At 66.5% G+C, this 57,671-nt stretch carries 45 protein-coding genes and 1 pseudogene (2 of these 46 running past the window's edge); 16 read left to right on the top strand and 30 right to left on the bottom strand.

Features of this window, described 5'->3' with window-relative positions:
• Together ACW7G2_RS10395 and ACW7G2_RS10390 are read left to right on the top strand one after the other, a co-directional pair.
• Positions 1 to 562, top strand: the 3' end of a protein-coding gene (locus tag ACW7G2_RS10395; protein WP_456975601.1) for a SulP family inorganic anion transporter. It extends 902 nt beyond the left edge of the window; 562 of the gene's 1,464 nt are visible here — the last part of the coding sequence; its start codon lies beyond the left edge, outside the window; the stop codon is at positions 560 to 562.
• Positions 563 to 584: 22 nt separating this feature from the next.
• Positions 585 to 1,472 (top strand): universal stress protein, encoded by an 888-nt coding sequence (locus tag ACW7G2_RS10390; protein WP_456975449.1) that lies wholly within the window; start codon positions 585 to 587, stop codon positions 1,470 to 1,472.
• A gap of 31 nt (positions 1,473 to 1,503) precedes the next feature.
• On the opposite strand, the gene ACW7G2_RS10385 is transcribed toward ACW7G2_RS10390, so the two are convergent.
• From ACW7G2_RS10385 to ACW7G2_RS10350, 8 genes are all read right to left on the bottom strand, one after another.
• Positions 1,504 to 2,718: a serine hydrolase domain-containing protein gene (locus tag ACW7G2_RS10385; RefSeq protein WP_456975447.1), complete on the bottom strand. Its 1,215-nt coding sequence runs from the start codon at positions 2,716 to 2,718 to the stop codon at positions 1,504 to 1,506.
• 34 nt (positions 2,719 to 2,752) lie between these two features.
• Positions 2,753 to 3,424: a hypothetical protein gene (locus tag ACW7G2_RS10380; protein ID WP_456975445.1), complete on the bottom strand. Its 672-nt coding sequence runs from the start codon at positions 3,422 to 3,424 to the stop codon at positions 2,753 to 2,755.
• A gap of 36 nt (positions 3,425 to 3,460) precedes the next feature.
• Positions 3,461 to 6,571, bottom strand: a complete 3,111-nt coding sequence (locus ACW7G2_RS10375) for a type III restriction-modification system endonuclease (RefSeq protein WP_456975443.1) — start codon at positions 6,569 to 6,571, stop codon at positions 3,461 to 3,463.
• A 177-nt stretch (positions 6,572 to 6,748) separates the two neighbouring features.
• Positions 6,749 to 7,864: a Fic family protein gene (locus ACW7G2_RS10370; protein ID WP_456975441.1), complete on the bottom strand. Its 1,116-nt coding sequence runs from the start codon at positions 7,862 to 7,864 to the stop codon at positions 6,749 to 6,751.
• A gap of 17 nt (positions 7,865 to 7,881) precedes the next feature.
• On the bottom strand, positions 7,882 to 9,777 hold the full coding sequence (locus ACW7G2_RS10365) for a site-specific DNA-methyltransferase (RefSeq protein ID WP_456975439.1): 1,896 nt from the start codon (positions 9,775 to 9,777) through the stop codon (positions 7,882 to 7,884).
• A gap of 33 nt (positions 9,778 to 9,810) precedes the next feature.
• Positions 9,811 to 10,143 carry a hypothetical protein gene (locus ACW7G2_RS10360; RefSeq protein ID WP_456975437.1) on the bottom strand — a complete coding sequence of 111 codons (333 nt, stop codon included), beginning with the start codon at positions 10,141 to 10,143 and terminating at the stop codon, positions 9,811 to 9,813.
• 97 nt (positions 10,144 to 10,240) lie between these two features.
• Positions 10,241 to 10,918, bottom strand: a complete 678-nt coding sequence (locus ACW7G2_RS10355) for a DUF4391 domain-containing protein (protein ID WP_456975435.1) — start codon at positions 10,916 to 10,918, stop codon at positions 10,241 to 10,243.
• A 4-nt stretch (positions 10,919 to 10,922) separates the two neighbouring features.
• Positions 10,923 to 14,240 (bottom strand): helicase-related protein, encoded by a 3,318-nt coding sequence (locus ACW7G2_RS10350; RefSeq protein ID WP_456975433.1) that lies wholly within the window; start codon positions 14,238 to 14,240, stop codon positions 10,923 to 10,925.
• A gap of 137 nt (positions 14,241 to 14,377) precedes the next feature.
• Here ACW7G2_RS10350 and ACW7G2_RS10345 point away from each other — a divergent pair, with 137 nt between their 5' ends.
• A complete protein-coding gene (locus ACW7G2_RS10345; RefSeq protein WP_456975431.1) occupies positions 14,378 to 15,742 on the top strand; it encodes an MATE family efflux transporter in 1,365 nt (454 codons plus the stop codon).
• A 6-nt stretch (positions 15,743 to 15,748) separates the two neighbouring features.
• Here the strand turns inward: ACW7G2_RS10345 and ACW7G2_RS10340 are convergent, their stop codons facing one another.
• The 4 genes from ACW7G2_RS10340 to ACW7G2_RS10325 form a co-directional block, all read right to left on the bottom strand.
• On the bottom strand, positions 15,749 to 16,189 hold the full coding sequence (locus ACW7G2_RS10340) for a hypothetical protein (protein ID WP_456975429.1): 441 nt from the start codon (positions 16,187 to 16,189) through the stop codon (positions 15,749 to 15,751).
• 16 nt (positions 16,190 to 16,205) lie between these two features.
• The gene (locus ACW7G2_RS10335; protein ID WP_456975427.1) at positions 16,206 to 17,249 is read right to left on the bottom strand and encodes an NAD(P)-dependent alcohol dehydrogenase; all 1,044 of its coding nucleotides are present in this window, start codon (positions 17,247 to 17,249) and stop codon (positions 16,206 to 16,208) included.
• Positions 17,250 to 17,319: 70 nt separating this feature from the next.
• The gene (locus ACW7G2_RS10330) at positions 17,320 to 19,965 is read right to left on the bottom strand and encodes an AAA family ATPase (protein ID WP_456975425.1); all 2,646 of its coding nucleotides are present in this window, start codon (positions 19,963 to 19,965) and stop codon (positions 17,320 to 17,322) included.
• Entirely contained in the window at positions 19,962 to 21,110 is a 1,149-nt protein-coding gene (locus ACW7G2_RS10325; protein ID WP_456975423.1) for a metallophosphoesterase family protein, read from the bottom strand. The genes ACW7G2_RS10330 and ACW7G2_RS10325 overlap by 4 nt, the downstream gene beginning before the upstream one ends.
• Positions 21,111 to 21,204: 94 nt before the next feature.
• Here ACW7G2_RS10325 and frmR point away from each other — a divergent pair, with 94 nt between their 5' ends.
• From frmR to fghA, 3 genes are all read left to right on the top strand, one after another.
• A complete protein-coding gene (gene frmR / locus ACW7G2_RS10320) occupies positions 21,205 to 21,480 on the top strand; it encodes a formaldehyde-responsive transcriptional repressor FrmR (RefSeq protein WP_343258689.1) in 276 nt (91 codons plus the stop codon).
• Positions 21,481 to 21,538: 58 nt separating this feature from the next.
• Positions 21,539 to 22,648: an S-(hydroxymethyl)glutathione dehydrogenase/class III alcohol dehydrogenase gene (locus tag ACW7G2_RS10315; RefSeq protein ID WP_456975421.1), complete on the top strand. Its 1,110-nt coding sequence runs from the start codon at positions 21,539 to 21,541 to the stop codon at positions 22,646 to 22,648.
• 208 nt (positions 22,649 to 22,856) lie between these two features.
• Entirely contained in the window at positions 22,857 to 23,702 is an 846-nt protein-coding gene (gene fghA, locus ACW7G2_RS10310) for an S-formylglutathione hydrolase (protein WP_456975419.1), read from the top strand.
• 192 nt (positions 23,703 to 23,894) lie between these two features.
• Here the strand turns inward: fghA and ACW7G2_RS10305 are convergent, their stop codons facing one another.
• The 5 genes from ACW7G2_RS10305 to ACW7G2_RS10285 form a co-directional block, all read right to left on the bottom strand.
• Positions 23,895 to 24,590 carry a Dph6-related ATP pyrophosphatase gene (locus ACW7G2_RS10305; protein ID WP_456975417.1) on the bottom strand — a complete coding sequence of 232 codons (696 nt, stop codon included), beginning with the start codon at positions 24,588 to 24,590 and terminating at the stop codon, positions 23,895 to 23,897.
• Positions 24,591 to 24,602: 12 nt separating this feature from the next.
• On the bottom strand, positions 24,603 to 24,935 hold the full coding sequence (locus tag ACW7G2_RS10300) for a hypothetical protein (protein WP_456975415.1): 333 nt from the start codon (positions 24,933 to 24,935) through the stop codon (positions 24,603 to 24,605).
• A 66-nt stretch (positions 24,936 to 25,001) separates the two neighbouring features.
• Positions 25,002 to 25,160 carry a hypothetical protein gene (locus tag ACW7G2_RS10295; RefSeq protein WP_456975413.1) on the bottom strand — a complete coding sequence of 53 codons (159 nt, stop codon included), beginning with the start codon at positions 25,158 to 25,160 and terminating at the stop codon, positions 25,002 to 25,004.
• Positions 25,161 to 25,254: 94 nt separating this feature from the next.
• Positions 25,255 to 26,562 (bottom strand): amidohydrolase family protein, encoded by a 1,308-nt coding sequence (locus ACW7G2_RS10290; protein WP_456975411.1) that lies wholly within the window; start codon positions 26,560 to 26,562, stop codon positions 25,255 to 25,257.
• Positions 26,559 to 27,971, bottom strand: a complete 1,413-nt coding sequence (locus ACW7G2_RS10285; RefSeq protein ID WP_456975409.1) for an amidohydrolase — start codon at positions 27,969 to 27,971, stop codon at positions 26,559 to 26,561. The genes ACW7G2_RS10290 and ACW7G2_RS10285 overlap by 4 nt, the downstream gene beginning before the upstream one ends.
• Before the next feature lie 96 nt (positions 27,972 to 28,067).
• Between ACW7G2_RS10285 and ACW7G2_RS10280 the strand changes: the two genes are divergently transcribed.
• The 3 genes from ACW7G2_RS10280 to ACW7G2_RS10270 are packed head-to-tail and all read left to right on the top strand — an operon-like array spanning position 28,068 to position 30,012.
• Positions 28,068 to 28,838 (top strand): AMP nucleosidase, encoded by a 771-nt coding sequence (locus ACW7G2_RS10280; protein ID WP_456975407.1) that lies wholly within the window; start codon positions 28,068 to 28,070, stop codon positions 28,836 to 28,838.
• Between the two features lie 34 nt (positions 28,839 to 28,872).
• A complete protein-coding gene (locus tag ACW7G2_RS10275; RefSeq protein WP_456975405.1) occupies positions 28,873 to 29,442 on the top strand; it encodes a DUF411 domain-containing protein in 570 nt (189 codons plus the stop codon).
• 33 nt (positions 29,443 to 29,475) lie between these two features.
• Complete coding sequence (locus ACW7G2_RS10270) at positions 29,476 to 30,012, top strand: DUF924 family protein (RefSeq protein ID WP_456975403.1); 537 nt, start codon at positions 29,476 to 29,478, stop codon at positions 30,010 to 30,012.
• 180 nt (positions 30,013 to 30,192) lie between these two features.
• Here ACW7G2_RS10270 and grxD read toward each other — a convergent pair whose 3' ends face one another.
• Complete coding sequence (grxD, locus tag ACW7G2_RS10265; protein ID WP_456975401.1) at positions 30,193 to 31,125, bottom strand: Grx4 family monothiol glutaredoxin; 933 nt, start codon at positions 31,123 to 31,125, stop codon at positions 30,193 to 30,195.
• 57 nt (positions 31,126 to 31,182) lie between these two features.
• Here grxD and ACW7G2_RS10260 point away from each other — a divergent pair.
• Positions 31,183 to 31,926, top strand: a pseudogene (locus tag ACW7G2_RS10260) (polysaccharide deacetylase family protein); the annotation flags it as partial.
• A 120-nt stretch (positions 31,927 to 32,046) separates the two neighbouring features.
• Here the strand turns inward: ACW7G2_RS10260 and ACW7G2_RS10255 are convergent.
• The 3 genes from ACW7G2_RS10255 to ACW7G2_RS10245 form a co-directional block, all read right to left on the bottom strand.
• A complete protein-coding gene (locus ACW7G2_RS10255) occupies positions 32,047 to 32,808 on the bottom strand; it encodes a hypothetical protein (RefSeq protein WP_456975399.1) in 762 nt (253 codons plus the stop codon).
• 97 nt (positions 32,809 to 32,905) lie between these two features.
• Complete coding sequence (locus ACW7G2_RS10250; RefSeq protein WP_456975397.1) at positions 32,906 to 33,670, bottom strand: methyltransferase domain-containing protein; 765 nt, start codon at positions 33,668 to 33,670, stop codon at positions 32,906 to 32,908.
• Positions 33,671 to 33,716: 46 nt separating this feature from the next.
• Positions 33,717 to 34,391, bottom strand: a complete 675-nt coding sequence (locus ACW7G2_RS10245; protein ID WP_456975395.1) for an SGNH/GDSL hydrolase family protein — start codon at positions 34,389 to 34,391, stop codon at positions 33,717 to 33,719.
• Positions 34,392 to 34,502: 111 nt separating this feature from the next.
• Between ACW7G2_RS10245 and rsgA the strand changes: the two genes are divergently transcribed.
• Positions 34,503 to 35,582: a ribosome small subunit-dependent GTPase A gene (gene rsgA, locus ACW7G2_RS10240; protein ID WP_456975393.1), complete on the top strand. Its 1,080-nt coding sequence runs from the start codon at positions 34,503 to 34,505 to the stop codon at positions 35,580 to 35,582.
• A gap of 21 nt (positions 35,583 to 35,603) precedes the next feature.
• On the opposite strand, the gene ACW7G2_RS10235 is transcribed toward rsgA, so the two are convergent.
• From ACW7G2_RS10235 to ACW7G2_RS10225, 3 genes are read right to left on the bottom strand one after another with little or no spacing between them, the layout of a single operon-like run.
• On the bottom strand, positions 35,604 to 36,524 hold the full coding sequence (locus tag ACW7G2_RS10235; RefSeq protein WP_456975391.1) for a LysR family transcriptional regulator: 921 nt from the start codon (positions 36,522 to 36,524) through the stop codon (positions 35,604 to 35,606).
• A 23-nt stretch (positions 36,525 to 36,547) separates the two neighbouring features.
• Complete coding sequence (locus ACW7G2_RS10230) at positions 36,548 to 37,795, bottom strand: FAD-dependent oxidoreductase (RefSeq protein WP_456975389.1); 1,248 nt, start codon at positions 37,793 to 37,795, stop codon at positions 36,548 to 36,550.
• A complete protein-coding gene (locus ACW7G2_RS10225; protein ID WP_456975387.1) occupies positions 37,770 to 39,530 on the bottom strand; it encodes a gamma-glutamyltransferase family protein in 1,761 nt (586 codons plus the stop codon). Before ACW7G2_RS10225 ends, ACW7G2_RS10230 begins: the two co-directional genes overlap by 26 nt.
• Positions 39,531 to 39,758: 228 nt before the next feature.
• Between ACW7G2_RS10225 and ggt the strand changes: the two genes are divergently transcribed.
• From ggt to ACW7G2_RS10210, 3 genes are all read left to right on the top strand, one after another.
• Positions 39,759 to 41,489, top strand: a complete 1,731-nt coding sequence (gene ggt / locus ACW7G2_RS10220; RefSeq protein ID WP_456975385.1) for a gamma-glutamyltransferase — start codon at positions 39,759 to 39,761, stop codon at positions 41,487 to 41,489.
• A gap of 85 nt (positions 41,490 to 41,574) precedes the next feature.
• Positions 41,575 to 44,688, top strand: coding sequence for a TonB-dependent receptor plug domain-containing protein (locus tag ACW7G2_RS10215; protein ID WP_456975383.1), 3,114 nt, complete (start codon positions 41,575 to 41,577; stop codon positions 44,686 to 44,688).
• Positions 44,689 to 44,789: 101 nt separating this feature from the next.
• Positions 44,790 to 45,914, top strand: coding sequence for a serine hydrolase domain-containing protein (locus tag ACW7G2_RS10210; protein ID WP_456975381.1), 1,125 nt, complete (start codon positions 44,790 to 44,792; stop codon positions 45,912 to 45,914).
• On the opposite strand, the gene gltS is transcribed toward ACW7G2_RS10210, so the two are convergent.
• Positions 45,898 to 47,091, bottom strand: a complete 1,194-nt coding sequence (gene gltS / locus ACW7G2_RS10205) for a sodium/glutamate symporter (protein ID WP_456975379.1) — start codon at positions 47,089 to 47,091, stop codon at positions 45,898 to 45,900. The genes ACW7G2_RS10210 and gltS overlap by 17 nt on opposite strands.
• 39 nt (positions 47,092 to 47,130) lie before the next feature.
• Entirely contained in the window at positions 47,131 to 48,768 is a 1,638-nt protein-coding gene (locus tag ACW7G2_RS10200; protein WP_456975377.1) for an N-acyl-D-amino-acid deacylase family protein, read from the bottom strand.
• A gap of 204 nt (positions 48,769 to 48,972) precedes the next feature.
• Here ACW7G2_RS10200 and ACW7G2_RS10195 point away from each other — a divergent pair, with 204 nt between their 5' ends.
• The gene (locus ACW7G2_RS10195) at positions 48,973 to 51,279 is read left to right on the top strand and encodes an NADP-dependent malic enzyme (RefSeq protein WP_456975375.1); all 2,307 of its coding nucleotides are present in this window, start codon (positions 48,973 to 48,975) and stop codon (positions 51,277 to 51,279) included.
• A 28-nt stretch (positions 51,280 to 51,307) separates the two neighbouring features.
• On the opposite strand, the gene ACW7G2_RS10190 is transcribed toward ACW7G2_RS10195, so the two are convergent.
• Genes ACW7G2_RS10190 through ACW7G2_RS10180 form a run of 3 tightly spaced genes read right to left on the bottom strand, consistent with a single transcriptional unit; the run spans position 51,308 to position 53,940 of the window.
• A complete protein-coding gene (locus tag ACW7G2_RS10190) occupies positions 51,308 to 51,685 on the bottom strand; it encodes a response regulator (RefSeq protein ID WP_456975373.1) in 378 nt (125 codons plus the stop codon).
• Positions 51,686 to 51,697: 12 nt separating this feature from the next.
• Positions 51,698 to 52,138 carry a response regulator gene (locus ACW7G2_RS10185; protein WP_456975371.1) on the bottom strand — a complete coding sequence of 147 codons (441 nt, stop codon included), beginning with the start codon at positions 52,136 to 52,138 and terminating at the stop codon, positions 51,698 to 51,700.
• A complete protein-coding gene (locus tag ACW7G2_RS10180) occupies positions 52,135 to 53,940 on the bottom strand; it encodes a sensor histidine kinase (RefSeq protein WP_456975369.1) in 1,806 nt (601 codons plus the stop codon). Before ACW7G2_RS10180 ends, ACW7G2_RS10185 begins: the two co-directional genes overlap by 4 nt.
• 219 nt (positions 53,941 to 54,159) lie before the next feature.
• On the opposite strand from ACW7G2_RS10180, the gene aceE reads away from it, so the two are divergent.
• Positions 54,160 to 56,850 carry a pyruvate dehydrogenase (acetyl-transferring), homodimeric type gene (gene aceE / locus ACW7G2_RS10175; RefSeq protein ID WP_456975367.1) on the top strand — a complete coding sequence of 897 codons (2,691 nt, stop codon included), beginning with the start codon at positions 54,160 to 54,162 and terminating at the stop codon, positions 56,848 to 56,850.
• A 49-nt stretch (positions 56,851 to 56,899) separates the two neighbouring features.
• Here the strand turns inward: aceE and ACW7G2_RS10170 are convergent, their stop codons facing one another.
• Positions 56,900 to 57,671 carry the 3' portion of a universal stress protein gene (locus ACW7G2_RS10170; RefSeq protein WP_456975365.1) on the bottom strand. 83 nt of this gene lie beyond the right edge of the window, so the window shows 772 of its 855 coding nt (coding positions 84-855); its start codon lies beyond the right edge, outside the window; its stop codon occupies positions 56,900 to 56,902.

Below are 57,671 nucleotides of genomic sequence, written 5' to 3'. Positions count from 1 at the left end.
GGTGTTCGCCGGGCCGTGGGTGGAGCGGATCCCGATGGCGGCGCTGGTGGCGGTGATGATCATGGTCTCGATCGGCACCTTCAGCTGGAGCTCGATCCGCAACCTGCGCACCTATCCGGCGACATCGAGCATCGTGATGATCGGCACCGTGCTGGTGACGGTGTTCACCAGCGACCTGGCCAAGGGCGTGCTGACCGGGGTGCTGCTGTCGGCGCTGTTCTTCGCGCGCAAGGTCGGCCGGGTGCTGCATATTGATTCCGAGCCTGGCGCGGACGGGCTGAGCCGGCGCTACACGGTGACCGGGCAGGTGTTCTTCGCTTCATCCGACAGCTTCGTGGCGGGTTTTGATTTCAAGGAAACCCTGGAGAGCGTGGTAATCGACGTGGGCAGTGCGCACTTCTGGGACCTGAGCGCGGTGGGCGCGCTGGACAAGGTGGTGATCAAGTTCCGCCGCGAAGGCGCGCAGGTGGAAATCATCGGCATGGACACGGCCAGCACTACCCTGGTCGACCGGCTGGGCGTGCATGACAAGCCGGATGCCGAGCGGCTGATGGGCGCGTGAGAGCAGGCATGAAGGAGCACACATGAGCGATTCCACACAGACAGTGCAACAAGCCGATGGCCACGTGCTGGCGGCGGTGGACAGTTCCATCTACACCGAAAGCGTCGGCCACTACGCTGCCTGGGCGGCCAAGCGCCTGTCGGCGCCGCTGGAGTACCTGCACGTACTGGACCGGCATCCGGAAACGGCGCCCAAGCTCGATCACAGCGGCAGCCTCGACCTCGGGGTGAAGAGCAAGCTGCTGGAAGAGCTGGCCGAGATGGACGAGACGCGCAGCCGCCTGGCCCAGCAGGGCGGGCGCCTGCTGATGCGCCAGCTGGATGCGCTGGCCCGCGAAGGACACGGGCTTGAGGCGATCACCACCCTGCGCAACGGTTCGCTGGTGGATACGCTGACCGGGCTGGAAGACCGCGTGCGCCTGTTCGTGATCGGCAAGCGCGGCGAGCATGCCGATTTCGCCAAGGGCCACCTGGGCAGCCAGCTGGAGCGGGTGGTGCGCGCGGTCCATCGTCCGCTGCTGGTGGCCTCGCGCAGCTTTGCGGAGATCGGACGGGTGCTGATCGCGTTCGACAACAGCCCCACCGCGCGCAAGGGCGTGGAGATGGTGGCGGGCAGCCCGCTGTGCGCGGGGCTGATGATCGACGTGGTGACGGTGGGCGCGGACAGCGACGCCAACCGCAGCGCCCAGGCCTGGGCACTGGAGCGGCTGGCGCAGGCCGGCCTGCAGGCGACCGGGCGGATCCTGCCGGGCGATCCGGACGAGGTCATCACGGCGACTGTGGAGCAGGACGGGATCGACCTGCTGGTGATGGGCGCCTACGGTCACTCGCGCATCCGCCAGTTGCTGGTGGGCAGCACCACCACCACGCTGCTGCGTACCTGCCGGATTCCGGTGCTGCTGCTGCGCTGAGCCGGGCGCCGGTGGGCCAAGACCCCGTGGTTCAGCGCTCCGCGTCGACCGCCTGCTTCACTGCTTCGATCATCGCCCGGCGGGCTGCCACCAGTTCGCTGGAGGTGGCCTGCGGCCAGGCGGCGGCCTGGGCGATGACCAGTTCACGCGCCGGGTCGATATAGACCATCTGCCCGAAGATCCCGACCGCGAAATAGCTGCCGTCGGTATCCGTCCACCACTGATAGCCGTAGCCGCGCTCCGGCGCGCCTTCGCTGTCCTGGCCGCGCACCGCGCCCTGCATCCAGGCTTCGGCGATCACCTGCTGGCCGTTGATGCGGCCGCCTTCGAGCATGAACTGGCCCAGCCGGGCGTAGTCGTCCAGGGTCGCGGAAAGCCCGCTGCCGCCGGTGTTGCTGCTGTCGCATTCGTCGCGGATCCAGTACGCCTCCGCGGCCATGCCGTAAGGCTTCCAGATGGTGTCGGACAGGTAGTGGGCGAGCGGCCGGCCGGTGGCGCGTTCGACCACCAGGCCGATCAGGTCGGTTTCGGCGGTGTTGTAGTTCCAGTGCGTGCCGGGTGCGTGTTCGCGTGGCAGCTGGCGCAGGTAGGAGAGGGCATGCGACTGGCCGGCGACGCAGGCGCCGAGGTACATCCGGGCCACGTCGGACTGCGGATCGGCATAGTCCTCGTTCCAGCGTACGCCCGAGGTCATGGTGAGCAGCTGGGCCACGGTGACGTCTTCGTAGGCGCTGCCGGCCAGCTCGGGAATGTAGGCGGTCAGCCGGTCGTCCAGGCTGTGCAGGTAACCCTGCTGCAAGGCAATGCCGAGCAGGGTGGAGGTGATCGACTTGGCGACCGAGAACGACTCCCAGCGGTCGTCGGGGCCGAAATCCAGGCCATGGCGCTGCAGGCGCACCTCGCCCTTGTGCAGCACCATCAGGCCGGCGATGTGGTGGCTGGACATGTAGTCATCGAGCCAGGCTTCGCCGCCTGCCAGAGCCAGCGGGGTGCCATCGGGAAGCGGGTGGATCCGGGTGCCGGGCGCTGCGATATCGCTGGGAAACTGCGACTGCATCTGCCGGAATCCGGCTTCACGCTCGGCCTGGCTCCAGAACAGCGTGGCCTCGCGCTGCTCGCCAATGGTCGGGGCGGCGGACGGGGCTGTAGCAGGTGCGACCAGGGCAGGCCTGCCGCAGCCGGCCAGGGCCAGCAGGACAAGACACAGCAGTGTGTTGGCGAAGCAGGTCTGACGTATGTGGCGCATAGTGGCGAGGCCGGTTGCGGATGGGGCGATGAGTTTAACTGCCGCCTTCCGGGGCAGGTGCGGCGCGGTCGACCGACAGTCCGTGACAGGACTGCGCCAGCAGCGCGGCGAAGCCGGTGCCGGTGCAGAAGTCGCTGAAGCGCAGGTCGTCGAAGCGCACCTGGTGCACGACCCTGCCGTTCACCGGCAGGTTGAAACGCGCATCCAGTTCCGCCATCACGTCGCTGCGGATCAGCAGCGGATGGCTGCCTTCGGCCAGGCGCGTGACCGGCGCGGTGGGGCGCGGCAGGGGCGGCGTTTGGCGGACAATGCGGAGCAATGGCGCGGCCTCCTCCATCGCCGCGCGCGCCGCGCTCCTGCGTGGCTCAGGGATGGTCTCGACCGGCGGCAGCGTGAGGACGAAGCCGGCCAGCGGGATCCTGCCGACCACGTTCACCGCCTGCCACTCGAGCAGTACCCCGGCGGGCGTGTGCAGCGCCACCGGCACCGCCTGCAGGTTGTCCGCGCCGCGTTTGCGTAGGAAGGCGATGACATCGCGATGGAACAGCGGCGTCAGCGCGCGTAGCAGCAGCAGCGGCGACGCCACTTCGCAGCGGGCCTGGACCGGCCCGTCCGGCAGACGCTCCAGCGGCAGGCCGGAATGCCAGTCGTCGTGCGGGCCAAGTTCCAGCGTGTGGACGAACTTGGGCAGGAGCAGGTCGTACATGGGGTGTGGCCGCATCAGGGCCCGCGTTGCGGGCCTCTATGCGGACTGGGCTACTCCCGCAAGGATTGAGCGAAGTTGCTCAAAACTGTCCACCATTGCGTATCTCACGTTCTTGGGGGCAATGGTCCGGTCCAGATCCCTGAAGAACTTCTCGGCGCACCTTACCTTTGCCTTCTCGATCTCCCGCAGCTCCATGGTAGACATCGACCCCTTGGTTTCCGCCACAAAGTAAATGTGCCTGGTGTCATCTTCGTGCAGGGCAATCGCCCAGTCGGGGTTGTAGTCACCGACAGGCGTCGGAATGGCGAAGCCGCGCGGCAGCTTGGCGTATACGACGACTTCGGCACTGGTATCCAGGTCTTTGGCGAACTGGCGTTCTATTGAAGAGTCGCCATCGATCTCCACGTAGTCGTAGACGTGCCTGGCCAATGGCAACAATTTGCCGCTGCCGTCCGAACGGCCGACAGCGCGGCTGAAGTCCACCCGGCTTTGGGCCATGGTGAAGATGTCGGTCTCCCAGCGATCCGCAAGCAGATCGTAGGAGAGGTGTTCAACTACCGCTGCCGCCTTCTGTTCGCGGATCAGTCGGGTTGCCACCGACAGGAACCCTTCCGGGTTCGTGCGGAACTGCGCAAACACCGCTTTGCTGATGCCGGACAGGATCCGGGCCACAGTGGCGCGCGTGAGCACCGTTGCCTCGGCGAGCTTGCCCACAAGGTCGTAGCGGACCGCGGAATGCACTGAAGCCCGGTGCTTGTCGACGCGGCTTTCGGCGGTGCGGAATCCTTCACCCTGTTTCAGTGCATCCGCATCCACGCTTTCAAGCTGCTCGCCCTTTACCACCGTGTACTGGAGCGGCTGGACATGCAGCTCCTTATCCAGGGTCCCGATGCATTTCTTGACCAGCTCGTCGCTATCGAAATGCACCGTATAGGCCGCTTTCCGGTTGATGCGGCTCCACAGTTCCTGGAACTCCCGCTTGTGGAAATTATCGTTGAGCCTGTTGATCTGGCCCTTGCGGCCATCCTCAGGCGTGGGCAGCTGGTCCTCGGTGAACACGCTGTCCACCAGCAGGAAAATCTGCTCTTCGTAGGGCTTCAGGTCATCCGGGAGCGCTGCGCGCGTATCGGCTTCCCGCGCCGCGTGATACTCCCCGGTGATGGCCGCATGGTCATCGATGTAGTCATGCTTGAGCAGGTACCGGTAAATCTGTCGCGCCATCACGGGTGTCACCGTGATCTGGCCGTCGTCCGTGGCCAGAACCTTGCCGCTGAAGTATTTGTCATCCGCCACCCGCGGCCGCTCGGCCAGGGTTTCGCTGATGTCCTTTTGCAGCCCGGCAACGAAATCCTTGTAGCTCTCGTTGGCGACCACGGTGAGCTCGTTGATCTGGTGCACAGTTGCCGGGTGATCCATGCGGTCGCCGTGCTGGTTTACCGCCAGCCGCAGCCCCCGGCCCACTTCTTGCCGGCGCGACACCGTGCTGTCGCTGTGCTTGAGCGTGCAGATGACAAAGATGTTCGGGTTGTCCCAGCCTTCACGTAGCGCCGAGTGGGAGAAGATGAACCGGACTGGCTCCTGCAACGAGAGCAGGCGCTCCTTGTCCTTCAGGATCAGATCGTAGGCGTCCACGTCATCGGACTGGCCCGCTTCCTCGCCCCGCATTCGTACCTTGGGATCCACCAGCCGTTTGGTTTTGCGGTCCTGGGCGAAGTAGCCGTTGTGCGTGCGTGCCGGGTCGATCTCCTTCAGATACTCGTGGTACTCGCGGCTGGTCGCCTCCAGGCCCAGATCAAGCACCTGATTGAGTGCCTGGCGGTACTCCTCTTCGAAAATCTCCGCGTACTCGCCGCGCTCATCTTCACGTGAGTAGTCGCGGTACTTGGCCACCTCGTCGATGAAGAACAGGCTGAGCACCTTGATGCCCTGGTGGAACAGCATCTGCTCGCGCTCGAAGTGGGCGTTGATCGCCTCGCGTATCTGGATTCGACGCAGCACGCTCTCATGTACATCGCCCACGGCCTCGCCGGCATTGAGCACCACCCCATTGCTGAAGTGCAAGGTGTTGTCACGCGCATCGACGTCGCTGACCACGTAGCCGTCGCGGTACTGGTCCAGTTCGCCGGACAGACCAAACAAATTGTCGCCCTTGCGCAGGGTGCGCAGCTCGCGCTTGACCCCGGCCTTGCGCCGGACCTCGATCTCCACCCGCGCTTCCGGCGCCTTGCTGGGAAACACGCGGATATCCTGCAGATACAGGTAGCCGTGGGTGCCAGTCTGGCCCTTGACGGTGATGCCGCGCACCGCGATGCGCTTGACCAGCTTCTGGTTGTAGGCGTCCAGCGCGTCCAGCCGGTGGATCTTGTTGTGCGGCGTCTTGTGGGTGGCTGAATAGCGCAGGATCGCCATCGCCTTGAACGCTTTCAGGGAATCCAGCGTCTTCTTCCCCTCCATCTTCTGGGGCTCATCGAGGATCAGGATAGGCCGGTTGGCGGCGATCACATCGATCGGCCTGCGCGACTGGAAGCCGTCCAGTTCCTCGTAGATCCGGCGGTTGTCCTTGCCGGTGGCGTTGAAGGCCTGCACGTTGATGACCATCACGTTGATGCCGGCGTCCGAGGAGAAGCTCTCCAGTTCGTGCAGGCTCCTTGAGTTGTAGACGAAGCTGCGCACCTTCTTGCCGTACGCCTGCAGGAAGTGCTCGGCGGTGATCGCCAGCGTCTTGGCCACGCCCTCGCGGATCGCGATCGACGGCACCACCACGATGAACTTGCTCCATCCGTAGCGCTCGTGCAGCTCGAACATGGTCTTGATAAAGACATAGGTCTTGCCGGTACCGGTCTCCATCTCGACATCCAGGTTGATGTCGCAAGGTGGACTGCTGACCAACGCCTGCGAGATCGGCAGATTCTGCCGCCGCTGCACCTCCTGGATGTTGCCCAGCAGCTGCGCCGGGCTGACCTGCAGTTCGGCGTTGCGGAAGCCGGCCTGCTCCAGCAGCCGCTCGGTCTGCCCGGCCGCGGCGCGGCCCGGGTCGATGCGGTAGCTCATCGCGGCCGGGTCGGCCACGGGCTGGCCCCGAAAGCAGTCGGCCACCGCCTCCACGGCGGCGGTCTGGTAGGGCTGGACTTTGAACTTGAGCTTCATTCTGAGTGGATTCTCTTTGAGAAGTCTTCGCGGGGAGCCCGCAAATACCTGCAACTCATTGATTTGTATGCAATAACTGGCTTGTGGAGCGCGTGGTCTGCGCTAGGCTCTTTGTGGAGCGTAATTGTACTTATGCGCTCCACAGCAAGGCTTGTCGCGCCCGGCGACTCCGCAACATCAAAGCACTTGGCGCCCTTCCGCCAGGTTGACCAGACGCGGAAAACACAGGGTGGCCGGACGTCGCCCCCTGCCCGGTTGAAGCTCCAACAGGATTCCGGCATCGCGCAACTGGCGTAACAGGCCGGGGGTGGTTTTTTCATGGATACCGAATTCCCGGAAAAGCTGCGCTGCCAGGTCGGACGTTCGAAAGATCGGTTTGCTGAACAAGGCGTCCAGCAGGTGCACTGTGTATTGCGATCGGGTGACCTCATGGATGGTCTGCTTCATCTCCTCATACAGCGAGCGGATTGCGCTGACCCGCTGGCTGTTCTGCCCGGCCTGCGTGAGCAGGGCCTGAAGAAAAAACGCGATCCAGCCGTCCCAGTCGCCCTCGGCCGAGATCGCCTTGAGTCTGGCGTAGTACTCGTCGCGGTGATTTTCCAGATATTCGGACAGATAGAACATTGGCTGCGACAGTGCCCGCTTCTGGAACAGGAACAGCGGAATCAGGATCCGGCCAATGCGGCCGTTGCCATCCTTGAACGGATGCAGCAGTTCGAACTGGGCGTGGACGACCGCCGTTTGCAACAGCACGTCGGCATCGTCCCCTTCCAGATAGGCTGCCCAGGCCTGTAAATGGTCATTGAGCTGCAAGGGACTTGGCGGAACGAAGGTCGCGCGCTCGATTGGACAGCCCCGCGGCCCGATCCAGTTCTGATCGCGCCTGAACTCACCGGGCGATTTGTCTTCGCCGCGCACGCTGTCCATTAGGATGTGGTGCAGTTCCCGCACCAGGCTCAGCCGCAGGGGGTATTCCCCCAGATGATCCCGTCCTGCGGCCAGGGCGCGGCGGTAGTTGGAAATCTCCAGGATGTCCTTGTACTTCTCGCCTTCCTTCAGCAGGCCGGCTTCCTGCTCAAGCACTTCATCCACCGTGGCCTGCGTGCCCTCGATCCTGGAAGACAGCACGGCTTCCTGGGTGGTAAGCGGCGAAAGCATCACCGCCGGATTGGGAATGCCTTGAAGCAGGCCGTCGTAACGCGCCAGCGCGGCATTGGCCTGCCCCACCAGCGGCAGCAGACGACGGAAATCCAGCCCGGTCAACGGCAGAGGGTCGGGGGTATATGGCGTCATGCGACACTCCTTGTCGGTTACAGCGTCCGGACTTCGGTGGATGGCGACAGCGCCTTGAAGATCTGCTCCACGTTGATGCGGGCGTTGTCGCTGGCGAAGCCGGAATCGCGGAACACCACGCGCAGGGGCTGGCGCTGGGCGATCTGCTTGACCAGCGCTTCGTCCACGCTGCCGTCGGCAGCGAAGCAGGCGGCCAGGGCGTTGTCGTCGACGAAGAAGACCTCGCGGCCGTCGATGTCCTCGCGCGCGATCGGCAACGAAAGGTCCACGCCCCAGTCCAGCAGTACCTGGAACAGCAGATCTTCGGCAGTGCGGCTGGGCCGGATGTTGTCGACCTGGGTGAGCAGGTCGTCCTGCTTCAATTCATCGGGGCGGTAGTAAACATCGGCCATGTTGGATGAGTCGATCTTGAGGACGCGGAAGCCAACGTCCTGACTCCACCCTGATGCTGATCCACTCTGCAGCAATTGTTGACCCGCGCGCCGAATTCTCTCCTTAGCTAAGTCGGAGATCGTGGCGTAGGGCTTGGTTGTCGACTCGGTGCTTCCGTCAATCTCCTCGGGAGCCTGCACCAGAACAAACCTTCGATTTCCACCGTCGGCTGCGTTACAAGCCATTACGGCGTGGCCAGTAGTTCCCGAGCCGGCAAAAAAATCCATCACCAAGACATCCTTTTCACCGCCTTGATTGATAAGGGCTTGGATAAGCTCAACGGGCTTCGGAAAAGAAAATACTTTGTCACCAAACAGGGTCTTCAACGCCTTAGTCGCCGCGCTATTCATCGGCGACCGAATGGTGCTTTGTCCGCCGCCCGCTCCTGGTCGCTCGATCCACGATGAAACCGGAATCACGGGTTTTACTGCTTCAGAAGAAAATCGTTTCAACATTGGAGTGCCATCTGTAGAACCTGGAAACAGCACGCGGCCTTCGCTAATTTTAGTAGCCATAGTTTGGCGGCTGTAGGGCCAATATCGCCCTCGCGGTGGCAAAAACTCTCTTCCTGTTTTAGGGTCAGTGATAGTGTAGTAGGTGTCACCGCCCGGCTTGCCGGCACTTAGATTGTCAGCGATCCATGGGCCCCGAGGGTCATTGTCTGGGTTGGAGTATTTTTCGAACGTGCGTTCAACTCCTTTCAGAACTCCGTCGCGCTTGGAGTAGACCAGAATATATTCGTGGTCTGCGCTCAAATTGCTTACGGCGTCCATTGCGCCGCTTCGTCGTTTCCATACGAAGCAGCCTAAGAAGTTTGAGGCGCCAAAAACTTCTTCACAAAGTTTCTCAAGATTGGCCCGTTCATTGTCGTCGATTGATATGAAGATAACGCCGGAGTCGGCCAAAAGTTGTCTGGCTAGCCGTAAACGGGAGTACATCATGGACAGCCAGTCAGAATGGAAGCGGCCGTTGCTTTGCAGATTTGAATTCAAGCGCCCCTTCTCCGCCGACATTTGTTCCGTTTCTTCCAAATATTCTTTAGCCTTGGACCTAAACGAATCCTTGTAAATTAGATCGCTTCCAGTGTTGTACGGTGGATCAATGTAGATGATGTCAACTTTTCCGAGGTAGCCTTCTCGGAGAAGTTTCATGGCCTCAAGATTGTCGCCCTCTATGAGCAAATTTCGCGATGTCGAGAAGTCTTTGCTTTCCGACAATGACGGGCGAAAAGTTTTTGAGATCACCGAGTTCGATTCAAGTAAGGCGGCTTGTTTGCCCGGCCAGTCCAGCCGGTACCGCTCTTGCCTGTCGGATGAAACACTTCCGAGCGCGGCGCAGAGCACTGCGTAATCCACTTCTCGCCTGATCTCGCCGCTCGGAGCCCTTATTTCGTTGATCGCTTCTGGCAGATAGGCGGCGATGGCTGCTATCAATTCTGTGGACGCGCTGGAAGTGCGCATCCGCATCTTTGGAAATGTCATTTTTTAATGATCCGCAAGTTGAAATCTATGTACCTAGTTTGGGCCTAGCCGGTAGCCCGCCGTCACCAAGGCCCAGAAAAATTCATTGTTATTGATGCGATATCGCCACCGTGATCGATATGGGCGTGCGCCCTCTTCCACACTTATACCGAGATCGGCAAATTCGTCCGAGAGGTCAACTTCACAGTTGAAATAGACGCGAAGCTCCGCGCCCCATTTATTGGGTTGCGGTTGGAAATGGGCTCCTTCAGTCGGCATCTGCCCCGTGAGAGCGTGGTATTCGGCCTCAAATTGAGCCTTGCTCTCTGGCTTGACCTCTGCCTCTAGCAGAACGTCGGTTGCTGCGCTGAAAAAACCAATGTTCATAGTAGTCATCCTTGGTTGGTTTGTCGTGCTTGAGTTCAAGCTATCTCAAACGCTGAGCCACTGGCAGGGCGTTGAAGCTGAAATCTTCGTCGAGGTGTCAATCATGCCCCAACGTGAGTTCTCCAAGTAGAGTGCGGGCTATTCGCAACTTCTGATTGATTTCAATCCTTAAGTTGAATTGTCTCTCGCTTTTCAACTGCCGCTCCAAGCGGGTGCAGTTTCGTTCCGCGGAGCGAACCGCTTCCAAGCGAGCCAAGAGCTGATCGAAGCTCTCCCCGCGGCGCGGTGCCAATGGCACCAACTCCCGCAGCAGGGCTTGGTGGAGCCCGGCAATATCCAGCGCCACCGGCAGGGGTTGGCGCGGAGTGCCTGAGCCGGCCCATTCTCCGGCAAGGTAGTTACCGAGCACCTGCCTGCCGGCGGCAGCGGCGCTCGGGCGCTTGGGCGCAGCCACGGTGCAGAGGGCGGCCTCGCCCTCAAGTTCAAACACCAGCGGCGACGGGATTGCCTGGTCGATGGCGCGTAGCAGCGGCTCGCTGGCGGTGTCCACGCCGGATTTCAGCCGCAATCGGAACACCTGGATCTCCGGCAGTCCACCGGGCGGCAGGTTGAGGGTGGCGGTGGCCAGCTTGCAGGCCCAGGTGATCCCGGCCAGCTCCCGGCCAATGCGCTCGCGCAGGCCTCGGGGCTTGCCGGCGCGCGCCAGCATTTCGGTCTTGCTGATCAGTCTCTCCACCCGGGTGGCGGGCGGCCAGTCGAAGATCGCCGCGTTCACGATCTCACGCGCCCTTTGGCATCGCCTGCACCACGAGGAAGCAGACCAGCTCGAAGTCGTCCAGCCCGGCGATGGTGTCGGTCAGGGCAGTGGTGGTGGGGCTGCCGAACAGGGTGTCCAGGTCCTGGTCGGCCTTGCGGTCGATGATGGCGCCGATAGCGTAATCAAGTAGCCGGGAGTACGCCTCCATGTTGCGCCCGTCGTCGGTGGCGCGGTTGAACAGCCGGCAGGCTGACGTGATGGGCTCGCTGCGCTCCCTGCAGGCGGCCCGCGCCAAGTCCAGGATGCGCTTGACCTGGGTATGGTCGGCCACCACCTGGCCGGCTTCGCTCACATAGACCAGGTAATACGGATGCAGCCGGTTGAGCTGGGCGATATTGACCCCGTGGTTGCGGTTGCGCAGCGCAAAGATCGCCCCGGGCTGCAGGCCGCGTGCCGGATCGGCGGGCACCACCGCGTGCAGGCCGGTCGGCAGCCGGCCCAGGCCATCGTTGCTGCGCAGATAGTTGAGCAGGTCCATCCGGAAATCGTTCAGCCCCAGGTCGGTGATCGCCACGCCGGTGCGCACGTCTTCCAGTTCGATCACTTCCTCCTGCAACCGGCGCAGCTGTTCCTTGCGGTAGGCCACATCGTTGTCGTTGGCGCCGTGGCGGAGCACGTTGTCATCGGCGGTGGCGACCACGTCGGCAATCACCATGCGGTTTTCCACCCGCTCCTTGAGGTTGATGTACTCGTCCAGGGTGATGTCAGGCCAGAAATTGACCAGCTGGATGCTGTCGTTGGGTGACCCGATCCGGTCGATGCGCCCGAAGCGCTGGATGATGCGGACCGGATTCCAGTGGATGTCGTAGTTGATGACGCAGTCGCAGTCCTGCAGGTTCTGGCCCTCGGATATGCAATCGGTGCCGATCAACACATCGATCTCGCCGGGTTCCTCCGGCAGCACCTGGTCCTTCTGCTTGGATCGGGGCGAGAACAGGGTCAGCAAGGTCTGGAAGTCATGGCCTTTGCCGAGCGTGGTGCGCGGTGCGTCGGAGCCGGTCACGCAGCCGGTATGCAGGTGATGCCGTTGCAGCAGAAGCGGACTTAGCTGCCGGTACAGGTAGTGCGCGGTATCGGCAAAGGCGGTGAAGATCAGCACCTTGCGGTTGCCTTCGTTGTAGGGCGCGTCGAGCTTGGATTCGATCTGCGCCAGCAGGCGCTGCAGCTTGGCGTCATCGGCGGGTGAGACCTTTTCCATCTCGTCCAGTAGGCCGCTGATGATTGCGAGGTCCTGCGCCAGTTCGTGCTGCCAGCGCGGCAGGTCCATATCGGCCAGATCAATGCGGATCTTGCCGCCGATGCTGGTTTCGGGGTCGGGGAGCTCGTCGGCGTCCGGCTCGGTGTCCTCGAACGCGCTGGCAAGGTCGATGGCGCCGGGGTCCCGCCCACCCTGCTGGAAGCTTTCGATCCGTGAGAGCGTGTCGGTATGACTCGCCTGCAGTTTGGCCAGGGTGAGGCGGAAAGCTTCGACTGAGCTTTCCAGGCGCTTGAGCAGGTTGACCGTCATCAGCCGCTGAAGGCTCTTCTCGCGATCGGCCTGCTTGAAGGTGCCGCCGCCGCCGGACACTTCGGTGTCGTACAGGGCCTCGTATTTCTTCACCCGGCTGGGCAGCAGGTAGCTGACCGGAGCATAGACCGCGAGCTTGAGGCTCGAGAGCTGCTGGAAGATGGCGTTGAAGCCGATCACGTCCTCGCGCCGGGTCAGCGGCGAGTGGATGGAAATCGGCTTGCGGCGTTCCGGGAAATGCCCGATGTCGCTGGTGTCGTAGAAGGTTTCGATATGCCGGCGCGAGCGGGCGATGGTGACGCTGTCGAGCAGGTCGAAGAAATCGAAGTCGAGCATCGCCAGGATGGCGTCGGGCGTCCTGGCTTCCACCGGCAGCTTCGACCAGGCGTTGAAGGCGCGCTGCGCGCTGTTGAAGATTTCCTGCACGCTGCGCGTGGAATCCAGGCGGCTGAGCAGGTTTTCTTCTTTTCCTTCATAGGCCAGGGCCAACTGGTTGCGCAAATCGCTGAAGCGGTTGTTGACCGGGGTCGCGGAAAGCATCAGCACCTTGGTTTTCACGCCCTGCCGGATGACCCGATTCATGAGCTTCTGGTAGCGGGTTTCCCGATCCTTGTAGGCGTCGTTGTTGCGGAAGTTGTGGGATTCGTCGATGACCACCAGGTCGTAGTTGCCCCAGTTGATCCGGTCCAAAGGAATGCCGAGCGATTCGCCGCGGTCACGCTGCAGATCGGTGTGGCAAAGCACGTCGTAATTGAACCTGTCCGCGACGAACAGGTTGGTCTTCAGGTTGCGATTGAAGGTAATCCAGTTATCGGCCAGTTTTTTCGGGCACAGCACCAGTACGGATTTGTTACGCAGCTCGTAGTACTTGATGACGGCCAACGCGGTGAAGGTCTTCCCCAGGCCGACGCTGTCGGCAAGGATGCAGCCGTTGTAGGTTTCCAGCTTGTTGATGATTCCTGTCGCCGCATCGCGCTGGAAGTTGAACAGCTTGTTCCAGACCAGCGTGTCCTGATATCCCGTCCGGTCGTTCGGCAGCACGTCCTCGCTGAGGTCCTCGAGGAACTCGTTGAAGATGTTGTAGAGCAGGAAAAAGTAGATGCGTTCGGGTGAGTTTTCCCGGTAAACCGTCGCAATGTGATCGTGCAGGCGCTCACTGACGTCTTCCAGGCGTTCCTCGTCCTGCCAGATCCGCTCAAACAGCTCAAGGAATTGTTCGGTATGAGGCGCCTGGCTGAAGCGGGTGACGAAATTGGAAACCGCGTTGCCGGGCTGGTAGCCGAGGTCTACCGCCGTGAACCCGTGCAGTGGCTGGTAGACGGCGCGCTCTTCCGCCGTACGCAGGCAGGCGAACTGCTGCATGGGCGCCGCGCCGCGGTTGGATCGGAAGGTGGCTTTGCGGCGCATCCAGTCGGCGCATTCGCGGGCAACCGCCCGTTGGGTGAGCTTGTTCTTGAGTTGGATCTCGAACTCGGTCCCGAAGAAACTGCGCTCCCGCTCACCTTTCGGGATATGGAACTCCTTGCGCTGCTTGGCCATCTTGTCGGTGGCCTGCTCAAGGACAAAGGTGGGCGAGGTGAAGATGAACTCCAAGCTCTCTATCTGTTCGAGTTCTTCTCGCAGCGCCTCGAATGCGTAGATGGAGAATGTGGAAGCAGCGATTTTCAGCCGTCCACCAGGCTTGATTGACCGCTTCAGGTCATCGCCCAGCCGATTGGTGATGTTGTCGATCAGCTCCAAGCCGTTGCCCCCTGCCTCGGCAGCAGCCAGCATACAGCCTGTAAACGACGGGGTTGAAACTGGCCACCTTGAGAGTCTGAAAGAAAGGCCCCAAATAAAGGTGTCACCCTCACTAACTGAGCATGGCGGCCGCGTTACCGAACGTGCGTGCCGCCGCGCCGTCGGCTGCCTTGAGTCACGATTTCACCCGCGGTTCGATCCCGCGCAAACTCATGCTGTTCTCGCTGCCGATCCTGGCGGCCAACCTGCTGCAGGTATCAATGCAGCTGGTCAACGGGCTGTGGGTGGGCAACCTGCTGGGCATGGATGCGTTTGCCGCAGTGACCATCGCGATGACCGTGCTGCAGGTGGTGCTGGCCTTCGTGCTGGGCCTGAACAACGCCACCCTGACCATCTTCGCCCAGCTGCGCGGCGCCAATGACCAGCAGGGCATCGATGCCTCGCTGGGCGCGTTCGTGATCATCCTGGGAACGCTGTCGGTGCTGGTTGGCGCCGCCGGCTTTGTATATGCCGAGCCGCTGCTGGCCCTGCTCAACACGCCCGATGCGGTGATGGACCAGGCTCGGGTGTACCTGCGGGTGAACCTTGCCGGAACCCTGGCGCTGGTGGGCTACAACTTCGTCGGCAGCATGCTGCGCGGTTTCGGCGACAGCCGCACGCCGCTGTACTTCGTGCTGGTGGCGACGGTGCTCGCCGCGGCGATGGTGCCGCTGGCCATCATCGGGCTCGACATGGGCGTGGCCGGCGCGGCGTGGGCGATGGTGCTGGCGCAGGCCGCAGCCTTCGTCTACAGCCTGTTCCACCTGGCGCGCTGGCCGGGCAGGTATGCGCCGCGACCGCGGATGCCAAGGCTGGAGCACGTGCGGGCAGTGCTGGAGCTGGGCATTCCTTCCGGCATCCAGATGATCGTCATCTACGCCGGGCTGACGGTGTTGCTGTCGCTGGTGAACTCGTTTGGCGAAGGCGTGGTGGCCGGTTTCGGCGCCGCCCAGCGGCTGGACAGCATTGTGCTGCTGCCGGGCGTCGCCCTGGGCATGGCGGTCAACGCGATGGCCGCGCAGAACATCGGCGCCAATCGTTGGGAGCGGGTCGGGCAGGTCACGCGCGTCGGCGTCGCCTGCAACCTGGTGATCATGGGCGCGATCGCCGCGGTGCTGATGATGGCGGCCGAGCCGCTGGTCAGGCTGTTCATCCGCGATGAGGCCAGCGTGGCGTTCGGCGTGTCCTACCTGCGCACGATCGCCCTGTTCTATCCCTTCATCGGGCTGAACTTCATTTTCAATGGGGTGGTGCGTGGCTCGGGCGCCATGTTCCAGGTGCTGGTGCTCAACATCATCTCGCTGTGGATCCTGCGCGTGCCGTTGGCATATGCGCTTGCCGACCGCTACGGCGAGAACGGCATTGCGCTGGGCATCGGCCTGAGCTTCCTGCTCAGCAGCCTGTTCTCGGCCGCCTATTACCGCTGGGGTGGGTGGCGGCGCAAGCGGCTGTTCACTGGCACGGACGCGGGCACGGAGGCGCCAGCACAAAGCTGAGCCTGGTCAGGCCTGGCGGGTGGCTTCCCAGGCGAAGGCGGCGATGCCCAGCCCGATCAGGCCGATCGCCGCCAGCTGCACCGGGCTGAGGGATTCGCGCAGAAACAGGATCCCCGCGATGGTGGTCACCAGCAGCGAGCCGCCGATGATCAGCGGGTTGCCCACCGCCACCGGCAGGCCGCGGCCGTAGACGAAGAAAGTGAGGATCTCCACCAGCCCGATGGCCACGCCCGCACAGGCTGCCAGCGCGAGTCCGCGACTGTTGAAGTGCAGGCTGTCCGCCTGCGTCGCCTGCAGGTACAGCAGCCACGCCAGTCCCATGAACGCGGCTACGAACTGCAGCACCACCGCACCCAGCACCGCCTGGATGTGATCGGCGGAGAGCTTGATGAACACGTTGTAGAGGCCGAACATCAGCGCGGCCACGGCGATCAGGGCGTAGATCACGACGCTTCTTCCCTCTTTACAGGCTGGCGTTGTCGATCACGAAGCGGTAGCGCACGTCGCCCTTGAGCATGCGCTCGTAGGCCTCGTTGATCTGTTCGGCGCGGATCATCTCGATATCGGCAACGATGCCGTGCTTGGCGCAGAAATCCAGCATCTCCTGGGTTTCCGGGATGCCGCCGATCAGCGAGCCGGCCAGGCTGCGGCGCTTCGCGATCAGGTTGAACACCTGCGGTGACGGGTGCGGGGTGGCCGGCGCGCCGACCAGGGTCATGGTGCCGTCGCGCCTGAGCAGGCTGATGTAGGCGTCCAGGTCATGCGGCGCGGCGACGGTGTTGAGGATGAAATCGAGGCTGTTGCGGTGCGCGGCCATTTCTTCCTCGCTGCGCGAGACCACGGCCTCGTCGGCGCCCAGCTTGCGCGCTTCTTCGCGCTTGCCTTCCGAAGTGGTGAAGGCCACCACGTGTGCGCCCAGCGCGTGCGCGAGCTTGATGCCCATGTGGCCGAGCCCGCCGATGCCAACCACGCCAACCTTCTTGCCCGGCCCGACCTTCCAGTGGCGCAGCGGCGACCAGGTGGTGATGCCGGCGCACAGCAGCGGTGCGACCGCTGCCAGGTCGGCTTCGGGATGGCTGATGCGCAGTACATAGCGCTGGTCGACCACGATCGCCTGCGCATAGCCGCCCAGGGTGTGGCCCGGCGCATCGGGAGTGCGGCCGTTGTAGGTGCCAACCATGCTGTCGCAGTAGTTCTCCAGACCATCGCCGCACTCATCGCACTGGCGGCAGCTGTCGACGATGCAGCCCACGCCCACCAGGTCGCCCGGCTTGAACCCGGTGACCGCGGTGCCGACCTCGGCCACCCGGCCGACGATCTCGTGGCCGGGCACGCAGGGAAACAGGGTGCCGGCCCATTCCGCGCGCACCTGGTGCAGGTCGGAGTGGCAGACGCCGCAGTAGGCGATATCGATACGCACGTCTTCCGCGCCGGTGGCGCGGCGGGCGATGTCGATGGGGACCAGCGGCTGATCGCCGGCGTGGGCACCGTAGGCTTTGATGGTCATGGCAGGAACTCCGTTGTGGGGTGGGGCCGGACGGGATCCGGCTGCTTGCAGGTGGTCTGGGACAGCGCGCTCAGCCGAGGGCGCCAACGTCGATGAACCGGTTGGCGCCGGCATCGCGCCAGGCGTCCGGGTGGCAGGTGAACAGCAGGATCTGATGGCGGCTGGCCGCATCGTCCACGATACGCTTCATCCGCCCGAGGCGATCGGCGTCGCTGTGCACCAGCGCGTCGTCGAGCACCAGCAGGGTCGGCTGGCCGGCCTGTCGCAGCAGGTCGGCATAAGCGAAGCGCGCCAGCACGCCGAGCTGCTCGCGGGTGCCGTGGCTGTGCTCGTCCAGCGCCAGCGCGCTGCCGGCGCGCACCAGGCCGACCGGCGACAGCTGCTCGACCTCCACATCGGCCGCCACGCCCGGGAACAGGATGGCCAGGTAGTGGCCCAGCCGCTCCCTGAGCGGGGCATAGAGTCGTTCGGCCACCGCGCGCTGGCTGGCTTCGATGCGTTCGTGCAGCAGCTGCAGCGCATCGGCACGCAGCTGGTACTGCGCATGGCGGCGCTGCAGCCGTTCAGCGGTGATAGTGGCCGCGGCGAGCTTTTCGTCGATGCCGTCCACGCCCAGCGTTTCCACCCGGGAGCGGGTGCGGGTGATGGTGTCGCGCAGCGTGCTGCGCTCGTGCTCCAGGCCGGTGAGCGAGCGTTCGAAGCGATCGATGTCGGCCTGCAGCAGTTCCGGGTTCTGTTCCTTGAGGGCGGCTTCCAGCTGTTCGATTTCTGTGCCCAGCCGGGACGCCTGGGCGCTGTCGCTCTCCAGCCGGGCGAGCTGGCGTGCGTCGAGCTCCCTGGCCTCGGGGCTTTCCAGGGTACGGCTGGCGGCCTCGACGCCGGCCTGCAGACGCCCCAGCTGCAGCTGGGCAGCGGTGACCGCCTGCCCGCACGCCTGGAGCTGGCTGTCCGCGGCCTGCGTTTCCTGCTCGGCGTCCTCAAGCTGGCGCCGGGCGTCTTCCAGCGACACCGCTCCGGCGTCCGCGACGGTATCGGCCAGCGTGGCCAGTCGGCGGGCGGTCTCGTCGGCCTGTCCCTTCGCCTCGGCCAGGGTGGTGCGCCAGTGGTCTTCTTCCTGGCCGCCGAGGGCTACGTCGCGGCTGCGTTCGCGCTCGCGGATGTCGTCGAGGATGCGGGCGTGGCGTGCGCGGCGCTCGTCCGCCTCTGCCAGGCTGGCGACCCCGACCTGGCCGAGCAGGCGCTGACGTTCGGCCTCCAGATTTTCCGCCTCCTGGGCCAGGCGCTGTACGTCCTGGCCGCCGGGGACGATGTCGATCTCGCCGACGCCGTCGATCCCCAGGGTCAGCGGGCCGCCGACGAGCAGCTGCCCTTCGCCTTCCAGGTCGTCCTGGCCGGTGGCCTGCACGACATGTCCCGGGCGCAGGCGCCAGCTGATACGGGTGGCGATGGCTTCGCGGCGAATGCGGTTCTCATGCAGCGTGGCCTCGACCTTGCGCAGTTTTTCGAGCACGGCGTCGTCGATGGCGATTGCTGCGGCGCTTGTGCGCAGCGCGGCGATGGCTTCGGCTTCGGCGGCGGCCTGCGCCAGCGCCCCCGTGGCCTGTTCCACCTGTGCGGCAAAGCGCTGCGCGTCAGCGGCAAGGCGGGCACGGTCGGCTTGCCGTTCGGCGATGCGCAGCGCGGCGGCAGCATGCTTGCGAGCGGCCCGCGTCGCGTCGTGACGTGACTGGGCCTGAGCCTGCTGCGCGGCCAGTCCTTCGATGGCTGCTCCGGCCTGCTCCAGTTCGGCACGCTGCCGGCGCAGCTCCTCCAGCCGGTCGGAGCGGGTCTGACGCTGTGCGGCAGTGTCCTCGATCCGCTGGCGGATTTCCTGCAGCGCACGCGCTTTTTCTTCCAGCTCCCGTGCCTGCGGCTGCAGGCGGGCGAGCTGTTCTTCCGCGGCTTTCTTCCGGGTCTGGATCTCCTCCCAGGGCTTGCGGCTTTCCAGCTGGTTGAACTGGTCGGTGTCCCGGGCCAGCTGGTCGATCAGCGCGGCATATCCGTCGGCCCGCTCCTGCAGCTGCGCCTGCTCTTCGCGGGCCGCTTCAAGACGGTTGATGGCAACGGCCAGTACGCCGGTGGGCTTACCGGTGCGGGTCAGCAGGGTGCGCAGCTCCTTCTCCACCGCAGCCGCCACGCGCCCGCCGGCGCTGCTGGCGATGTCGCCGATGATGTCCTGCAGCCGCTCCTGCAGCGTGCTGCGGGCATGCTGCAGCGGCGTGGCCAGGCTGTGGCTGTCGCCCTGCTCGATCCACAGCAGGCCCGGGATGCCGCGGGTTTCGGCGCGGCTGGCACCCTTGCCGGTCAGCTCAAAGCCCAGGCGTCGGGCCAGCTCTTCATCGGCGTCGTCACCGTCCCAGCTGCGGTCGGCAATGACCAGTCGCGCGCGCGGCTTGTGCACGAAGGTCTTGTGCACGCTGCACTGCTCGGAGCCCAGGTGGAAATCGGCCTCCAGACTGGGCGCGGCGCCGTCCGAACCGGCCGGCAGGATGGTGGCGGCGAAGTCGCCGCGGGTCTTGTGCTTCTCGAAGAACAGCGTGCGCAGGGCGTGGGCGAGGGTGCTCTTGCCCGCCTCGTTGGGACCGTGGAAGACGTTCAGACCGTCCTCCAGGCCGGTAATTTCAACCGGCGCGGTGAACTTGCGGAACTGCTCGACGCGCAGGCGCTGCAGCTTCATGCCGCCGCTCCTTCCGTGCGCCGCAGCACGTCGAACAGCTGGCGCAGCGCCTCGCGCGCCACGTCGGCCTGCGCGGGATCCTCCTGCAGGGCGCGCAACTCAGCCACCACGTCCGCCAGCGCGCCATCGACGTGCATCGCGGCCAGGTCGGCATCGGTGGGATCCAGGCGCAGGCCGGCAAGGTCGGCTTCCAGCACGTGGGCCCGGGCCCGGGCGTCATCGATGGCCAGGCGCAGCTGTTCGGCGGTGGCGAAGTCGGCCATGCCCTCGATGGCCAGGCGTGCCACGTCGCAGTCGTCCAGGCTCCGCAATTCCTCCGCCAGCCGCTCGACGTCAGCCGCGCCGTCCACGCGCAGGCTGCGCTCCTGCCAGTGGAAGCGGCCCACGCGCAGCACGGTGACGTCGGGCGCCGCGCCGGGCGCCTCGATTTCCACCAGCAGCACGTTGCCGGGATCGTTGTCCTTGAACCGGTCGGGCTCGGGCGTGCCGCTGTACCAGGTGCGGGCATCGATCTGCTTCGTGCCGTGCCAGTCGCCCAGGGCGAGATAGTCGAGCCGGGCCCGCGTGGCCCGATCGGGCGCGATCGGGTTGGCCGAGTCCGCCTGCTCCGGCAGGATGCCGGCCACGCTGCCATGTGCCAGGCCGATGCGCAGCAGGCCGGGGGCGGTGTCCCAGCCGTCGAATGCCGCGGTCAGGTCGTCGTGCACATGGCGCTGGGTCAGCGGCGCGGCGAGCACGGCCAGGCCGGCACCTGCCAGTTCGACAACCCCGGGCTCAAGCGCCAGCACCACGTTGTCGGGCACGATGCCCAGGCGCCGGGCGCGGGTCCATACGCTCTCGGCCAGTGCGGCGTCGTGGTTGCCCGGCAGCAGTACCCAGGGCCCGGTGAAGCCGGCCATGGCGTGGAAAGCGCGGCGCAGCGAGTCATCCGAGAGCCCGGGTTTCTCGAACACGTCGCCGGCCACCAGCACCGCGGCAACGCCGTGCTCCACGGCCAGCCGGGCGATCCCGGCCACGGTATCGAACCGCGCCTGGGCAAGGGCCGCAGCCGGATCGAGGCCGTCGTCATTGGCTTCGAAACCGAAGGTCTTGCCGAGCTGCCAGTCGGCGGTATGGAGGAATTTCACGGTGGGGCCAGGGGTCATGCATCCAGTATGGCCAAGCGGGGAACGGCGTGCCCGTCCGCCGCTGGATCGTCGTGCGATATACTATCCCCCACTATAGTTCCGGTCAGCCACCATGCCGCACTCACCCGAAGAGAAAAAGAAGGTCCTGGCCCGCATCAGGCGTATCCGCGGCCAGTGCGACGGGCTGGAGCGCGCGCTGGAGGCAGGTGCCGACTGCGGCCCGGTGCTGCAGCAGATCGCGGCCATCCGCGGCGCGGTCAATGGGCTGATGAGCGAGGTGCTGGAATCGCACCTGCGCGAGCAGTTCGGCCAGCCCGCCAGCGATCCGGCCGACCGCCAGGCACGGGTCACCGAGATGACCGGCCTGATCCGTTCCTACCTCAAGTAACCCATCGTCGCGGCGCCCTGCGCCGCTTCCCCCTACCGTTCATTGCAGGAGTATCGCCATGAAGACCCGTGCCGCCGTTGCATTCGAAGCCGGAAAGCCGCTGCAGATCGTCGAGCTGGACCTCGAGGGCCCGAAGAAGGGCGAGGTGCTGGTGAAGATCACCCACACCGCGCTGTGCCACACCGACGCCTTTACCCTGTCGGGCGATGACCCGGAGGGCGTGTTCCCGGCGGTGCTAGGCCACGAGGGCGCGGGCATCGTGGTGGAAGTGGGCGAGGGCGTGACCAGCGTCAAGCCCGGCGATCATGTGATCCCGCTGTACACCGCCGAGTGCGGCGAGTGCCTGTTCTGCAAGAGTGGCAAGACCAACCTGTGCGTATCGGTGCGCGCCACCCAGGGCAAGGGCGTGATGCCCGACGGCACCACCCGCTTTTCCTACAACGGCCAGCCGGTGTACCACTACATGGGCTGCTCGACCTTCGCCGAGCACACCGTGGTGGCCGAGGTGTCGCTGGCCAAGGTGAATCCGGAGGCCAATCCGGAGCACACCTGCCTGCTCGGCTGCGGCGTGACCACCGGCATCGGCGCGGTGCACAACACCGCCAAGGTGCAGGAAGGCGACACCGTGGCCGTGTTCGGACTGGGGGCGATTGGCCTGGCGGTGATCCAGGGCGCGGTGCAGGCCAAGGCCGGGCGCATCATCGCCATCGACACCAACCCGGGCAAGTTCGAGCTGGCGCGCGAGATGGGCGCCACCGACTGCGTGAATCCGAAGGACCACGACAAGCCGGTCCAGGAAGTGGTGGTGGAGATGACCGGCTGGGGCGTGGACCACAGCTTCGAGTGCATCGGCAACGTGGAAGTGATGCGTGCCGCGCTCGAGTGCGCGCACCGCGGTTGGGGCCAGAGCGTGATCATCGGCGTGGCCGGCGCGGGGCAGGAAATCAGCACCCGTCCGTTCCAGCTGGTCACCGGTCGCAAGTGGCTGGGCACCGCGTTCGGCGGCGTGAAGGGCCGCACCGAGCTGCCGGGCATGGTGGAGGAAGCGATGAAGGGCAATATCAAGCTCGAACCGTTCGTCACCCACACCCTGCCGCTGGAGCGCATCAACGAGGCTTTCGAGCTGATGGAAAAGGGCGAGTCCATCCGCACCGTCATCCGTTACTGAGTAGCGCAGCCGTAACTTGAACCCCTTGTAGGAGCGCCTCATACGCGCGAAGCCGCGTGACATCTGGCGGCGCGCGTGGCATCGGTCAGAGCGTTCCGGCCGAGCCCCGCCGCGCGGATCATCGTCACGCGGTTTCGCGCGCATGGCGCGCTCCTACAACAGCGGGACGCGTCCATATCGAACGTGTTCCGACATCAGGAGGAATCTCATGAGCAAGACCGAAAGAATCGAACACCGCGCCTGTTTCGGCGGCTGGCAGGATGTGTACCGCCACCGCTCCGACGTGCTTGGCAGCGATGTGACCGTGGGCGTGTACCTGCCGCCGCAGGCGGAGCAGGGCAAGAAGCTGCCGGTGCTGTACTGGCTGAGCGGTCTGACCTGCAACGAGCAGAACTTCATCACCAAGGCCGGCGCGCAGCGCTACGCCGCCGAACACGGGATCATCATCGTCGCGCCGGACACCAGTCCGCGCGGTGAGGGTGTGCCCAACGACGAGGCCTACGACCTGGGCCAGGGCGCGGGCTTCTACGTCAATGCCACCCGCGAGCCGTGGGCGAAGCACTACCGCATGTACGACTACATCGTCGACGAGCTGCCGGCGTGGGTGGAAGCCGACTCCGCGGCCAGCGGCGTGCGCGCCATCAGCGGACATTCGATGGGCGGCCACGGCGCGCTGATGATCGCGCTGAAGAATCCGGGCCGCTACCGCAGCGTGTCGGCGTTCTCTCCGATCGTGGCGCCGACGCAGGTGCCGTGGGGCGAGAAGGCGTTCGGCGCTTACCTGGGCGATGACCGCGAGGCGTGGAAGCAGTACGACACGGTCGAGCTGGTGAAGCGGGGGGCGGCGGAGAAGCTGCCGCTGCTGATCGACCAGGGCGATGCCGATGAATTCCTCGAAGGCCAGCTCAAGCCGCAGCTGCTGCGCGAAGCGGCCGAGGCCGCGGGTCATCCGCTGGAGCTGCGCATGCAGCCCGGCTATGACCACAGCTACTACTTCATCTCAAGCTTCATCGGCGATCACATCGCCCATCACGCCAAAGCCCTGAAGGCCTGACCCGCAGCGCCGGGCGCCCCATGACGGCGCCCGGCCGTATTTCTGTAGGAGCGCGCCATGCGCGCGAAACCGCGTGACCCATGTTGCGGGAGCGGCATCGGCCACATCGTCGTGATCGACGCCCCGCCCCGTGCCAACAGTCACGCGGCTTCGCGCGCGTGGCGCGCTCCTACACGGGGGGGCAGCTCGGGGTTACGGGGCCGAGGCCTGCAGCAGGTAGTCGGTGTAGGCGAAGCGCTCGTCGCGGAGAACGGTTTCGCCGCGTTGCAGTGGCAGCGGGCTGGCGAACATCGGGCCGGCGGAGACGCAGGTGTGGAACTCGCCGTTTTCGCCGCAGGGATCGACTCCCTCGGGCAGTGCGTCCAGCAGCGCCCCGTCGAACAGCCGGCCGGCAAAGCCGGCGTCCAGCTGTTGGGTGTCCACGCAGCACAGGTGGGTGCGCAGGCCGGTGGCAATCATGTCGCGGGCCACCACCGCAGTGTCCATGCCGAATAGCGGGAACAGCGCCTCCCAGCCGAGGCGGGAGCACAGCGCCTGGCGCCAGTCACGCACGTCGGCCAGCAGCAGGTCGCCGTAGGCAATCGTGGACAGTCCCGGCCAACGGCCGGCTGCGCGGGCCAGGCCGTCGGCGAACGCGGCTTCGTACTCAGCGTTGCCGCACTGCTGCGGAATCACTGATTCAATCAGCGGCAGGTCGGCGGCCAGGGCCTGGACATGCACCACCTCGCGGCGCACCCCTTGCATCGAAACGCGGTCGTGGCCTTCGGTAAACGTGGTGAACAGGCCAACGACGCGGACGCTGGGGTCCTGCCTTAGCAGGTGCAGGGTCCACGCTGCGTCCTTGCCGCCGCTCCATGACAGCAGCACCTGCCGGGAAGATGGATTCACCAATGCGCTCCGTCAGCGTACGTCGCGCAGTTCCCACGCCTTGCCGGCCAGCAGGCCGAGGCGATGGCGGAGGAGGTCGCCCGGGATGGTGGTCTCCACCACCATGTCGACTCCCAGGTTGCGCTGCCGGCCGCTGACCGTGGCCTGCGGGTCCACGGCCCCCAGGACGGGATCCACTTCATCCGGTTCCTCCTGGGTCAGACGCCAGCGTTCGAACAGGGCGGTCCCGCGCAGGGCGTCCTGCAGCTCGGTGGCAATGCCTTCCGGCCCGCGGGAATCAAGCGCGAATTGGCCCGCCTGGTCCAGTCGCGAGGTGTCGGGGATCCGGATGTCGTATACGGCCATGGGCAATCCTCGGTGTTGGAGACCACCAGTTTGCCCGGTTCAGCGTGGCCGTGGCGTTGCGATGCCTCAGGGCTTGCGGTTGCGCTCCGCTTCCGCGGCATCGATCTTCTCGCGGTGCCTGATGAACAGCGGAACCCCGGCCGCCAGTCCGATCATGATCAGCATTCCCCCAATGGTCAGCCAGCCGACGGGACGGGCCAGCAGTTCAACCAGAATCGGATGCATTCCATTTCCTCCTTCTGCCTGTGCAGACCCGATCATCGGCAGAAAGAAGAAGCCCGGCCTTGATTGCAATCAAGGCCGGGCTGGCAGGGTTGTATCAGCGCTGCGGGTAGGTCCGGGGCAGGCCGCCCTCGGCGCGCGGCGCGGGACGATGCAGGTAGCGGTCGCGTAGCTCGGTCTGGCGCGAGCGCATCTGGATCGGCGCGCCGTTGAACCACACCTGCTCGGCGGTATGGGCCACATCCAGCGGGTCGCCGGTCCACAGGGCGAGGTCGGCGCGCTTGCCCACTTCGATCGTGCCGATCTGGTCGGCCACCCCGAAGGCTTCGGCAGGCACCCGGGTCAGGCCGGCCAGGCCGTCATCCCAGGACAGGCCGTGGGCCACCGCGTTGCCGGCTAGCTGGCGCACCTTGCGCGCGTTGTGCGAGGCGTCACCCGACTGGGTGAAACCCACTTGGACACCGGCTGCGCGCAGGCGTGCAGCGTTCTCAAGCGTGGCCGCGATCTGGTCGAAGCCGGACGGCAGGTTGTCCAGCGGGTCGACGAACACCGGCACGCTGGCCGCGGCCAGCTGCGGGGCAAGGCGCCACGCCTCGGAGCCACCGCTGATGGCGATATTGACCCCATGGCGGCGTGCCCAACGCAGCAGCTGGCGGATGTCGGCGGCGCGGTCCACGCCCACCACGATGCGGCCGTTGCCGTCCAGGAACCCGGCCAGGGTGGTGCGCCCGGCCGGCGTCAGCAGGGCCGCGTGCGAGTCGGCCGGGATGCGGCCACGGGCCTCGTCGATCAGCTGGTCCAGCAGCATCCACTGCCCGGCGCGCGAGCTGCCGGACAGGCTCGATGCGCGTGCGCCAAGGCGCAGGGCCAGCACCTTCGGCCCGGCTGGATCCGGATCACCATCCAGGCGGAACACCGCACCCTGTCCACCGATGATCGAGCCGCCGGCAGCGGTGCCGGGGCTGACCAGGGTGAAGCCGATGCCCTCATAGGTGCTGACCGGGATCAGCATCGAATCGGGGTTGTAGGCCAGGGTCACGTCGAACTCGGGCCGCACCACCATGGCCTTGGCGCCATCGCCCAGGGCCAGCGAGTTGTCGCGCGCGCTGTCCTCGCCCGAGACCTCTTCCACCCCGATGCCGGTGATGCCGCCGAACAGGGCCGGGGTCAGCGGCTTGCCCTGTGCATCGACGGTGCGTACGCCGTCTGCGGCCAAGCCCGTGCCAATGCCGGCAATGCGCCCGCCGCGCACCATCACGTCGGTGTTCTGCAGGGTGCCGCGCTCGGTTGCGGTGTGCACGGTGGCGTTGCGGATCAGCAGGTCCTGCGCAAACGCCGGCACCGACAGGCCCAGCGCCAGCACGGCGCTGGCAAGCGCGCGGAGGCGGAAGCTGCGGCGGCTCATCGGGCACCTCCTTCAACGCCGAATCCAAGGCTGAAATCGGTCACCGGCTGCAATGCCGGGTTGGCGCGGTCATAGAGCAGGGCGCCGTCGATCCACACGTGTTCGGCCAGGGCGTAGGAGCTGAAGGGGTTGCCGTTCCACAGCACCACGTCGGCCATCTTGCCGGCCTCGAGCGTGCCGGTCTGGTTGAGGATGCCCATGGAGCGGGCCGGGTTGGCGGTCAGCCAGCGGATCGCGCGCTCAGGCGTGATGTCCATGCCGGCGCGGCGCGCGCTGGCGATGACCTTGGCCGTCTCCTGGTTGAGGCGCTGGATGCCCTCGGCCGAATCCGAATGCACGATCGCGCAGCTGCCTTCCGGCCGGTCGACCAGGGCGATGTTCTCCTGGATGCCGTCCAGCGCTTCCATCTTGAAGCCCCACCAGTCGGCCCACAGCGCGGCGCAGGTGTTGGCCTGGGCCAGCTCGTCGGCCAGCTTGTAGGCCTCCACGCCGTGGTGGATCGCGGCGATCTGGAAGTTGAACTCTTCGGCCAGGTCCATCATCTGGGCGATCTCGTCGGCGCGGTAGCAGTGGATGTGCACCAGCACGTCGCCGTTGATCGCGCCGGCCAGGGTGTCGAGCTTGAGGTCACGCTTGCCGGGGCCGTTGCCATTGGAGGAATCACGCCCGCGCCGGCTGGACTGCCCGCCGGAGTCATCATGCTTGCCCAGGTACTCGGCGGCATCGATGAAGGCGGCGCGGTAGCCGGCCATGTTGCCCATGCGCGTGGCCGGGCCGCCGCGCTGGCCGTAGACCCGCTTGGGATTCTCACCGCAGGCCATCTTCAGGCCGTGGGGCGCGCCGGGGAACTTCATCTCCTGCACCGTGGTGGAAGCGACGTTCTTGAGGGTCACGCCGCGCCCGCCCACCAGGTTGGCCGAACCGGGCAGGATCTGCAGCGAGGTCACACCTCCGGCCAGGGCCGCGCCAAAGCCCGGATCCTGCGGCCACACCGAGTGTTCGGCCCACACGTGCGCGGTGACCGCGCCGGTCATTTCGTTGCCGTCGCTGTGCGCGCGGACGCCGGGGCTGGGGTACACGCCCAGGTGCGAGTGCACGTCGATCAGGCCCGGGGTCACCCACTTGCCGGTGCCATCCACCTGCACCGCGCCCGTCGGGGCAGTCAAGCCCTGGCCCACGGCGGTGATGCGCCCGCCTTCCATCAGCACGTCGGCGCCTTCCAGGCGCTCGCCGGTGCCGGTCAGCACGGTGGCGCCCTGGATCAGTACCGGTGCCGCCGCGACCGGCGCATAAGTGCTGGTGTACGGGTCTTCGGCAAAGCGGGGAACCTTGGCCCCCTCGTTGGCCCCGGCCGCAGCGGGCAGGGCAAGCAGGACCGCGGCGAGCGCGGCGGTCAGTGGTCGCAACATGGTGGTTCCCCAGTGGTGATGATCCAGCCATGCAAGCTAGCCCGGTGCCCCCGGCCTGCCAACGTGACTGAAGTCACGCCATGGCAGAATGGCCGGATGAAAGAAAAAGAACAGATTGTTGAAAACTGGCTGCCGCGATACACCGGCGTGCCGCTGGCCGAGTTCGGCCAGCACGTCCTGTTGACCAACTTCGGCGGCTACCTGGACCACTTCAGCCGGCTGACCGGCGCGCCCATCGTGGGCCTGGACCGGCCGATGCCCAGCGCCACCGCCGACGGCATCACCATGATCAACTTCGGCATGGGCAGTCCCAATGCCGCCACCCTGATGGACCTGCTGTCGGCAGTGATGCCCAAGGCGGTGCTGTTTCTGGGCAAGTGCGGTGGGCTGAAGAGGAAGAACCAGCTGGGCGACCTGATCCTGCCGATCGCGGCGATCCGCGGCGAGGGCACCAGCAACGACTACCTGCCCGCCGAGGTGCCGGCGCTGCCCGCGTTCGCCCTGCAGCGTGCGGTGTCCACCATGATCCGCGACCTCGACCACGATTACTGGACCGGCACCGTCTATACCACCAACCGCCGGGTCTGGGAGCACGACGAGGCGTTCAAGGACTACCTGCGCCGGCTGCGCTGCATGGCCATCGACATGGAAACGGCCACCATCTTCGCCGCCGGCTTTGCCAACCGGATCCCGAGCGGCGCGCTGCTGCTGGTATCCGACCAGCCGATGATCCCGGAAGGGGTGAAGACCGAGGCCAGCGACGCGGTGGTCAGTGCGGATTACGTGGAGAACCACATTCAGGTGGGGATCGAGGCGCTGCGCCTGATCCGGCGCAAGGGCAAGTCCGTGCGCCACCTGCGGTTCTGATTTGCAGCGGCACGGGAGCAAGCGGATGGACAACATGAAGAACTTCAAAGGCTGGATCCTGATCCCCGCGGCGGTCGCCGCACTTGCGCTGGCGGCATGCGCCGAGCCGGAGCCTGGGGCGACAGTGGCAGACCCGCCAGCTGCAGCAGCGCCGGCCGAAGCGACGGCCACGGCCACGACGCCGCCCGCGGACGCGGATGCGGACGTACCAATGGCCGGCTGGCCAACCATGACCGTCTACAAGACTCCGTCCTGCGGTTGCTGCGTGGTCTGGATCGAGCACGTCAACGCGGCCGGGATTCCGGTGGAAACCGTGGACGTGACCGACATGGGGCCGATCAAGCAGGAGCTGGGCGTGCCGTATGGCAAGGGCTCGTGCCATACGGCGAGCATCGACGGCTACCTCATCGAAGGTCATGTGCCGATCGAGGACATCCGCCGGCTGCTGGACGAGCGCCCGCGTGCCCGCGGGCTGGTCCTGCCGGGCATGCCGCTCGGATCGCCCGGCATGGAGATGCCCGATGGCCGCAGCCAGGCATTTACCGTCGAGCTGGTGGCTGAAGACGGCAGCACTACAGCCTGGGCACACCATCCCGCGCGCTGAGCGCGGGGCAATGTTTTCCAACGGAGCAGTGCAATGACGACGGCCAGCGAAGTAGTGGGCTTCTGGCGCGAGGCCGGGATGCAGAAGTGGTTCCGCGGAGGCGACGAATTCGACCGCGAGTGCGAATCACGCTTCCTCACCGCCCATCTGGCCGCCGCCAGGCGCGAGCATGAGCGGTGGATGGATGACGCCGAGGGCGCCCTGGCGCTGTTGATCCTGCTCGACCAGATCCCGCGCAACGTATTCCGGGGCAGTGGCCACGCCTTCGCCACCGATGGCCTGGCCCTGCATTACGCCGGCCGCGCGGTGGAAGCGGGCCTGGACGTGCAGGTGGATCCGGCCCTGCGGGCCTTCATGTACCTGCCCTTCGAGCATTCGGAGGCCATGGCCGACCAGCGGCGCTCGGTGGCGCTGTTCCGCACCCTGGGCGATGGCAACTCGCTGGATTACGCGGTCCGGCACCTGGAAGTGATCGAGCAGTTCGGCCGCTTCCCGCACCGCAACCGCGCGCTGGGACGCATCAGCACGCCGGCAGAACAGGCCTGGCTGGACGCCGGCGGCGGTTTCTGATCGGGAAGGTTTCGCACGACAGGGAAACCTCGTAGGAGCGCGCCACGCGCGCGAAACCGCGTGACATCAATCCACGGCGCGGGGCTTCGGCTGCCGCGCCGGTAAAGGAACCCCGCCGAGCCGATCCGGTTCACGCGGCTTCGCGCGCATGGCGCGCATGGCGCGCTCCTACAGTGGGGCTCAGTAGCGGGCGATCGAGGTGTCGACGGTCGTGGCCCAGGCTTCGATGCCGCCTTCCACGTTGAAGATGTTGGTGAAGCCCAGTGCGGTGAAATGGGCCACTGCCTGCTGGCTGCTGCCGCCGGTGTGGCACAGGAACGCCAGCGCCGTGTCCTTGGGCAGCGCTTCCAGCTTTGCGCGGCTGTCGCCGTCCAGCGTCTCGTGCGGCACGTTGACCGACGCGTGGGCGCGCTCGGGAGCGCCGCGCACGTCCACCAGGGTCAGCTCGCCGGCGCGCACCTTGGCGTCGGCATCGGCCGGGGAGATCTGCTGCATCGGCTTGGGCGCGTTCGGATTGTCGATCGCCAGGCCCTTGCCGCGCATGTCGTCCACCCAGTCGATGGTGATGCCGTCGGCGCGGCGCGCGCTGGCCGGATCGAACTGGATCCGCAGGCCACCGGCTTCCACCGCGATCGCGGTCGGGCTGGCCTTGGCCACCTCGAACTTCGGACGGAAGCGGGCGTCGATGCTCAGTGCCAGCGCCATGTCGGGACCGGCCTCGCCCAGCGCATTGCGCAGCATGTCCGCAGCGGCAGGGGTCACGGTGACGTCCTTGGGCGGGGTGCGGTCGACCGGCGGCAGGCCCAGGGCCTCGTTCAGTTCACCGCTGGCGGACATTTCTTCGATGATGTCGCTGCCGCCCACCAACTCGCCGCCGATGTAGAGCTGCGGGATGGTCGGCCAGTTGCCGTAGGCCTTGATGCCTTCGCGGATGTCGGGATCGCTGAGCACGTCCACGTGGGCGAATTTGACCTCCAGCCCCTGCAGGATGCCGGCGGCCTTGGCCGAGAATCCACATTGCGGCATTTCCGGGCGGCCCTTCATGAACAACACCACCTGGTTGTCCTGGAGCAGGGTGTCGATGCGCGTGCGCAGGCTGGGATCAAGGCTCATGGCAGAAAATACTCCGACGGGGAACCGCCCATTTTACGCCCGTGGCATGATCCGCGCATGGACGGTCGGGGAACACTGCATCGCGTGCCGCGCTGGCCGCACGCCTGGCTGGCGCTGTTCCTGCCGTCGCAGCTGCTGGTGGCCCTGGCATGGTGGGCGCTGGGCTGGCGCATCGGACTGCCGCTACTGCTGCTCAGCCACCTGCCGTTCGTGGCCGCCGTGCTGATGCCCCGCGCGCGGCTGTATGCGCCGGTGCTGGCACGGTTGCCGGTGAACGGCCGGGCGGTCTGGCTGACCATCGATGACGGGCCATCCGACGACACCTTGGCGCTGCTTGACCTGCTGGACCAGCACGGGGCCCGCGCCACCTTCTTCCTGGTGGGCGAACGGGCGGCACGGCGGCCGGAACTGGTGGCCGAGATCGTACGCCGCGGGCACGGCATCGGGAACCACAGCCATACCCACCCGCAGGCCTGGTTCTGGGCCTTGGGGCCAAAGCGGATGGCGCATGAGATCAACCAGGCGCAGCGGACCCTGGCGCAGCTCACCGGGGCGCCGCCGCGCTGGTTCCGCTCGGTGGTGGGCATGACCAATCCGTTCGTGGCCGCGCCGCTGCGGGCCAATGGCCTGGCGCGGGTGGCGTGGAATGCGCGCGGCTTTGATGCGGTGCGCGCTGATCCGGCAAAGGTGGCGGCGGATATCGGCCGGGATCTGGCACCGGGTGCAATCGTGCTGCTGCACGAGGGCGCACCGCACGGACGCAGCGTGGAAACAGTTACGGCGGTGCTGGAGCGGCTGCGCGTTGAAGACTGGTCCACCGTGCTGCCTGAAGATCTGGACGGCGCGGCAGCACTTCGGCCGCAGCTTGCGGACGCCGCCAGGCGGGGTGGAGAGTTGTCCGCCGGCGGGCCCTAGGCGGGATCAGTTGGCCGCGCCGTTGCGGCTGGTCTTTTTGGCTGCTTTGCGGGCGCTGGTTTTCTTCGCCGCAGTTTTGGCCACGGCCTTGCTGGCCGGCGCCTTGCCCGCAGCGGCTTTCTTGCTGGCTGCGGCCTTCTTGCGGGCGGGCGCCTTTTTTACCGCTGCCTTTTTTGCCGCTTTGCTGGCTGCGCGCTTGGCGGCCTTCTTCGCCGCTTTGCGGGGCGCCTTCGCGGCAGGCCGGGCCGCGGGTGCCGGCGTCGTCCTTGCTGCCGTCCGCCGGGCGGGTTTCCGGGCCGGCGCGGTCGCGGTTACCGCGGGTCCGGTTGTGGCCGGCATCATGACCTCCGAAAGCTGGTCCAGCACCTTGCGCAATGCATCAAGAGGCCCTGCGGACTGGGCGGTGTCGGCGGTGGTGTCTTCCAGGGCGGTCGTGGTGGCCTGCTGCCATTCGGTCAGCGCCTGCTGGAATCCGTCGACGAAGGTGGCCTGGTGGTCGCTGGCCGACTGGGCCAATGCCTGCATGTCGCTGGCTTGGCGTTCGGCCAGGTGCCAGAGCGCGCTGCCCGGCAACATTGCCAGCGCCGACCAGTCGCCGGCCTGCAGGCGCGCGGCTTCCCCGCCTGCTTCCGCCAGGCGGTCCTGCAATCCGCGGCCGAGCAGTTCCATCCACTGCCCGCGGTTGTCTTCAAGCAGCTGGCCGATTCGCAGCCACAGCTGCAGGTTGGCGTTGTAAAGGGTCAGGGGGAGATGGCTGGCGTCGGTCATCGTGCTGTCCTCGAGGGCGGGAGTGGATGCAGCAACTGCAGCCTCCGCCTTCGACGCGGAGGCCTGGGCTGATCGTACTGCAAGCCCCGTGTCCGGTTCAGCCGTCCGGCAGTGTCGTGCAGCGACCGGGGGACGCGGGAGTGGCCACCAGCAGCCAGTTGTTGAACGGCGTGCTGCCGTACAGGGGCGCGGCCGACACTTTCAGCCCGGCGGCTTCCAGGATTCCGCGCAGGCCATCCAGGGTCGGGTGGTGGCGCGGGCGCTCCTGCATCCAGCCCACCAGGTTGGCGAACCGGTCGCTCATCCGGCTGGTGCGGCTGCGGCCGCTCTCGTCCAGCAGGCCGGTGCGGATCACCAGTCGTCCGCGCGGGGCAATCATGGGAGCCGCCTTGGTCAGCAGGGCCCGCTGCGCCTCCGGATCCAGGAACTGGAGCACGTCCAGGATGGTCACGCTGCCGCAGTGTTTCGGAGTTTCCGCGCCGACGTCCATCACTTCCAGACGCACATCGCGCAGGCTGCAGTCGGCGGCCACGCGGGCCCCGCGGGCGATCTTGTCCGCATCGATATCCACCCCGCGATAGACAATGGACTGGCCATCCTGGCGCAGCGCATGGGACAGCAGGCCCAGTCCGCAGCCCAGGTCCAGGACCGGCGCCTTGGTGCCGCGCAGGGCCGCCAGCACACCCGGATAAAGCGGGTCGCTGCGCAGCTTGATCAGGGTGTAGAAGTAATCGTGCCGATTGCCAAGCAGGCGCCTGGGAGCAAAGGCCTTCGCAATCCTGCGGCTGCGCGCACCGTCCAACGGCCGCAGCGATGACAATGCGTGGGCGTCGAGCACGGCGTCGGCGGGGGCAGGGGACATCCGGTGGGGCCGGTAAAGGAACGGGCGACAACCTAACATGCCTGAATCAGGCGTCAATGTGCCCCGGGCCGGCCTGGTCATCCAGCCCGGGCCGGGCCAGCAGGCGAAGCACCACCGGCAGCGCAAGGCGGGTCCACTGCGCGTACATGCGAGCGGAAGGATGCAGTCCGTCAGGGGCGATCATTTCCGGCTCCGCACCGCGGGCGCGGCTGACCGGCGTGATGTCGATGAAGGCCACGCCCAGCTCGCGGCAGCGGCCGGCGGCAGCGGCGTTGAAAGCGTCGATGTCCGTGGCGACCGCTTCAGTGTCGCGCCCCGAGGCGGCGGCAAACGGGGTCACGCCCCAGTCGGGAATGGACAGCACGAACACTCTTGCCCGATCTCCGCCCGCGAATTCCACCGCCCGATCCAGCAGGGCGGCAAACTGCGCTGCGTACTCTTCCACGCTGTGGCCGCGGTACTGGTTGTTGACCCCGATCAGCAGGCTGACCAGGTCGTGATCCTGCGCCGGCGCTGCGGCGTCGATGGCCGCGTCCAGCTCGTCGGTGGTCCAGCCGGTGGTGGCGATGATCCGCGGCCCGTCCACCGCGATGCCCTCGGCGCCGAGGGCGCGCACCAGCTGCGCCGGCCACGACTGCGCGGGATCGACGTCTTCACCAACGGTGTAGGAATCGCCCAGCGCCAGATAGCGCAGCGGGCGGTCCGGTGCGGGTCCGGTCATGACTGCCTCCCTTCAAAGGACGCCAGCATAAGTGGCAATGTGCCTGCGCGGGACGCTGGGCGGTCCGCATGCGCGATAGAATCGCCGCATGCTGACCTCGACCGCTTCCGCGTGACCCCAGGCGCCGCCGAGGCGGACCAGGCCGCGCTGCGTGCGATTGGCTGGCCCGCCGTCGGCGAACCGCTGCCGGAGGCCTGGGCCGGGCTGATGGCGGAGCACCCCCAGGCCCGTCCGGCCCGCATCGTTGAACAGCACCGCACCGGCTACCTGGCCACCGATGGCCTCGGGCCGGCCGCCGTGGTGGAGTCCCTGCCCGAATGGCAGCTGCCGCGCTTTCCGTCGGAAGGGCGGGCGGCAGTCGGGGACTGGGTGCTGCTGGAAGAGAGCCGGATCGTGGCCCTGCTGCCGCGGCGCAGCCTGATCAAACGGGCGGCCGCCGGCGAGCACTATCGCCAGCAGCCGATCGCCGCCAACGTCGATGTGGTGATGGTGGTGACCGGCCTGGACGGCGATTTCAACCCGCGCCGCATCGAGCGCTACCTGCTGCTGGTCCGCGGCGCCGGGGTGCAGCCGGTGGTGATACTGACCAAGGCCGACCTGCCGGAAACCGACGTGGATGTCGCGCTCGCCGCGCTCGCCGCCACCCTCGGTGATGACGTGCCGGCGTTGGCGCTGGATACGCGCGATCCGGCCAGCGTCAATGCGCTGTTGCCCTGGCTGCGTCCGGGCGTGACCGCCGCGCTGGTCGGCAGCTCCGGCGCGGGCAAATCCACCCTGGCCAACACCCTGGTCGGCGAGGAGCGGATGAAGACTGCCGCGGTGCGCGAGAGCGATTCGCGCGGCCGCCATACCACCACCTGGCGCACATTGATCCCGCTGGCCTCGGGCGCGTGCCTGATCGACACCCCGGGCATGCGCGAGCTCAAGCCCACCGGCGAAGAGCGCCTGGCCGATGGCGGGTTCACCGAGATCGAAACCCTGGCCGAGCAGTGCCGCTTCCGTGATTGCCAACATGACAAGGAGCCCGGCTGCGCGATCCGCGAAGCGCTGCAGGCCGGGCGGATCGAACCCGGGCGGCTGAGGAATTACCTGAAGCTGCGCGACGAACTGGCCACGGCTGCGGAGACGCTGCTGCAGCGCCGCGCGAGCGGGCCGCCGGGCAAGCGCCCGGGCGGATCGCGGCCGCGCTGAGGGCTGTCATCTCCGTGCCCTTCAGGTCCGGACCGAAGGCTCTGCGGCGCCCCGGCCTTTCGCGGCCTTGAGCGATGCCCGGAATTCTTCAATGAAGGCTTCCGCCAGGTGCGAAGGAGGCCTGTCTTCCAGGTACACGCACTCGATCTCGAACCGGATGGCAGGATCCAGTGGGCGGAACTCCAGCTCTGCGCCAGCGATCGCCCGGGCGGTGAACTCGTCGATGATGCTCATGCCGGCACCGCACCGGGTCAGCGCAGCGGCCAGGTAATAGGTCTGGTTGGATACCACTTCGCGAAGGGTGACTTGCTGGGCTTCCAGCTCACGTTCGACGAGGTCGCTCAGCGGTCCGCTGTTGGCCAGCCCGACCATGTCGCGGCCGGCCAGGCGCGTGATGGGAACGCGCGCTTCCGGGTTGGCCAGCGAAGCGCGGTCATACAGGAGTACCAGCTCCCCCTTGCCCAGCCGCCGGCGCTGCATGCGGGGGTGCATGGGGGGCATGTAGGCGAAGGCAATGTCGCACTCGCGTTCGTACAGGGCCTGGAAGACATCGCTGTGGTGCAGGGTCTGGACATCGAACGTCACCTGCGGGAAGCGCTTCCGGTAGCGGGCAATGGCGCTTGGCGCAATGTACAGCCCCAGTGACGGCACCACTGCCAGGCGCAGGTGGCCGCCATCCATATTGCGGATATTGGAAATGGTTTTGCGCAGGGAGGCCATCCGCTCGAAGATCACCTTGACCTCTTCGAACAGCGTATGTGCTTCATCGGTGGCCACCAGCCGGCCGCGCACCCGGGTAAACAGCTCAAAGCCCAGCTGGCTCTGGGCATGCTGGAGCACCTTGCTCACCGATGGCTGGGAGACATGCAGCGTTCGGGCCGCTGCGCTGATCGAGCCCGCGGTGTAAACCGCGTAGAAAACTTCAATATGACGAAGGCGCATGAAGGCAGGTTAGGGCATGGGCTTCAGCTTGGCCACGCCCCGGCGCCGTCTTCTCCCAGGGCAAGCGCCACCGCCCGTTCCGCGCTGCCCATGGCAAGCGTCCAGCCGAACATGCCGTGTCCGATATTGCAGGTCAGGCCCTCGCGGACGTTGGCGATGATCGGAACGGAGTCCGGTGTGGACGGGCGCAGTCCGGCCCAGCGATCCAGGATCCTGGAGTAGTCGGCGGCCTCGGGCAGCGACTGGCGGGCCAATGCGAGAAACTGTTCAAACCGCGCGTTTGAAACGGCGGGGTCCCAGTCGTTGATATCCGCCATGCCGGCGATGCGCATGTTGTTGCCGAGCCGGCAGAACACCAGTTTGCGCGCCGTATCGGTAATGCTGGCGGTCGGTGCCAGGGGGCCGCAGGGGGCGGTAAGCGAGTAGCCCTTGATCGACATCAGCGGCGCGCGGATGCCGAGTTGACGCAGCAGCGCAACGCTTTCCACGCCGGTGCACACGATCAGCCGCCGTGCATGAGCCACATCACCGTCGCGCGAGTGCAACATCCAGTGCGGGCCGCGGCGCTCGATCGATTCGATATCGAACCCGAAACGGGTCTGCACGGGGTACCGGCCACACATGGTGTCCAGCAGCCCCGCGGAAAAACGCCATGGATCGCCAACGGCCTCCTCCGGGGAGTACACCACGCCCCGGATACCGGGCACCTGTGCCAGTGCCGGCTCGATTGCGACGGCTTCGCGTGGCGCCAGCAGCTGCTGTTTCACCCCGTAGGGACGCTTCAGTTCCAGCATCGCCGCACCTGCCTGCAGCGCAGCGTCGCTGAAATACAGGTGCAGCTTGCCGGCCACCCGGTGCTGGAAATCGAATGGATGCAGCTCCAGCAACGACTGCATGGCCTTCTGCGATGCCTGGGCCAGATGCAGGGTGCGCAGCGTATTGCGCCGCAGCTGCCGGCTGGTGGCGTTGGCCAGCAACGAGACGCCCCAGCGCCAGATGGACGGATTGCCCGTCAGCCGGAGCCGGAAAGCGGGATCACTGCCGGTCAGCAGTCCGGGGATCTGCTTCCACAGGGATGGGCCTGCCATGGCGTCCGTGTAGGCGTAGCTGAGCTGGGCGCCGTTGGCGAACGATGCCCCCTGGGCGGGCCCGGACGCGCGGTCCACGATCTCCACCGAAAGGCCGCGTCGGGCGGCGGCCCAGGCGGTGGCCATGCCGACCACGCCGGCCCCCAGGACGGTGACATCACAGGTCGGGTTGGATGCGTGCATCACGACTTTTCTTAGCAGAAGGTGGAGCGGCCGATACGGTGCCCTCACGCCGCGGATCGGCCGCGCCGTGCAGGCCATCTGCGCGCAGCTGCACGCCGTGCAGGCCGGAATCTTCCCCGCTGCCCGGTCGCACTGTTACGCCCAGGCGTTCCAGGCCGAGCCGCAATGCGGGCGTCATGGTGTCGGCTTCGCCATCAAAGCGTTCGCCGCGGGCCACCAGGTTGGGCAGGGCGATGGCCTCGTCCAGGGGCATGTCCCAGAACAGCCATCCCAGCAGGGTCTTGCCAATGTATGCGGGAATCGCATTGCCGCCCGGCGAGCCGATGGCGCCGGCAAAATTGCCGTCGCCGTCGAGCACGATGACCGGAGACATGGATGAGCGGGGGCGTTTTGCAGGCGCGATGGCATTGGCCGCTGCCGCGCCCGGCTGCCAGGAGAAATCGGTGAGCTGGTTGTTGAGCAGCATTCCGCCCGCGACCCGGCCTGAGCCGAAATACGATTCGATCGTGGTGGTCATGGAGACCGCGTTGCCTTCGCCGTCCACCACCACGAAATGGCTGGTGCCGGCCGGCTCGGCCGTATGGTCCTCAGCGTTCGCAGGCGCGCCGGAGGGCAGGCCGGGCGCAAATGCCCCCGGCGCGGCGTGCTGGCCAAGCAGGCGCCTGCGGCTGTCGAGATAGTCCGGGTCGAGCATGCCTTCGATCGGGACCTGGACGAATCCCGGATCGCCCACGTAGTGGTCGCGATCGGCATACATCAGCCGGCTGGCCTCGGCGAAGGTGAGCCAGGCGGCCGGATCGTTGGCCGGGCGCTGCGCGATATCGGTCCCTTCCAGCAACAGCAGGAGTTGCAGCAGCCCGACCCCGCTGGAGGGCGGCGGCGGCACGCAGACCAGGTGGGCGCGGATGGCGCGGCACAGCGGCTGGACCTTTTCGGCCTGGTAGCTGGCCAGGTCCGCCGCGCGCATCGGCGACGGACCGGGGGGCTCGCTGATCCGGTCGAGGATGGCCTGCGCCAGCGGCCCGGTCTGCAGTGCGGCTGCGCCGCGCGTGGCGATTTCCTGCAGGCTGCGCGCATAGACGGGGTTGCGCATCACCTCGCCGGCGCGCAGCTTCCGTCCGTCGGGATGCGAGAAGAGTCTGGTCACGTCCGGAGCGGCGGCTTGCGGGAACGTGCCTTCGATGTGCTGCTGGAGGCGCGGGGTGACAGTGAACCCCTGGTCGGCCGTTTCCGCCGCGGACGTAAACAGCGTCGACCAGGCAAGCCTGCCGTGGTCGGCGTGTGCGGCTTCCAGGGCCGGCAGGACGCCTGGCACTCCGGTGGCGCGGCCCGTGAGCATCGCCTGCGATCGCGGCAGCAGGTCTCCGGCGGGATCATGGAACAGGAGGGGGCCCGCGCCCGAGGGGGCCCGCTCACGCCCGAGGTAGGCATCGACCTGGCCGTCACGGGCCCGGTAATGAAGCAGGAACGCCCCCCCGGCCAGCCCGGAACTCTGGGGCTCGACGAGACCGAGCATCGCCTGCACCGCAATCGCGGCATCAATCGCGGTGCCACCGCGTTCCAGCACCTCCATCCCCGCCTGCGAGGCGAGCGGATGGGCGCTGCTCACCGTTCCAGCGCTGCGCGGTGCGACCGGCTGTGCCGGCTGCAGCGTGGGCTGGTGGATGCACGCCGCAAGCATCACGCCCGCGAGCGCTGTGCATGCAAGCGTCAGGCGCCGGGTGGCAGTGGACAACAGGCCATCTCCTGCTGGTGGGTGGATACGGATTCCGGCAACCAGAGGCCGGCGTGCAAAGCCTAACCCGGCCCGCGGCAAGCAGGCTTCATTTTCCTTCCCATGGGCACAACCTCCGGTTATGGGATGCCATAACCGTGGGGTATGCGTTGCCCCAGGATTGGTGGGGGACACCCGCCGGCAATCTATGCATGGTGGTACGTGGCCGCTGTCCTGGGAGGAGGAAGCATGGTCTGGAACGCCGCACGCCAGTGCGCTGTGCTTGTTGCCGGGTGCCTGTTGACGCTGTCGCTGGCGGTGCCCGCGCAGACCCGCCAGCTGCTCAATTACGAAGCCATCCACAAGCCGGAGACGGGCAGTGCCGGCATGGTGGTCAGCCAGAACGATGCGGCCAGCCGGGCCGGTGCACAGGTGCTGCGCGAGGGAGGCAACGCGGTGGACGCCGCTGTCGCCACCGCCTTCGTACTGGCCGTGACCCTGCCGCGCGCAGGCAATGTCGGCGGTGACGGATTCATGCTGCTTCACCTGGCTGGTGAGGGTCGGTATACCGCCATCGACTACCGTTCGGCGGCCCCGGCGCTGGCCACTCTGGATGCCTACGTCGGTGATGATGGTCAGCTCGACGGCCATTCGGCGGGCATCCGCGCCGCGGGTGTGCCGGGCACGGTGGCAGGCCTTGCACTGGCCCACGAAAAGTATGGCCGCCTGCCGTGGAAGCGGCTGCTGGAGCCGGCGATCAGGATGGCCGAGGACGGCATCGTGCTGACCGCCGATGAGGCGTTCGCGCTGGACTGGGGCAAAGAGCGGCTGGCACGCAGCACGGCGGGGGCTGCGGTGTTCCTGCACCCTGACGGGGAGGCGCTGGGTGCGGGCGAGCGGCTGGTGCAGTCCGACCTGGCCTGGACGCTGCGCCGGATCGCGGAACATGGAGCGGATGATTTCTATCGGGGCCAGGTCGCTGATCGCCTCGATGCGGGCATGCGCGAGCACGGCGGGCTGCTTCGCAAGCAGGACCTGATGCAATACCAGGCGATCGAGCGCCCGGCGCTGCGCAGCAGCTATCGCGGCGTGGAGGTGGTCACCATGCCGCCCGCCAGCGGTGGCGGTGCGGGCATCGTCGGCACCCTCAACGTCCTCGAGCACTTCGACCTGCCATCGATGGGGGCGGGGTCGGCCGATGCGCTGCACCTGTTCGCCGAGGCCAGCAAGCTTGCCTGGCGTGACCGGCTGACCCATGTCGGCGATACCGGCTTCCTCCAGGTACCGCTCGGGGGGCTGGTGGCCAAGCAGTACGCGGCCGGCCGCGCGGGCCTGGTCAGGATGGACCGCGCCACGCCGGCGGCAGACGTGGAGGCGGGAGATCCGTGGGCGCATGAAAGCCCGGAGACCACCCACTTCTCGGTGGTCGACGCCGACGGCAACGTGGTCAGCAACACCTACACCATCGGCGCCGACTTCGGGTCGGGGGTGATGATCGGGGGAACCGGCTTTCTGCTTGGCAACCTGATCGGAAACTTCTCGCTGCGCGCGCAGCTGGATGCCCAGCGCGAGGGCCGGCCTGCGCCGCCCAATGCGATGGAGCCGGGACGGCGGCCAGTCTCCAGCATGGCGCCGACGATGCTTGTGCGCGACGGCAAGCCATGGCTGGTGACGGGGAGTCCAGGCGGCAACACCATCCCCGGAACCATCGTGCAGACGATCATCAACGTGGTCGATTTCGGCATGAACGTCGCCGAGGCCACGATGGCACCGCGGGTGCATCAACACATGTCCGGCGACGGCGCGCTCCAGATCGAACGCGGCCTGAGCCCGGATACGCTGCGGCTGCTCGAAGCGCGCGGCCACATCACTTCATCCGGACAGACAATTGGCAGCACCCAGATGCTGGTGGTCGAACCCGGCCGGGTCGAAGGCGCGGCTGATCCCCGCAGGCCCGGGGCGGCGGCCATCGCACAGTAGCGGCGGCAGCGGCCACAGGAAAACAGCGCCCGCGCTTTCCAGCGCGGTCATGACAAGAACCGATGGTTCGTGGGAGCGAAGACACATGAAGACGTACCGGAAAACCATACTCGCAGCGGTCGTGGGCGCGATCCTCGCCGGCGCGCCGGCCTTCGCCCAGACTCCGCCGGCCGCGGACCCGGGTGCACCCCCGCCGACGGATGACGGGGAGCGGCGCCGGACCGACGAGCAGGCTGCGGCCGAACGCATCGCCGAGCTGGATCAGGTCGTGGTCGTCGGCAGCCGGTTCGCCGGCAACAACGAGGCCGGCATGGTCCCGGTGGCGGTGATGGACGAAGCGGAGATCGAGGCCACCGGCGCGGTCTCCGGTGAAGAGCTGCTGCGCAGCCTGCCGCAGGTGGGCGACATGATGTTCGACAATACCGACGTCGCCGCCAACCTCAATGCCGCGCGCGGCGATATCGGCTCGATCAACCTGCGCAACCTGGGTACCGGCAATACCCTGCTGCTGGTCAACGGCAGGCGCATGGTCCCGCATCCAGGTACGCAGACGGAGGCCCTGGTTCCGCGCCAGACCGCCAACATGAACTCGATCCCGCTGTACGGGGTGCGCCAGATGGAGGTGCTGATGGGCGGTGCTTCGGCGCTGTACGGATCGGACGCGGTAGCCGGCGTGCTCAACGTGGTGATGGACACCCATTTCCAGGGTCTGGAAGTGCAGGCGCAGTACGGCGGTTCGGAAAACATCGACCTGCGCCAGGGCAACTTCAACTTCAAGGCCGGCCGCTGGTTCAACGATGGGCGCACGCGGGTGACCCTGCTGGGCGGACACACCTACCGATCCGAAGTGGCGGCCAGCGAACATCCCCGTACCGCCAACATGGATCGCCGGGAGATGCTGGAAGGAACCCCGTTTGAGGGCCATACCTCCTTCGATAACCGCATGACCACCACGCCTTGGGCGGCATTCCAGACCCGCGATGGCCGGACGGTTTCGATGGACGGTGATCTGATCACCAGCGGGACCGGTTACTTCCACATGCAGCCGTTGGAGCATCGCTGCCTGATGCAGATCAACGATGACGTGTGCATCCAGACCGGTGCCTTCAGCACCGCCGAAGATCGTCCCCGGCGCTTCAACTCGATGCACCAGCGCAATATCCTGGGTGGCGTGGGCCGGACCAACCTGTTCGGCACCATTGAGCAGGACATCAACGACAACTTCGTCGCCTTCGGCGAAGTCAGTTACTACAAGGCCCGGTTCGAAAGCATGCGCGAACAGGCGTCGTCGCTGGGCTCGGCGCCGATGATCGTCCCCGCGTCCAACTACTACAACCCGTTCGGCGCGATGTACCTGCCGGACGGCACGCTCAACCCCAACCGCCTGCCCGGCATCGATGCGCCGGAAGAAGGCCTGGACCTGCGCATCACCAGCTATCGTGCCATCGACACAGCGCGTCCCTACACGGTGGACGATGATTCCTACCGGGTCATGGCGGGCGTGCGTGGCTACTTGGGCAATTTCGACTGGGAAAGCGCGGTGCTGTACTCGCGCGCAACCACCGAGGACACCCAGCACGGCTCGATCAGCAACTCCCTGTTTGCCGAAGCGTTAGGGCGTTCCGATCCGGGCGCCTACAACCCGTTCAATGGCGGTGATCCGAACGACTGGTCAGGGCTTGACGCGACTCCGAGCGATCCGGACACCATTGCCAGCTTCACCGTGCCGGTGGTCCGCTACAGCACCGCGAGCCTGTTCCAGGTGGACACCCGGTTCCTGCACGAGAGCATCTTCAACCTGCCCGCCGGCGACGTGGGCCTTGCCTTTGGTGCAGAGTGGCGTCGTGAAACGCTGAACGATGTGCGCGATCCGCGCTTCAACGGCGAGATCACCTACACCAACCCGATGACCGGGGAAATCACCAGCGATGTGCTGGGCGCCAGCCCGGCGGCAAGCAACTCCGGTGATCGCAACGTGGCTTCGTTCTACGGCGAGTTCGCCGTACCGCTGGTGTCGCCGCAGATGGGGATTCCACTGGTGCGCAGCCTTGACCTGCAGTTGGCCGGCCGCTGGGAGAACTATTCCGACTTCGGCTGGGTCTCCAACCCCAAGGTCGCCCTGGCGTGGAACCTCAGCGAGGACTTCATGGTGCGGGGCAACTGGGCGCAGAGCTTCCTGGCGCCCAATATCCTGCAGCTTTACGCCGAAGGCACCGTGGTCAGCAATACCCGCACCGATTACTACATGTGCGAGGCGGACCTGCGTGCCGGCCGCATCGACAGCTGGTCCGGGTGTGGCCGTGGCTCCAGCACCCAGGCCGAGCGCAGCGGCAACCGCGACTTGCAGCCGGAAACCTCCGACGCCTATTCGGTCGGGTTCGTGTTCCAGCCGACCTTCCTGCCCAAGGCTGCAGGCCGCCTGACCCTGACCGCCGACTACTGGGTGATCGAGCAGGAGGACGTGATCGGCATCCTCGGCGAGCAGGCCCAGCTGGCGCTGGATTACCTGGCGCGCATGCAGGGTTCGCACAACCCGAACGTGGTCAGGAACGATCCCGATGACACCCGCATCGAGGACTTCGTGGGGACCGGCCTGGACCCGGTCGGTACCGTCAGCGTGGTCAATGACACTTACATCAACCGGCTGCCCCGCACCACCCGCGGCATCGACTTCGGGCTGACCCACCGGATCCCGACTGAGCGGGCGGGCACGTTCAATTACAGCATCAATGCCTCCCGCCTGATCGAGCGCACCCAGGATCCGGTGGCCGACGAGCAGATGATCCTGGACGCCCAGGAAGCGGGCATCATCAGCGACGGGTTCCGGCTCAGCAGCGCCGGCAACCTGCTTGGCATCAACGGATCGCCGGAGTGGCGGGCGACAGCCAACCTTTCATGGCGCAAGGGTGATTGGCTCACCGGGGCCCATGTGCGCTACGTGGGCGAGTTCGAATCCACCGGTGCGCTGCGCGATGGCAACCGCTTCCAGATTCCGAGCTGGACCACTACAAACCTGTACCTGGAGCGTCGCTTCGACGGGCTGGACAACTTCCTCGACGGCTCCCGCATCCGGCTCACGGTACGCAACGTGGCTGATCGCGACCCGCCGCTCTCGACCACGGCCATCGGCTTCTATTCCGGTGTGCACAACGTGCTGGGGCGTGGCTACTACCTGACCCTGACCAAGAGCTTCGACTGATCCGGCCACTGCACGACGCCGGGCGGCATCAGCCGCCCGGCGCCCATCCAGCAAGAGGAAGCGCGATGCGATCCAGACACTCTGCAAAACGTAGCGTCGCCATGTGTGCGGCGCTCCTGCTGTCGCTGTTCGCGCTGCTCCCCGCCTTGGCGGGCGGCATCGAAGAGAGGCTCGCCGGACTCATGGCCGAGCACGAGGCGGTGGGGTTGGCGGTGGTGGTGGTCGGGGACAACGACATCGTCTACCGCAACAGCCTTGGGTGGAAGGACAGGGAAGCGCGCATGCCGCTGGAGGAGGATGACGTGTTCCGCATCGCGTCCATCTCCAAGTCGTTCGCAGCGGTGTCGGTCCTGCAACTGGTGGAGCAGGGCAGGCTGTCGCTGGACGACGACGTGGGTGGGCTGCTTGGATTCCCGGTGCGCAATCCCGCGTTCCCGGAACAGGCGATCACGCTGCGGATGCTGCTCAACCACACCTCGTCCATTACCGACAGCCAGCAATACGGCAGCCTGGACATCATCAATCCCGGGGCCAACGCGACCTGGGCCGAAAGTTACTCGGCCCACGCCCCGGGGCAGCAGTACGAGTACTCCAACCTGGGTTACAACATGGTCGGGGCGATCATCGAAAGGGCCTCGGGGGAGCGGTTTGACAGGTACGTGAAGCAGCACGTGCTCGAGCCTCTGGGCCTGTACGGCGGCCATTGGTCGGACGTGCTGGATGCGGACCGCTTCGCGCAGATCTACCGCTACCGGGACGGCGCGGGCTTTGTGCGCTCGGACGCCGCATATGCGCCGTTGGGCGAGCGTCTGGCGGACTACCGGCTGGGCTACAGCGCGCCCCTGTTCTCTCCCACCGGCGGCATGAAGATCAGCGCGTCCGACCTGGCCCGGTACATGTTGATGCACATGAACCAGGGAGAGTGGGCCGGCGCGCGGATCATCAGTCCCGAGCATGCCGCGTTGATGCAGGCGGCCACCGTGCAGATTGATGCTGAAAGCAGCTACGGGTTGGCCCTTCGCATCGACCGGGCCCTGATTCCGGGTGTCACGCTGACCGGTCACACCGGTTCCGCCTACGGGCTGTACAGCTCGATGTTCTTTGATGCCGACAGGAAGTACGGCTTCATCGTGATCACCAACGGCGTCAGGGACCCGGAGCTCCGGGACGCGGTGAACCGCGCGCTGTACGAACACTTCATCGGTCCGGTCAGCTCCAGAAATTGATGAAGCCGGTGATGATCAGGGCGTTGGTGAAGTCGATGAAGAACGCGCCGACCAGGGGTGCCACCAGGAATGCGCGCGGCGCCGCGCCGTAGCGTTCGACCAGGGCGCGCATCACCGCCATCGCATTGGCGGTGGTGCCAAGCATGAAGCCGATGAAACCGCCGCCCATGATGGCGGCGTCGTAGTCCCGGCCCATGACCCGGAACACCACGATGCAGAAGGCCACCACCGCGCCCACCTGCAGCACCAGGTTCAGCACCAGCGGAAGCGCCAGCCCGGCAAGCTCCCAGAGCTTGAGGTTCATCAGCGCCACCGACAGGAACAGCGCCAGGCACACGTTGCCGATCAGATCGGTGGTGGGCACCGAAAGGCCGATCCACCCGGTCCTGTCATCCAGGTTGCGGATCGCCGCGCCCACCAGCATTGCTCCCACGTAGGCGGGCAGGGTGATGCCGGTAGCGGAGATCCAGCCGCTGACCCATGCTCCCAGCCACATCGCGATCAGCAGCGTCACGATGCTCTTGAGGGCGTTGAATTCGCGTACCGCCTCCGATGGTGCCGGACCGGTCGTCTCCAGGTCTGGTGAAACCTGCGCCTGCTGGCTGGACGGCGACAGCCGGAAGCGGCGGATCATCACCGTGATCGCCGGGCCGCCCACCAGCCCGCCGAGCACGATGCCGGCCATCGCCGAGGCCACGGCGATCGACTCCGCGCCCACCACCCCGGCCTCCTCGAACAGCGGCGCGAATGCCAGGCCCGTGGCGGGCCCGCCGGTGAGCGTGGTCGAGCCGGCCAGCACGCCGAACAGCGGGTGCAGGTCGAAGCCCACCGCTACCGCCATGCCGAGCAGGTTCTGGAACACCGCGAAGCCGCTCGCCAGCCCAAGGAAGATCATCACCTGGGTACCGCTGATCTTCAGCAGCCTCAGGCTGGCGTTCATGCCGATCGTGGTGAAGAAGGCGATCATCAACGGCGTCTGCAGGCTGGTGTCGAGTACGAATAACGTGGTGTCCCGCGCATGCGCAATCCACACCGCTATGGCAAACACCAGCCCCCCGATCACCGGTGGCGGATGGTTGTATTTTCCAAGCACCGGCACCCATCGGCACAGGCCGTAACCCAGGAACAGCGCGATGCCCGCAAGGGCAAGGGTCTGCACCGCATCAAGTTGCAGCATCGACAGGGACTCCTCGTGTAATCAGGCGCACGGTAGTGCTCAATCGCAGGTACCGGCAGGCGGATGGTGGCGCAGCATACGCCCCGGCAGGGCTTCCGCCGTCTCGCCGCGATCGATCATGGCCGTGCCGTTGATGAACAGATATTCCACGCCCTTGGACAGGACCGAAGGTTCCACGTAGGTCGCAGCCGGCGCGTACCGTTCGGGATCAAACACCACGACATCGGCGTGGTATCCGGCGCGCAGGTAGCCGCGATCCTCCAGGCCGAAGGTGTCGGCGGTCAGGCCGGTCGAGCGGTGGATGAAGGACTGCAGGTCGATGACGCCTTCCTGGATGACGAAGCGGGCGTATTTTTCCGGGAAGGTCGCGTACTGGCGTGGATGTCCGTCGCCGCCGTCGGAGGCGGTCAGCACCCACGGCTGGCGCATCAGTTCCGCCACATCATCCGCGTGCATGTTGAACGAAGCGATCTTCCGTGCGGACCCGCTGCCGCCCGGTCCGCCGTGGCGGATGATCCGCAGTGCCGCCTCCACCGGCTCCGTCTCCCACGTGTCCGCCATTTCCTCCAGCGTCCTGCCCGACCAGGGCCAGCCCTCGCCGATCATCAGGACTGCGGCGGCTCCCCCGCGCCGGCGCAGGTTCTGCACCATTTCACTGTGGATCCGGTCCGCGCTGTCCGGATCGTCGAGCCGAGCGAACAACGCTTCGCGGCCGCCATCCTGGGCCCAGCGCGGCAGCAGTGCGGCCTCGATCCCGGTCGCCGAGGCCAGCCAGGGGTACTGGTCGGCGGTCACCCGGATGCCTTCCTCGCGCGCGCGCGCGATGCGCTCGATGATCTTGCCGGCGCTGCCGTGCACGTCCGTGCCCAGCGCCTTGATGTGGGCGATATGCACCGGGATCCGCGCCCGCCGACCGATCTCGAGCACTTCCTCGATTGAGTCCATGAGGCCGATCGAGTAGCTGGATTCGTCGCGCTGGTGGGTGTCGTAGACGCCACCGCGGATGGCGGCCTCGCTGGCCAGCGCCACCACCTCGTCGGTGCTGGCGAAACTCTGCGGGGCGTAGAACAGGCCCGTGGAGAGGCCGATGGCGCCCTGGCACATCGCCTCGGCGACCATGCCGCGCATCTGCTGCAGTTCGTGCGCGTCGGGAGCACGGTCCGCGTTGCCGAGCACGCGCCGCCTGACCGCTCCCAGTCCAACGTAGGCCGCGATATTGGTGCCTGTCCCGTGGCTTTCGAACCATTCGCGCTGATCGGCGATATCCGGGGTGCCCCCTCCATCGATTCCGATGAAGATCGTGCTGACCCCCTGGTGCAGCCACGGCAGGTTGCGTCGGGCCTGGGGATCAGGAGAGCGGATGTAGGTGGAAGGATGGGTGTGGGGGTCGATGAAACCCGGCGCCACGATCAGCCCGCGGGCGTCGATGGTGCGCGCCGCCTGGTAGCGGCCGGCCAGGTGCGGGCCCACCTCGACGATCCTGTCCCCGGTGATGGCGACATCCGTGCTGCGGCCGGGACTGTCGCTGCCGTCAAACAGCGTGCCGCCGGCGATGATCAGGTCCACGGTGCCGGCGGCCGGCTCCTGGCGGACCTCAAAGCAGGCCGTGAGCAGCAGCGCGACCGTCAGCCAGGCGGCGAGGCCGCAGGATCGCATGAGGCGGTACAGCTGGGGCATCGGACCTCTCCGGACAGATGGGGTTCGTTTTTTGGCCGTGGATATTGGCCGAAGATCCATCCATCTTCATGCCTGCTGCAATCATTGACCATTGAAATAGGGCCGGTCCTGCATAGCCCGGGGTTATGTGTCATGCGCCCCCGGCTGGCGTAGGCGGCATCCGGACCGGCTAGAATTGGGATTCCAGCAGCAGGTCAGAGTGAGATGTCAGACAAACCGTCCAGCCCCATCGAATCCGCAGAAGAGTTCCGCAAAGCGGCCCTGGACTACCACCGCTTGTCGCCCCCCGGGAAGATCAAGGTCACGGCCACCAAGGCCATGCTGACCCAGCGCGACCTGGCCCTGGCCTACTCGCCCGGCGTGGCCTACGCCTGCGAGGAAATCGCCGCCGATCCGCTTACCGCCGGTGACTACACTGCCCGCGGCAACCTGGTGGCGGTGATCACGAACGGCACCGCGGTGCTGGGCCTGGGCGATATCGGGCCGCTGGCCAGCAAGCCGGTGATGGAAGGCAAGGGCGTGCTGTTCCAGAAGTTCGCCGGCATCGACGTGTTCGACATCGAGATCGACGAGCGCGACCCGGACAAGCTGGTCGACATCATCGCCAGCCTGGAGCCCACCTTCGGCGGCATCAACCTGGAAGACATCAAGGCGCCGGAATGCTTCGTCGTCGAGCGCAAGCTGCGCGAACGGCTGAAGATCCCGGTGTTCCACGACGACCAGCACGGCACGGCGATCATCGTCGGCGCGGCGGTGGTCAACGCGCTGGAAATCGCCGGCAAGAAGATCGAAGACGTGAAGCTGGCCACCACTGGCGCCGGCGCAGCGGGCATTGCCTGCCTGGACATGCTGGTGGCGCTGGGGCTGAAGCCCGAGAACATCACCGCCTTCGACCGCGGCGGGGTGATCCACAGCGGCCGTGACGACCTGGACGAGGCCAAGCGCCGCTACGCCCGTGACACCGACAAGCGCGAGCTGGCCGAGATCGTGGCCGGCGCGGACGTGTTCCTGGGCCTGTCCGCCGGCGGCATCCTCAAGCCGGAAATGGTGGCCACCATGGCCGAGCGGCCGGTGATCCTGGCGCTGGCCAATCCGCACCCGGAAATCCTGCCTGAAGCGGCCAAGCTGGTGCGCCCGGACGCAATCATCGCCACCGGCCGCTCCGACTACCCCAACCAGGTCAACAACGCGGTCTGTTTCCCCTACATCTTCCGCGGTGCGCTGGACGCCGGCGCCACCGGTATCAACGAAGAGATGAAGCTGGCCTGCGTGCATGCCATCGCCGAGCTGGCCAAGGCCGAGGCCAGCGACCTGGGCAGCGCCTACGGTGGCGACGTGCCCACGTTCGGGCCGGAATACATCATCCCGCGCCCGTTCGACCAGCGCCTGCTGACCGTGCTTGCGCCGGCCGTGGCCCAGGCGGCCGTGGACTCGGGCGTGGCCCAGCGTCCGATCGAGGACATGGATGCCTACCGCGAAAAGCTCCGCCACTTTCTCACCCGCACCGCGCTGGTGATGAAGCCGGTCTACGACCGCGCCCGTGACGACCGCCAGCGCGTGGTCTACGCCGAAGGCGAGGAAGAAACCGTGCTGCGCGCGGTGCAGACCGTGGTCGACGAGGGCCTGGCGCGTCCGATCCTGATCGGGCGGCCGGATGTGATTGAGACCCGGATCCGCAAGCTGGGGCTGCGCCTGGAGGAAGGGCGCGACTTCGACCTGACCAACATCAACGATGATCCGCGCTTCCACGATTACTGGACCCAGTTCCACGCCCTGACCGAGCGCCGCGGCATCACCCCGGATTCGGCCAAGAACCTGATGCGCTCGCGGCCGGCGCTGATCGCCGCGCTGATGGTCGAGCGCGGTGAAGCCGACGCCATGCTGTGCGGCATGGTCGGGCGCTTCCACAAGAAGCTCGGCTATATCCGCAGCGTGCTGCCACTGGATCGCGGCGTGCAGTGCACCGCCGCCATGACCGGCGTGGTCAGCGACCGCGGCCTGTGGTTCTTCCTCGACACCCACGTGCAGGAAGACCCCACTGCCGAGCAGCTGGCCGAAGCCACCATCCAGGGCGCCTACCGGCTCAAGCTGTTCGGGATCGAGCCCAAGATCGCGCTGCTGTCGCACTCCAACTACGGCAGCCACGCCAGCCCCAGCGCGATGAAGATGCGCAAGGTGCGGGAGATCCTGGCCGAGCGCGCGCCAAAGCTCGAGGTGGACGGCGAGATGATGCCCGACACCGCCTGGGACGAAGTCATGCGCCGGCGGATCTTCCCCAACACCACGCTTTCGGGCCAGCCCAACCTGCTGGTGCTGCCCAACCTGGATGCGGCCAACATCACCTACAACATGGTGCGGGTGATGACCGACGGCGCCGCGCTGGGGCCGATCCTGATGGGCGTGAGCCGTCCGGCCCACATCATGACCCCCACCGCCACCCCGCGCCGGGTGATCAACATGACCGCCATTGCCGCGGTCGAGTCGCAGATCCGCAAGAGCCGCGGCGGCTGAGGCGTCGGGGCCCGGCCCCGACCCCGGCCTACGCCACGAGGCTGCGGACCAGCGCCGGCAGCTGGTGCAGGTCGTCCTTTGACAGGGCCGCGTCGGCGGCCAGTGGCGGATCGTCGGACAGGCCGAGCAGCGGCGCGCCGGTGAGGAGCACAAACGGCAGTGCAGGGTCGTGGGCGCGCACAAGCGCCAGCGCCTCTTCGGCGGAAAAGCCCGGCAGGTTCAGATCCGACAGCACTAGCTGCGGCGGGGTGTCGCGCAACGCCTGGCGCACGGCGTCCGCCGACCATACGTGGGTGCAATCCACTCGCAGCCCGCCGTCGCGCAGGGCAATGGAAATCAGCTCCGCGTCATCGCGGGAATCCTCGATCAACAGCACCCGGTATGGCTGGCCCGGCGCCCGGCTCATGATCGCTGCTGCCTAGTCAGCCGCCGGTGGTTCGTTGAGAACCGCCCAGAACCGGCCCAGGGTACGCACTGCTTCGAAGAACTGGTCCACATCCACCGGTTTGACCACATAGGCGTTCACTCCCAGATCCCAGCTGCGCGCCAGATCGCTCTCTTCGCGTGAAGAGGACAGGATCACCACCGGCAGGTGGTTGAAGCGGCTGTCCTTGCGCAGTTCGGTCAGCACTTCCAGGCCGTCCAGGCGCGGCATCTTGATGTCCAGCAGCAGCACCGCGGGGTCGCTGTCTTCACGATCCTGGAAGCGGCCACGGCGGAACAGGTAGTCCAGCGTCTCCACGCCGTCTTCCACGTGCACGATGGGATTGGCGAGGTTGGCATCGCGCAGCGCATCGATCGCCATTTCGGCATCGTGCGGACTGTCTTCCGCAAGCAGGATGGTGCGAAGTTGGGTCATGTTCCGGTATTCCTGTGTTCCTGCAGCTCGCTGGCGGCCGGGAGGGTGAAGTGGAAGGTGGCACCTTTGCCAGGCTCTGATTCTGCCCAGATCCGGCCGCCGTGGCGAACCAGCACCCGGCGCACGCTGGCCAGGCCGATGCCGGTGCCGGGGAACTCGCTGGGTGCATGCAGTCGTTGGAACACGCCGAACAGCTTGTCGCCGTATTTCATGTCGAATCCGGCGCCGTTGTCGACCACCTGGAAGTGGTGGCTGCCATCCGCGTCCAGTTCGTGACTGACCGTGATCCGCGCGGGTTCGGAGCCGGCGCTGTACTTGACCGCGTTGCCCAGCAGGTTCAGCCAGACCTGGCGCAGCATGTTTTCGTCACCCACCACCACCGGCAGGTTGTGCACCTGCCAGTGGATCTCGTGGTCGGGGTTGTCTTCCCGGGCGTTGGCGTCCAGCAGGGCCCGGGTGTCGTTGACCGCCGACTGCATATCGACCATCTGCAGGCGCAGCGCGCTGCGTCCCAGGCGTGAATACACCAGCAGGTCGTCGATCAGCGCCGACATGCGCTTGCTCGATCCGGTGATGACATCCAGGTAATGGCGGCCCTTTTCGTCGGCCCCCTCGCCCAGGTGCCGGCCCAGCTTGTCGGCGAAGCCGCCGATATGACGCAGCGGCGCGCGCAGGTCGTGCGAGACCGAATAGCTGAACGCCTCCAGCTCGCGGTTCACGTCCGACACCAGTTCGATCTTGCCTTCCAGCTGGCGGTTCAGTTCGCGGATCTGGCGCTCGTGGAGGATCTGGGCGCTGATATCGCTGGCGGTCAGCAGCACCGCCTGCTGCTCGCTGTCCGGCAGCTCCATGCGCCGGGCCGAAAGCAGCATCACCCGTTCCACGGAGTCGGCGGTGCGCTGGGTGATCTGGAAATCCCACAGTTCGCGCCCGCGGGTCAGTACGTCGGTCAGCCGCCGCAGCACGGTCGGTTCCTGCCATGCGCCGGCGCCGAAGGCGGTCAGCGGCTCGCCGCGGCTGTCGTCTTCCACGCCGTACAGCTCTCCGAAGGCGGTGTTGTACATCAATACGTGGTTGTTCCCGTCGAGCAGTGCGATGGGCTCGCGCACGGTGTCCAGCATCACTGCGGCACGCGAGCTGGCGCTGCGGGCATCCTGCTCGGCGCTGATTCGGCGCGCGCCCTGGCGCAGGCTGTACCAGGCCAGCAGTCCCAGCAGCAGCAGCTGCAGCACCAGACCGGCGCCGCCCACCAGCGTGGCGCGCCGTTCGGCCACCTGTGCCTCGGCTTGGCGCAGCTCCAGCAGCCGGTGCTCCTCGGTGTTGAGCTGGTCGATCAGCTTGTGGATCGGGAAGCGCGTGAGCATCGTCTGCACTTCCGCGGTCGTCGGCCCGGTGGCGGTATCCAGCAGCCGGTAGATCTCGCCCAGGCGCAAGGTGACCATCGCGTGCAGTTCGCCCAGCAGCCGTTGCTGCACCGGATTGTCCTGGGTCAGCGTATGCAACTCTTCCAGCAGCGGTTCGATCCGCGGCCGGCTGTAGCTGATCCGCTCGCGCAGCAGTTCGATGTCCACGCCGTAGCCCAGGCCCAGGGCCGCGGCCTCCACGCTGCGCACGTCCGCGGCCAGAGTGCTCACCCGGGCTTCCACCTGGTGGCTGTGCACCAGCCATGCCTGCGCGCGGGTGTTGGCCTGCGTGGCCAGGGCATTGAGCAGGAAAGGCACGACCACGATCGCCGCAACCGCCAGGATCAGGCCTGGCAGGCGGTATTTCGAAGAATCGGCTTCGGCTATGTTGATTGGCATGGATTGGCAGCAACTGCAGGACAGCGGGCGTTGGTGCCGTGGTCCTTCCCCGTTTGAACCGACGAATCATGGCCCAATCTTGTGAAAAAGCCGTGAAGACGACGGTGTGGCGGCCCCGCCGCGCGCCCGGCCCAAGGGTGCGCGCCTGTTAGAATCGAGGGATTCGATCCACTGACCAAACCACGGCTGCACAGGCGGCCGCGAGCGGAGCCCCAAGCGATGAACTGGTTGAACGACGTACTGGAAAACGATCCCGATCCCGCAGAGACCCGGGAGTGGGTGGAGTCGATCAAGGCGGTCATCGACAACGACGGGCCGCAGCGCGCGCACCACCTGCTGGAAAATATGGTGGAGCTGACCCGCCGTGCGGGCGCCCACCTGCCGTTTGCGCCGACCACCGAATACATCAACACCATCCCGGCCCACCTGGAGCCGGGCATGTCCGGCGACGCGGCGATGGAGTGGAAGATCCGCTCGCTGATCCGCTGGAACGCCATGGCCATGGTAGTGCGCACCAACCGCAAGCCGGGCGACCTGGGCGGGCATATCGCCAGTTTCGCCAGCGCCGCCACCCTGTACGACGTGGGCTTCAATCACTTCTGGCGCGGGCCCGAAGGCGACCATCCGGGTGACATGATCGGCATCCAGGGCCACAGCTCGCCGGGCATCTACGCCCGCTCGTTCCTGGAAGGCCGCCTGAGCGAGGACCAGCTGGACCACTTCCGCATGGAGGTCGACGGCCGCGGCATTTCCTCCTACCCGCATCCGTGGCTGATGCCCGATTACTGGCAGTTCCCCACGGTGTCGATGGGCCTGGGCCCGATCGCTGCGATCTACCAGGCGCGCAACTGGAAGTACCTGGAGGCGCGCGGGCTGATGCCCAAGACCGACCGCAAGGTCTGGTGCTTCCTGGGCGATGGCGAGACCGACGAGCCGGAAAGCCTGGGCGCGATCTCGGTGGCCGGCCGCGAGGGCCTGGACAACCTGGTGTTCGTGATCAACTGCAACCTGCAGCGCCTGGACGGCCCGGTGCGCGGCAACGGCAAGATCATCCAGGAGCTGGAGGGCCAGTTCCGCGGCGCCGGCTGGAACGTGCTCAAGCTCATCTGGGGCAGCTACTGGGATCCGCTGCTGGCCAACGACAAGGACGGCTTGCTGCGGCGGATCATGATGGAAACCGTCGACGGCGAATACCAGAACTGCAAGGCCTTCGGCGGCGCCTACACCCGCGAACATTTCTTCGGCAAGACCCCGGAGACCGCAGCCCTGGTCGCCAACCTGTCCGACTACGACATCTGGCGCCTGAACCGCGGCGGCCACGACCCGCACAAGGTCCATGCCGCCTACCAGGCCGCTTCGGAAACGGAGGGCATGCCCACCGTGATCCTGGCCAAGACGGTCAAGGGCTACGGCATGGGCAGCGCCGGCGAGGCGCTCAACCCCACCCACCAGACCAAGAAAATGGACGACGAGGCGGTGCGCGTGTTCCGCGACCGGTTCAAGATCCCGATCGACGACGACCAGCTCAAGGACGGCGCGGTGCCGTTCTACCACCCCGGCAAGGACTCGGAGGAAGTGCAGTACATGCACGAACGCCGCAAGTCGCTGGGCGGCTTCCTGCCGCAGCGCCGGATGAAGGCCAGCGAGTCGCTGCCGGCGCCGAAGATGGAGGTGTTCGAGCGTCTGCTCAAGGACACCGGCGAGCGCCAGATCTCCACCACTATGGCGTTCGTGCAGGCGCTGGGCATCGTGCTGCGCGACAAGCAGGTGGCGCCGCGGGTGGTGCCGATCGTGGCCGACGAGGCCCGCACCTTCGGCATGGAAGGCCTGTTCCGCCAGATCGGCATCTATGCCCCGCAGGGCCAGAAGTACAAGCCGGTCGACCGTGACCAGCTGATGTACTACCGCGAGGACGCGGCCGGGCAGGTGCTGCAGGAAGGCATCACCGAGGCCGGCGCGTTCGCCAGCTGGATGGCCGCGGCCACCAGCTACAGCACCAACGACCTGCAGCTGCTGCCGTTCTTCATCTTCTACTCGATGTTCGGCTTCCAGCGCGTGGGCGACGCCGCCTGGCAGGCGGCCGACATGCGTGCGCGCGGGTTCCTGCTTGGCGCCACCGCCGGTCGCACCACGCTTAACGGCGAGGGCCTGCAGCACGAGGACGGCCACAGCCACCTGATGGCCGGCGCGGTCCCCAACTGCCGCAGCTACGACCCCACGTTCGCCCACGAAGTGGCGGTGATCCTGCAGTACGGCATGCAGCGCATGCTCGAAGAGCAGGTGGACGAGTACTACTACCTCACCCTGATGAACGAGAACTACGGCCACCCGGGCATGCCCGAGGGTGCCGAGGAAGGGATCATCAAGGGCATGTACCTGCTCAAGGACGCCGGCAAGCCGAAGAAGGGCGAGCTGCGGGTGCAGCTGCTGGGCAGCGGCACGATCCTGCGCGAAGCGATCGCCGCGGCCGAGCTGCTGGACAAGGATTTCGGCGTCACCGCCGACATCTGGTCCTGCCCCAGCTTCAGCGAGCTGCGCCGCGACGGCTTCGACGTGGAGCGCTGGAACCGCTTCAACCCGGAGGCGAAGAAACCGCGCAAGGCTTACGTCACCGAACTGCTGGAAGGCCGCCAGGGTCCGGCCATCGCCGCTACCGACTACGTGCGCGCCTACGCCGACCAGATTCGCGCCTTTGTGCCGACGACATACACGGTTCTTGGTACTGACGGCTTCGGTCGTTCCGACACCCGGGAGAACCTGCGCCGCCACTTCGAGGTCGACCGCTTCCACATCGCCCACGCGGCGATCGACGCGCTGGCCAGGGACGGCAAGATGACCGCCAAGGACGCCGCCCGCGCGCTGAAGCTCTACAAGATCGATACGGAGCGGCCGAACCCGCTGCTGGCCTGATCGCCATCGCCACGTCGGCGTCGGGGCTACGCCCTCGACGCCCGCGGCTTCAGTCCGAGATCAGCAGCGGGACCGGGACTTCCGCCAGCAGCGTGGTAGTCACGCCGCCAAAGAACCGCTGGTAGACGCGCGAGCGGCTGTAGGCGCCGATCACCAGCAGATCGGTCCGGGATGCCTTGGCATGTTCAAGCAGGGCCTCGGCCACCGGCGCGCCGCCGGACTGGATCTGGTCCACCTCGATCTTCGCCCCGTGCCGGGCCAGGTGCTGGGCCAGGGTTGCGCCGGCATCGGCGCCTTCCCAGCGCGGATCCTTGTCGCTGTCCACCACCACCACCCGCACTTCGTCGGCGGAAACGATGAACGGCATGGCGTCGGTGATGCTCCGGCGCGCCTCGCGACTGCCGTTCCAGGCCACCATGACGCGCTTTCCGATGTGTTCGCTTTGCCAGGCCTGGGGCACGACCAGCACCGGTGAACCGCCTTCGGCGAGGATGCGGTCGGGCGTCCATTCGGCGGGCCATCGCGGCGAGGGCGGGTGGCTGACCATCACCAGGTCGCAGTACAGCGAGTGCCGGCCGATGGTTTCATCCGAATGGTCCAGCATCACCACGCGGAATTCCGCGCTGATCTCATGGCGACTGGTCAGGCGGGCCAGGTGGCGGCCGGCGCGGATCACCCGACGCTCCTGCTCCCGCTGGCGGCGGGCGGCGGCCTCCTGCAGGGCCTGCGCACCGCGGATGTGGCCGCTGGCGCGGTGCCCGGACGCGGTGTCGATGGCGTAGATGCCGATCAGGTGTGCATCGTGGATGCGGGCCAGCCTC

This window comes from Luteimonas sp. A277, from assembly GCF_054052045.1.
Note: the sequence above shows the minus strand (reverse complement) of the source record. Positions and strands in the feature narration are given on the sequence as shown.

Excerpts from the sequence above, each read along its gene's own strand:
- ACW7G2_RS10390 (WP_456975449.1), top strand. The coding sequence starts at position 585 with ATGAGCGATTCCACACAGACAGTGCAACAAGCCGATGGCCACGTGCTG.
- ACW7G2_RS10385 (WP_456975447.1), bottom strand. The coding sequence starts at position 2,718 with ATGCGCCACATACGTCAGACCTGCTTCGCCAACACACTGCTGTGTCTT.
- ACW7G2_RS10380 (WP_456975445.1), bottom strand. The coding sequence starts at position 3,424 with ATGTACGACCTGCTCCTGCCCAAGTTCGTCCACACGCTGGAACTTGGC.
- ACW7G2_RS10375 (WP_456975443.1), bottom strand. The coding sequence starts at position 6,571 with ATGAAGCTCAAGTTCAAAGTCCAGCCCTACCAGACCGCCGCCGTGGAG.
- ACW7G2_RS10370 (WP_456975441.1), bottom strand. The coding sequence starts at position 7,864 with ATGACGCCATATACCCCCGACCCTCTGCCGTTGACCGGGCTGGATTTC.
- ACW7G2_RS10365 (WP_456975439.1), bottom strand. The coding sequence starts at position 9,777 with ATGACATTTCCAAAGATGCGGATGCGCACTTCCAGCGCGTCCACAGAA.
- ACW7G2_RS10360 (WP_456975437.1), bottom strand. The coding sequence starts at position 10,143 with ATGAACATTGGTTTTTTCAGCGCAGCAACCGACGTTCTGCTAGAGGCA.
- ACW7G2_RS10350 (WP_456975433.1), bottom strand. The coding sequence starts at position 14,240 with ATGCTGGCTGCTGCCGAGGCAGGGGGCAACGGCTTGGAGCTGATCGAC.
- ACW7G2_RS10335 (WP_456975427.1), bottom strand. The coding sequence starts at position 17,249 with ATGACCATCAAAGCCTACGGTGCCCACGCCGGCGATCAGCCGCTGGTC.
- ACW7G2_RS10330 (WP_456975425.1), bottom strand. The coding sequence starts at position 19,965 with ATGAAGCTGCAGCGCCTGCGCGTCGAGCAGTTCCGCAAGTTCACCGCG.
- ACW7G2_RS10325 (WP_456975423.1), bottom strand. The coding sequence starts at position 21,110 with ATGACCCCTGGCCCCACCGTGAAATTCCTCCATACCGCCGACTGGCAG.
- frmR (WP_343258689.1), top strand. The coding sequence starts at position 21,205 with ATGCCGCACTCACCCGAAGAGAAAAAGAAGGTCCTGGCCCGCATCAGG.
- ACW7G2_RS10315 (WP_456975421.1), top strand. The coding sequence starts at position 21,539 with ATGAAGACCCGTGCCGCCGTTGCATTCGAAGCCGGAAAGCCGCTGCAG.
- fghA (WP_456975419.1), top strand. The coding sequence starts at position 22,857 with ATGAGCAAGACCGAAAGAATCGAACACCGCGCCTGTTTCGGCGGCTGG.
- ACW7G2_RS10300 (WP_456975415.1), bottom strand. The coding sequence starts at position 24,935 with ATGGCCGTATACGACATCCGGATCCCCGACACCTCGCGACTGGACCAG.
- ACW7G2_RS10295 (WP_456975413.1), bottom strand. The coding sequence starts at position 25,160 with ATGCATCCGATTCTGGTTGAACTGCTGGCCCGTCCCGTCGGCTGGCTG.
- ACW7G2_RS10290 (WP_456975411.1), bottom strand. The coding sequence starts at position 26,562 with ATGAGCCGCCGCAGCTTCCGCCTCCGCGCGCTTGCCAGCGCCGTGCTG.
- ACW7G2_RS10285 (WP_456975409.1), bottom strand. The coding sequence starts at position 27,971 with ATGTTGCGACCACTGACCGCCGCGCTCGCCGCGGTCCTGCTTGCCCTG.
- ACW7G2_RS10280 (WP_456975407.1), top strand. The coding sequence starts at position 28,068 with ATGAAAGAAAAAGAACAGATTGTTGAAAACTGGCTGCCGCGATACACC.
- ACW7G2_RS10275 (WP_456975405.1), top strand. The coding sequence starts at position 28,873 with ATGAAGAACTTCAAAGGCTGGATCCTGATCCCCGCGGCGGTCGCCGCA.
- ACW7G2_RS10270 (WP_456975403.1), top strand. The coding sequence starts at position 29,476 with ATGACGACGGCCAGCGAAGTAGTGGGCTTCTGGCGCGAGGCCGGGATG.
- grxD (WP_456975401.1), bottom strand. The coding sequence starts at position 31,125 with ATGAGCCTTGATCCCAGCCTGCGCACGCGCATCGACACCCTGCTCCAG.
- ACW7G2_RS10255 (WP_456975399.1), bottom strand. The coding sequence starts at position 32,808 with ATGACCGACGCCAGCCATCTCCCCCTGACCCTTTACAACGCCAACCTG.
- ACW7G2_RS10250 (WP_456975397.1), bottom strand. The coding sequence starts at position 33,670 with ATGTCCCCTGCCCCCGCCGACGCCGTGCTCGACGCCCACGCATTGTCA.
- ACW7G2_RS10245 (WP_456975395.1), bottom strand. The coding sequence starts at position 34,391 with ATGACCGGACCCGCACCGGACCGCCCGCTGCGCTATCTGGCGCTGGGC.
- ACW7G2_RS10235 (WP_456975391.1), bottom strand. The coding sequence starts at position 36,524 with ATGCGCCTTCGTCATATTGAAGTTTTCTACGCGGTTTACACCGCGGGC.
- ACW7G2_RS10230 (WP_456975389.1), bottom strand. The coding sequence starts at position 37,795 with ATGCACGCATCCAACCCGACCTGTGATGTCACCGTCCTGGGGGCCGGC.
- ggt (WP_456975385.1), top strand. The coding sequence starts at position 39,759 with ATGGTCTGGAACGCCGCACGCCAGTGCGCTGTGCTTGTTGCCGGGTGC.
- ACW7G2_RS10215 (WP_456975383.1), top strand. The coding sequence starts at position 41,575 with ATGAAGACGTACCGGAAAACCATACTCGCAGCGGTCGTGGGCGCGATC.
- ACW7G2_RS10210 (WP_456975381.1), top strand. The coding sequence starts at position 44,790 with ATGTGTGCGGCGCTCCTGCTGTCGCTGTTCGCGCTGCTCCCCGCCTTG.
- gltS (WP_456975379.1), bottom strand. The coding sequence starts at position 47,091 with ATGCTGCAACTTGATGCGGTGCAGACCCTTGCCCTTGCGGGCATCGCG.
- ACW7G2_RS10200 (WP_456975377.1), bottom strand. The coding sequence starts at position 48,768 with ATGCCCCAGCTGTACCGCCTCATGCGATCCTGCGGCCTCGCCGCCTGG.
- ACW7G2_RS10195 (WP_456975375.1), top strand. The coding sequence starts at position 48,973 with ATGTCAGACAAACCGTCCAGCCCCATCGAATCCGCAGAAGAGTTCCGC.
- ACW7G2_RS10190 (WP_456975373.1), bottom strand. The coding sequence starts at position 51,685 with ATGAGCCGGGCGCCGGGCCAGCCATACCGGGTGCTGTTGATCGAGGAT.
- ACW7G2_RS10185 (WP_456975371.1), bottom strand. The coding sequence starts at position 52,138 with ATGACCCAACTTCGCACCATCCTGCTTGCGGAAGACAGTCCGCACGAT.
- ACW7G2_RS10180 (WP_456975369.1), bottom strand. The coding sequence starts at position 53,940 with ATGCCAATCAACATAGCCGAAGCCGATTCTTCGAAATACCGCCTGCCA.
- aceE (WP_456975367.1), top strand. The coding sequence starts at position 54,160 with ATGAACTGGTTGAACGACGTACTGGAAAACGATCCCGATCCCGCAGAG.